Here is a 57,671-nt window from a genome sequence, read left to right as displayed (position 1 = left end):
GGAAGAAATCGCGGAAACCTGCGGCTTCGCCAGCTACTCCTACTTTCACCGGGTATTCCGTGCCAACTATGGCGTATCCCCGGTCAAATTCCGGGAAACGGCAACGGTGCCGGCAAGGCCGGGGCAGGAGAAGAGCTCACGCTAAATTTTTTCCTTCTATATAATGGGGTAGCAAAAAGCAGCCCCGGCTCATCCTTTAAGGCAGGAGCTAGGCTGCTTTGCACATTAGTAACTCGATACGTTCTAGACTGCTTTTTCAGGCCACATTCATAACATCGCGGCACCGGCGGCGGTAAAAACAAGTGCGAAATAAACGCCGACCCCTATCAGGTGATTGCGATTCCACTCCCGCGGCTTGATCTCCACAATGTACGGGAGCAGCCACAGAAAGCTGGCAACAAACCATGCAGCGGAGGCCAATCCGATAAACAGCAGCTTCTTTCCTTGCTCGTATTGGAAGACAAGGTCCATCCCGTTAATACGGATCAAGGAGCCGCTGGTCAAGGTACAGGCATAGGCCAAGACCATGAATACGGCCGCAACCAAGAGCGTGCCGATGGCTTTGAGCCCGTCCGAAGTCAGGAAATTCGGCCGTCTCCCCTTCTTTCCGGAACAACCGATCAAAAAGAATACAAACCCGACCAAAATAGCCACCCCCGCCCCGGAGGCGACAATGCCGCCCGAAACGGCTGCCGCCAAAGCTAGAATCGAAACCATCATCTGGTCTTTCCCTCTCTTTCGTACCTGCGGAACCGTACTGTGTGTGGTTGATATTGAAATCGTGCGGGGAGCTAAGACTCCATAGGTAACGGCACTATGACCGTGCAGAACGTATCGATCTAATTACTCACATCCGTCGTATCATCCATCCGGGCAGCCCGCATCGGTGAGAACACGAACCAAACTCCGACTACAGCCAGTCCGGTGATAACAACGCCTAATGCTGTGCGAAATCCAAATACATCAGCGATGAAGCCACCCAGAGGCGCTCCAATAACGATCATACTGCGGTTGATAGACCTCATGGTGGCATTCATACGCCCATGCAAGTGTGCGGGTGTGATCGTCTGCCGGTAACCCATCTCAATCGGACCCTCAATACCTAATGCTAAACCATAAAACAGTTGCCCAAATCCGATCATGAGGAAGGTCTGAATCGACAGATCACCGTTGTCAGTGGGTGGTGCCAGAGCCATGAACAGGACCGCCGGTGCATACAAAAGTCTGGCAAACGTGATGCTGCGTCCAATTCCAAATCGCTTGCTGACCCGGGTTGATAACGTCGTGCCTATAACAGCGCCAAACCCTGCTGATGTCATGACCAGTCCCAGGGTTGACGCATGAAACCCTAATTCGGTGAGAGCGTAAGTTACCAGCACCGTACCCAGCATACTGTTAAATAGAAACCACGCATGGGTATTGAGTGCCAGCGTGCTGAGAAACGGATGCCGGTAGACCCAGCGCAATCCTTCCTTTATCAATTCAAGTATGCGTTCATTCGAGGCCTTTTCCGGTATGGGCTGATGTTTAATGAAAGCCATGACCAGCCCTGAAAATAGATACGAAGCTGCGTTAACCAAGATTGCAAACGGAGCCGTAACGATGGAGATTAATAAACCGGCAGCTGCGGGGCCGCTGGTTTCCGCAACGGCTGCGCTTTGCTCCAACCGTGCATAAGCGGGCAATAACAACTTTCTCGGCACGAGTTGGGGCACAATAGATTGAGATGCAGCATCATTGAATAACGACATCGCCCCGAAGAGTATCATGATGATCATCAGAATGCCCACATTGATTTCATCGAACAATGCCAGTAGGCAAATCGCTACGAGCAAGATTCCCCGCCCCAGATCGGTCAGTACCAGGATGTTCCGACGACTGACGCGATCAATAATCACTCCAGCCACCAATCCCAGCAGCACATAAGGCAGCCACCTCGAGGAGTTGATCCAGCCCACATCAACGGTACTGCCTTCCAGATTAACCACCACCAGTACTTGGAGAGCGAGTGTGGTAATATACGTGCCAAAATATGAAATGGTGGAAGCTAACCAGAAAAATACGTAACTCTTATTCTTGGTGAGATTCATCTCTAACCTCCAACTGAGCGCCGTATTTTTCGGGTTAATTGTATATTGGAGTCACTGCTGAATGAAGTCCCGAGCGCTATAACTAGTTAAATTGTAGCATATCCGCAACAGATAGAGACGTGCTCATACCAATTCATTCCACGATCAAACCATCCGTCGACTTATCGACAGAATGAATGCGTATGTTTCTTAACGTTCTACTCAAGGGAAATCGTCATGGCGCTGCCTTTAAAAATATTAAATCCGAGTTCCTGAAGAACCTTCACGGCATCTTCAACAGGCAATTTAGGGAGATGAAACTCATGATCGATGACCTCTCGCAGCTCGCTGAGATCGGATAAAATGCGCTTTTCTACCTTCCCGTTTGCATACCGGATACTCAGTACATTGTCGACCAGAGACAGCGAGCGCTGCTGATCCAGTTGCCACAGCTGACAGCGTAATGAAGAGGTAAAGAGATCATTCGGTTGAAAATAGCTTGCAATGGCCGGCTGGAAATCATCGAATTGATACGTTACCCGCGTGTCGAATGACCAAACCAATTCTGTAATCAGCCGACCATCCGCATACCGATAGTACGTATATGTTCCCGGTTCATCCCCTGGGCGCAATCTGACTTCAATCCCGGCATATTGGGAAACTTGCTCGGGATCGCTCTCCAAACGTACGGGTTCGAAAAAAGGGGCGGAGTTTCCGCAATCCACGTACACTTCTTCTTGCTCACCCGGGATCCGCACCAGTAACCCAACATGTCCCCCGCCCAGCAGCGTATACCGGGTTTCGAAACCAAGCTGGTTCAAGAGCTGATGAAGACTGCTGTTAATCATATAACAAGTGCCTCCCGCATTCAGCTGCCACAGCTGATCTACGAATTTCTTCTCATCCTGCTCCAATCTTCCTTTTTGATGATATTCTTGATACTGCAGCAACGTGGTAATGTTCTCGAACGGTACACGCTGATGATGTGCGGTGCAAATTTCGGTTAAATATTCCAATGAAGCCTCCCTTATCGGGACTTGAATATATTGCAAATAGTTGTTTGCCCACTGAGGCAGTTGTCCTTGATTCTGCACAATGTTCACGCTCCCTTTTCCTCTGATGTAAGGTATGCTCTTTATTTTAAACATTCTGCATATCATTACGTCATACCAATGACTGCACGATCTATACAGAAAAGGTCTTACCTATAGGTAAGACCTTTTCTACGACCAAAGTCTACAATTCATGTATGGTTGCATTGCTCATCGATTTCTCATGATGCAGCAGCCACTGCTTGCGCGACAATCCTCCGCCGTATCCGCCCAATTCGCCGCTCGTATTGATCACTCGGTGGCATGGAATGACAATCGCGAGCTGGTTGGCGCCATTCGCTTGGGCAACGGCACGATAAGCGGTGGGCCTTCCCATGGTTGCTGCGATCTCGCCATACGAAGACGTTTGTCCGGGTGGAATCTGCAGTAACTGGTCCCATACTTCTTTTTGAAATGGCGATCCTAACAGGAACAAGGGTGTCTTGAATTCCGTTAATTTCCCGTCAAAATACGCGCCGAGCTCAAGCTCGATCGAACGAATCGGAGCTGTGTAACCCGGAACGATTGCCGACTTGGTTCTCTGCCGAAGACGCTCAACCTCACGCTCCAAGCCCCGTCGGTCTACAAATTCGAGTAAATACAGCGCCTCCTCATCTGCGATAGCCATCATCGGTCCGAGACGCGTATCGATCCATGAAGCTTTTAAGATGTTATGGTGCCCCGATCGGCTAGGCGCCGCGCCCATGATGCGGGAAAATGCATCCCTAAAGCCACTGCTGGACTCGTAGCCGGTTGACAGCTGCGCATCGATGACGGCGTGCCCCTCCCGGATTTGCTTCAGGGCAAGTCCCATCCGCCGGGCCCGTGCATATTCAACGAAGGTCATCCCGAACCGCTTTTTGAATTGGCGCCTTGCGGTCGAAGCATCCACTGACAGCTTCTGAAAGTCCTGGTTAGTCCATCTTTTCTCCGGGTTTTCTTCCACCGCCTCGACGAGCAGCCGGACCAGGTCTGACACCTGATTGGGGTGTGATAGCGGACGGCATCGTTTACATGGTCTGAAGGAAGCAAGCAGCGCTTCTTGAGCCGTCTCGTAAAATTCGCAATTTTCCATCTTCGGTTTCCGGGCTGGGCATGTTGGGCGGCAGAATACCCCCGTTGTTTTCACGCCAACATAAAAAACGCCCTCGTACTCCGATTTCTTTTCCAGCAATGCCTGGTAATACTCCTGTCGATTCGCAGCCGATATCATTTGGGGTTCCTCCCTCGATCTCATGTACTTACTCTAAATGACTGTCGCTTGCAAGCCATGCCATTATGCTCTCTTTGTCCTGGTGTTCCTATTATATTGGATATGCCGGCATGGCGTAGCCGAAAATCGTGCATGAATATTTTTGAGGGAGAAGCGAAAACTTTGCCAACTTCGGTACTTAAACAAACCGCAATACGGGAATTAGACCAACCTGATGATCCTGGTTGACCTAATACTACGAAAAGCCCCTTCCGTTGACCGGAAGAGGCTCTTTCTTTCAAGAATATTGAAATGGCTGGAGAATTAACCTTTGATGGATCCTGCCACCATGCCCTTCATGATCTGCTCCTGCAGGATCAGGTAGGCCACGATCGTCGGAATGACTGCGATCGCCATCGCTCCCATCGTCAAGCTGTAATCCGTACCGAAGCCGTCCGAGAACAGAGACAGACTGAGCGGAAGCGTCTTTAGCGCTTGCGTATTAATAAATACGAGTGCAAAGGAGAAGTCATTCCAGAATCGGAGGAATGCCAGAATCGATATCGTTGCCACAATGGGCGTACAGAGCGGAAGAATCATTCTGCCGAAGATTCCCCACCAGCCGCTGCCGTCAATCATGGCCGCTTCTTCAATCTCTCTAGGAATGGATGACATGTAGGCCATCGCCAGGAAGATTGCGATCGGCAGCTCAAATGCCGTATACGGCAGAATGAGCGCACCGTACGTGTCGAGTAAGCCGATATTTTTCATCATAATAAACAAAGGCACCAACGTACTGTGAATCGGAATCAGCAGCCCGGTCGTAAACAACACGACCACCAGCTTTTTGAACCGAAACTCGAATCTGGACAGTACATACGCCGCAAGTACACTGAGCAGGATGGTCAGAACGACGGCTGTAATCGTCACAATCGTTGAATTCAGCATCGCTCTGCCCATATTTCCAAGCTCCCATGCCCGGAATAAATTCTCGGTCATCCACTCCTTCGGCAAGCCGTAAGGGTTGGTGAAGAAATCCTGATTCGATTTAAACGCGCTCGTAAAAAGCCAGTACAAGGGATAGAGCGTAAGAATCGCATACACAATCAGCAGCAATTTTACGAACCCGGTTAACCCCTTCGTGATGACACGTTTCCCTGAGGCACTTCCGGTCCCGGTCGTCTGTAAATTCACATCGCTCCCTCCTTCATGTTAACTTGACTTTCTGCGCGTTGCGAAATAGTTAAGCGCGATAAGAATGGCGCTGACGATCATGATCATCGTGGAAACGGCGGAGCCGTAACCGTAACGGTACACGCTGAACGTGCTGTTGTACATGTAGGTGGCAAGCAGCTCGGTCGATTGCGCCGGTCCGCCGCCTGTCATGACGATGACATGGTCAAAAGCTTTCAGGCTTCCCGAGATACAGAGCACAATGGTTACGACCACCGTGCTCCAGACCATCGGCAGCGTGATTTGCATCAGCTTGTTCCAGCCGGTGGAGCCATCGATTTTGGCCGCATCATGGATCTCCGGCGAAATATTTTGCAGCGCTGCGATAAAGATGACCAGATAAGGGCCGATGTTCGCCCAGTTAATCGGGATCGATATCGCCAGCATGTTGACCTTCGGATCGGACAGCCAAGCACGGGTCCATGACTCCAGGCCGAGCATCTCCAGCACATAGTTGGCAATTCCGAACTGCGGGTGGTAAATGTAACCCCAGATGAGACCGACAACCACCGTGGAGAGAACCATCGGCATGAAGACGGCGGACCGGATGAACCTGGAGAAGAACGAATTCTTGAACAATACAATGGCCAGAATCAACGCGATTGGAACCTGACCGATAATGGATGATACGACCAGAATCAGGTTGTTCCGAAGCGCCCGCCAGAAGATCGGATCCTTGAACATCTCTATATAATTATCAAGGCCGATAAATGTGGCGTCTCCAAACCCTTTCCAACTGAAAAATCCGTAGTAAGCTGACCAGAAGACCGGAATAATGACAAATATCAGAAACAACAGAAGCGCAGGAAGAAGAGCTATGGCTATAAATCCTTTGCTTCTCATCGCTGTAGGCATGGCAGCCTCCTCCCTCCTAATCCTTATGCAGTGGTGAATGGTTTCTTATGGAGTAGCGGATCTGGCTTGCGCGTCCTGCAGCTTCTGGGCCACACCTTCGACGGGACCGCCCATCATAATTTCCTGCAGACCGTTGTTGATGACTTCAGCCGCCTCTGCAGACAGATAAGCATCGTATACCGGCGTAATGCCTGTGGATTTCACCAGGTTAAAGGCTTTGTAGTACAAGGAAGTAACTTTGGACTGATCGATTTCAGTATCGTACATCACCATGGAGTTGCTCTCGGCAATCGCTTTTTGCGCTTCCGGTCCACTCACGGCATAAATCAGTTCGAGCGCCAATTCTTTCGCTTTCCCTTCCGTTCTACTGCTAAGGGCCAGACCGCCGCCAGCTCCGCCGGAGATGGTGTTAGCTTCGCCTTTGCCTCCAGGGATCGCAGGCAGAGTCGTCACTTCAATATCCTTCATCTGCTCTTCCGAGGAAGAAGCCGCCAGGTTCGTGAGGGTCCACGCGCCGCTGATCATCATCGCTGCATTGCCTTGGATGAAATACTGCTCGGCTTGCGTGTTGTCGATGCTGTTCGCGCCTTCCTGGAAGGCTTTGTTATCTACCAGCTCTTTGAAATATCCAAGCGCTTCGATAAACTCAGGATCGGTAAATTTCGCGCCATCCTGTGCTGCCGCTTTCTTAAACCATTCGGTGCCTGTCACACGGTCGGCAATCGATCCGATAATGGTGGATTGCGCAACCCATGGCGCTTTGTTTCCGAGCGCGATCGGCGTAATGCCGTTATCGTTGAACGTTTTAACCGCCGCCATCATTTCTTCCCAAGTCGTTGGAACTTTTACGTTATGTTTGTCAAACAATGCTTTGTTGTAATAGAGAATCGAAGTTGCCGACATGCCTAGTGGAGCGGAGTAGATCTGGCCGTCCTCGAACTCGTACGGATCAAACGCTCCCGGCAGGAATTTATCTTTCCAATCCGAATGCGCATCGAGCACCTCTGTAATCGGCTGAAGCAGCTTCGCCTGATGAAGCTCGGCCGACTGACTTCCTGCATATACGAAGAATACATCCGGCATTTCATTCGCAGCCGCAACCGTACTCAGACGTTGACGATAACCGTCCGGCGGAATCGCTTGTGCATCGAGCGTCACTTCAGGATGGTCCTGAGCAAACTGATCGATAAAGCTTCGGACTGATTTTGCGCGCAGGTCGTCACCGGCGAAGTTATGCCAGATGGTCAGCTTGACCTTCTCTTGATTACCCTCATTTCCTCCCGCCTGCTCTTTGCTCTGCCCGCCTCCGCAAGCTGCAAGGACCAGTGACATCATCAGCAGTACAAGACCTATTTTACGTTTTGGTCTCATGGTCAATCCCCCTTTTTAATATACGAAAATGATGAAACGTCTTAGATGATTAGTCCAAGTATATAAAAGGATATAACGCTTACATAGGGGATATAATTCAGTCCATAGAGGGACAAAATTCAGGATTTGCCCGATACTCCGACGGGGTTTGTCCCGTCCATTTCTTGAACAGACGGTTAAAATACTTAATATCCTCATAGCCGATTTCATTCGCGATTTCACTGATCTTGGCTGGCGTTTCCCTTAACAGGTGCATTGCTTTTCGCAGTTTGGCCTGGGTCACGAATTCGATATAGTTCTGTCCGGTTTCCTTCTTGAACATCTCGCTGAAATAGTTGGGGTTCATATGAACATGCTTGGCCACTTGTTGGAGAGACAAGCTCTGTCCCAGATGCTCATGAATGAAGGAGATCGCTCGCTGGACGGGACTTGTCGTCGACACCATATCACGGTACTCCTTCATGATGAGCCCGAGCGAATCGACCAGCACCTTCTCCGGATTTTTGGTCAACTCGCGGATATCGTACGTCTCCTCCACTTTCACCGGACTGGTATAGCCAATAGACGTCGCAGCCCGTATAAGCCAGCGCTGTGCCGAGACGATCAGGGAATGCAGGTAAGCCTGAACCGAGCCGGGCGTTGCCTGGCCCTGACTTTGGATGCGCCGCAGCAAATCCGTCACCCATGCCTGCAAGTCGGCGGATTCTCCCGAACGCAGCAGGGATGACATCTTGGTTTCTTCCTCCATCGAACAGACCGTGCGGATGCCTGTACGTCCTTCGATATCTTCATAACGGATATGCCGTTCCGATTGCAGCAGCCATTCGTAGGAGCTGGCCTCGACCGCGGTAGCCAGCGCAATGTGCAGCTCCCTGGCGTTTGCGACCCGTCGGCCGCTGGCAGCCGTGATGCGGCAGGCGTGCGTGGATTCCATCTTCCGCAGAGCGGAATCTACCCGCCCCCAGCCATTATTCGGCTCTGCCCGCACCAACAGAAGCAAGGAGCCGTTCCACTCCAGCCACGCGCATTGCAGCTCTTCGGCCAACTCCGTGCCGATTAATCGATGCAACTCGCTAACGTTCGATTGTTCCTCTTCTTCTGGATGCAGCGGATATACCGACAGCATCCAGATCTGCAGCACCGAGCCGTTCGATTCCAAACGCAGCTCCGGGTATCGCTCACACAATTCGGCCTCGGCATGCTCGTCCAGCGGAGTGCCGGAAGCAAGCAGCCTTCTCAGGAAACCCCGGCTGACTACCAACTCCTGCGCCCTTCCCTTCGCTTGTGTAAGCCTGCGCTGTAACAAACGCTCTCTCGCTTGGACAGCAGCCTCGATAATTTCCCCGGGCCTGCTCGTCTTCAGCAAATAGTCACTTACGCCTTCCCGCATGGCCTGCTGCGCATATGAGAATTCATCATATCCCGATATCACAATGATTTCGATCTCGGGATACTGCTGCTTGACTTCATGTGCCATATCCAGTCCGCTCAAGCCTGTCATGCGAATATCGGTAAAAATAATTTCGGGCATTTCAACGGGAATACGCTGAAGGGCTTCCTCCGCTGAAGCCGCGGGCGTCAGCACCGTAAAGCCGTTATCGGCCCAATTGATCACTGTACTCAGACCATTTCGAATGATCACTTCATCATCAACGATCAGTACCTTCATTGTCGCCATCCCCTTTGCTGGATAATTCAGATTGTTGAATTTCAGGTAAATCAGGTATCGTAAACATCACACGCGTTCCGGCTCCTTCCGTACTCTCCACACGCAAGCCCGCATCCTTGCCGTAATGAAGGAGCAGCCGTTTATGGACATTTCGCAGCCCGTAGCTTCCGCGCGGGGTCTGCCCCTTCTCGTACTGCAGCGGATTCTCAACCAACTGATCCTGAAGCCATTTCAGGCGATCCGTCGTCATTCCGATGCCATCATCCTCCACCACGAAGTGGATCCCTTCAGGCTCGCGATGCCCGCGAATCGTAATCGTCCCCATCCCGTCACGGCTCAAAATACCATGCAGCATGGAGTTTTCAACCAACGGCTGCAGCAGCAGCTTTAACATGGTGTGCTGATACAGCTCTTCCTCCACATGAACCTCAAACTTGAACTTTTCCGGATAGCGGATGGTTTGGATATTCACGTAATGACGGACATGCATAATTTCCTGCTGAATCGTGCAATATTCCTGCCCGTTATTGAGGCTGAACCTCAGGAAATCACTGAGCGATCCCACCATCTCGGCAATTTTCACATCCTGGTTCATCAACGCCAGCCAATGGATGGATGATAGCGTATTGTAGAGGAAATGCGGATTGATCTGCACTTGCAGCGCATGCATATCCGCCTCCTTCTTCAGCGACTCGTTCAGCTTCACTTCATCGGTAAGCTTCACAATTCGCGAGCTGAGCCGGTTATAACTGATAATGAGCTGTCCGACCTCATCGACCGTCTTAACCGGGAGCGCAGGCAGCGGCTCCTCCGGGCTTGAGTTCTTGAGAAACTTCGTTAGCACGGACAGCGGATTCGTAATTTTCTGGATCAGGAAAAGTACCAGTATAATGGCGAGCAGGATGGCCACCGTGACCGCAACCGCCGTCAATTTGATAAAGTACTGGTTCTGGGAACGGTATTCCTGTGATGGAATGATGCCGACCAGTTTCCAGTTCACGCTGGACATTTTCTTATAGAGAATGGTCTTCTTGTTGCTCCCCTCGCCATAGTCAATATTGCCGCTGAGCCCCTCAAACTCTCCAATCGCAGGATAATAATCTGCCAGCGTAAGATTGGTCTCCATATCCGGCGGACCGGCGATAATCCGATTATTCTCGTCAAGAAGAAGGACAAACCCTGTCTTCTCTAGAACGGCCTGCCGGAATTGATTGGCAATGACGCCCTGGTCCAGGTTGATCTGCAGGTTCCCAATCGGCTTATATTTATCCGTGCTCCGGATCGGTCTGGCCAATGTAATGACTTTCCTAACGCCTTCGAAGGTCCACTGGCGATGAACAAAGGACCACCATTTGGGATGCTGCTCGTAATAGTCGGGAACCATTTCGGTAATATCCCGGAACTCGGAGCGTACCAAGGATTTATGCGAGATTGCATCTTTGCTGCCGAGCGGTTCGACAATGATGTTGGCGATATAATCTTTGGAAAAGGCCAGGTTCGTCAAAAAATTGATAACCGTCGTCTGCTGGACATAGTTGCTCTGCTCGGTCTTCAGATAGGCCTGAACTCCGGTATGCCCGATGAGAAACAGCGAGATGTTCTCCACGTCTTTGACCATCGTATCCAGGTAAGCTTCCAGCTGCCGAAGCGTATTCATTCCTGTAATCTTGGCCTTCTCCTCCGTCAGGCTCTTGGCTATGTTAAAAGAGAAAATACCAAGAAACAGCAGCGGCACCAGCGTAGCGACAATAATAAGTAGCGACAATTTATGCTTTAGCGATTTCCCAAGCCATTGCTGCACAAAAACACCTCGTTCAAAGTCCCCATGGTATGGGCTTGTTATATTACTTGACATTGAATGCGTTTACTTTGAAATCACTCTCTTTTCCTAGTAAAAATGTGTCAGGTTTATTAACTATCTTAGAGGAATCTTTAGACTCAAGTAAATGGTAACAAAGGCCTATGAAAGGGGATGAAATCTTCTTGCATATGTTCCATATATGCCACTTCCATTCATTCCTTTTCGGAGATCGGGGAGGGGATAGATCAGGAGGGATTGGATTAAAAAACACAAAAAAAGGACGCCGCAGCGCCATTTTTATTAACAAGACCTATCATTCTATCAAGATTAATGACTTCTCGTTCAAGTTTATACCCTCGTATTGGATATGCGTTTATATGTAGTTCTAAAGTTCCGTGTGCAATAAGCGATTACTTCTCCTACTCTTCCAGACTGTATTCGATGCTATCCACCACAAACCGGTTCGACTCTTCTTGAAATCGATACGTTATTTGCAGATCCCCGGCAAAACCGGCCGGACTTATGCTCCCTGCCGCTTCCGTAACAAGCCGGCCTTCCGCTAGTTTGTGCATGACGACGGCCCCGAAGCCGACCTTATCATATAAGTAGCTTTTATCCTTGGAATCATCCTCGACTCTTTGGACATACTCCTTCCCGTCGATCACAAGCTTGATAACAAAGTGATCCGCATACTTCTCGATGTTGGATTGCACATGGCTCAATACCGCCTGCTCCAATGATTCGATAGGGATTTCCTTCAGGGTCTGGGCGTCGACAACATGCATCTCCCCCATGTAAAGCCCCGTGCCGGTCCCGTCCACGTAGAACACCACAACATCAGGCTTCCCATCGCCTGTCACATCCTGATATTGAATGACGGGTTTACGCGTACCGTCCCCGCCGTTCCAGTCTTCAAAGACCCGCTTCCTTCCCTCAACCTCGACCACCATGCCTTCATATCTTCCGTATTTCGTTGCGCTTACCGGATACAGCTTTACATCCCCGTTCTCCTCCGCCGTTGACACGTCGACATCCGGAGTATAGATGTAAATCATTCTCTCCTTCGTATCCCAGCCTACTTCTGCATCGTATAGCTCCGCTATAAATCGGATCGGAACCATAACGTGGCCATCCTTTAACGCTGCGGGAATGGATAGTGAATATGCCTTTCCTTTTCCCTTCGCCTTCAGGCTTCCCATCTCTAATGTGACTTGATCGGCACCTGTGTTGACAGTTACCGTCTTGTTTTTGTTGTTCCAGTGAAGCTCCATAGGTTTCATGTAGTACTTCATAACGCGCAAGGGTACCAACGTGGTCTGCTTCACGATGACGGGATTAACATCCGTCGTAACAATCCAATGATTGATGTTTAATTCCATTTCCTTCTTGGGTGCAGCTTCAGCCTGAGCCTGTACGAAGGTACTCATCAGCATCGTGGCCGCTATAGCGCCGCTTACTGCTATTCTTGTCCATTTCCGGGTGATCATGTTCTCTAAATCTCCTTGGTTTGTAATATTCGGTAATGCTATATAACTAAAACGCATCGTGACCGGGGTAGGTTCGTTCATATCCATAAATGATATAAATACTTCCTCTGTCGTCCCCTTCCTGCCAGGCATCCAATCATTCACCCCATTCCATGTCAAAAATCATGACCACGCCCCTTCTATTATGTTAGAATCAGATATGATTGTTATATTATGGAATAAGGAGTTCCAGGTTATCATTCCGGTTCCGGGAGAACCCTGCAAGGAAAATATTGAAGGGAGGCGAGCCATATGAGTATAATAGGTAGTTCCAGTTCCATGTTTAATTTATGGCCCATGTTGATCTTAATCATAAACGGACTTTTTATGCTGCTTGGTTTGTATGCATTGTATCTGCTCATCAAACTTTTGATTCGCTCCATAACAGCTGTCGAACTCTACATCGATGAGAAAAGAAACCGGCGGTTGTGAAGGTGAACTTCAGTTAATTCAGGGTTGAAACCACTGAATCTCCTATGGTAAAGTCTAGGCAACCAGAAATGAAAGGGTGAACCAAAAGCCAATGATCTACTAATCCTGTCCCAAGCATTTGGAAAACACTTCGATTTCGATACGAGGTTTTCGGGATAGGATTCGTGCGGCTTTTTTTTATGTGACAGGTGGATGTTTGAGACTTCTACATGAAAGTCCGCATCTTTCTTGTTCATATTAGCCTCCTATTCCGAAATCTCGGAGTGGGAGGTTTTTTCTATTTTAAAAACACCAATTGAGAGAATGGAGATTATCCATGACAGGCACTCATCCAAACATCCAAGACTGAAGACTGAACCTCCCCGATTACGGGCAACCGGAGCGAGAGACATGTTTACGCTCAGACAAATGATGAATCCGTCTTATAAAGCATTCCTAACAACAATTCTAAACAAGGGAGGCATGTTTGCATGCAGATCGCCGCACAGGAGTACAAGACAGCGAATCGGGAATCGGGACCTTATGGTATTACGGCAAGACAAGATGGGACCATATGGTTCACGGAACAAAAAGGAAACCGGATCGGACGGCTCACCAAAGATGGGGATATGCGCACGTTCGAAGTGCCGACTCCGGATGCCGGGGTCATGTCCATCCTCTCTGCCCATACCGGTGACCTCTGGTTTACGGAGTACAAAGCAAATAAAATCGGAAGGATGACAATGGAAGGAACATTTGCGGAATTCGAGCTGCCTGAAGCCAATTCGTCTCCTTACGGCTTGGCTGAGGGACCGGATGGAGCCATATGGTTCACCGAGCTAAGCGGCAACCGAATCGGAAGGATAACGCCGGCAGGCATTATCACGGAATATGACTTACCATGCGAAGGATCGTACCCTTCCTATATTACAGCCGGTCCGGACGGCGCGTTGTGGTTTACGGAAAACCAGAACAACTGCATCGGCCGAATTACGGTGGACGGGGAGATTACCGAGTACCGGATTCCAACAGAGCAATCCGGGCCGGTCGGCATCACGACAGGTGCCGATGGCGCTCTATGGTTTGTTCAAATCAACGGCAATCAAATCGGCCGGATCACAACGGCCGGGGAAATTACGGAATTCAAGCTCCCGTCCGGGAATGCCAGACCCCATGCCATCACGGCGGGCGTTTCCGGGGATCTATGGTTTACCGAATGGGGAGCCAATCAAATCGGACGAATTACCTGCACCGGGGACATTACCGAGTATCCAATCCCTACCCCCTCCGCAGAACCTCATGGCATAACCGTGGATTCGGGCGGCGAGGTCTGGTTCGCCGAGGAATGCGATCAGATCGGCCGGTTTACGATTCAGTATTAGGTTTAGGGGGAAAACATATTGCTCCGCCCATAAAAGAAAGCCCGTGCAGCCTGTTGCCGGGCTTTTCCAGCGAGAAGCTGCCTTGGCTTGTTTCTTCATCTATGGGAATGTGATAGATTAAATGGATACTTAGAATTATTTCTCTTAGGAGACCGTCCGATGATGAACTCAAATGAAACGTTAGATGATATACAATGGCAGACGCTGATTCAACAAACCGCCGGATTTTTCAGCGATTTGACCATTAAACGGGGATTTCAGTATTACAAGCAAGGTCGTGTCCACGCCAGCGAGCCGGCAGATGAGACCGGTGTGGTCGAGGCTTCCGTGGATGGAACGGAAACCTACCGTACCAAGCTTCACCTTCGCTCCTTGAGCGACAGCGAATGCAGCTGTCCCGTTAAGGATGGCTGCAAGCATATGGTGGCTGTTCTGCTTGACTATGCTCAACTTCAGGGTCGTTCCATTCACGCCCTGGTTAATGCGCATTCCACCACATATGCTTCCACCTCTTCGTATGACCGAAGCGAGTCCGGCTTCAGCCCAGCGCAGGACCGACCGTCTGCCGGAGCATCAAAATGGAGAGTCAAAGCGGATCATTTGCCCGACCTGCCAATCTCCGCATGGCATGAGCTGTTCGAAGTTTGCACGGCTTCGCTGGGAACGAATACGCAGAATTCGTTTTACGCCAAAAATGCGCTGGCTTCCCTCCATCACATTAAACCCCCGCTTCCGCCAGATCTGGATCCGTTATACGAGCTCCATGCGCATCTCTTCATTCTCGAGAAGCTCGTCAAGCAGCCCGCCAGTGCCTGGAATTCCTCCGGCTCCTACATCGGCTATCATACACAGGTGGCAGCGGATCATATCCTGGCCAGAATTGAGCGCATCTTCCACGAAGGGCTGGAGGTCAGCGAACATGGGGAGGCATTCAGGCAGCGACTGACCGAGACCATTTCGTTTGCCCGGCGGAGCATGCTGAGCGAGCCGCGGAACCGCAAATTTTACGCCCAGGTCTATATGCAGCTCTGGATGTACTGGATCTATCCGTTTGCGAAAAAAGACAGCAGCTTAATCCAGGCGGAGTTAGAGCAGTTGCAGGCAGCCGAAGCCGAATTCGGGAGCAGCCTTTCGCGCGCATCATGGTATATGGCGCAGAGCTTAATGTCCTTCTATCTCGGAGAAGACGAATCGTCCTGGGACCTGATCAGGGAAGCAGACAAGGTCAGCAGCCTGCCCCCGGCTTCCGTCCTGGGCTTCTTCGACATGCTGCATTCAGGGCAGCAATGGGACCGCTTGGCCCGCTGGCTCCCGGAGATCGGCCCGCTGCTTGGCAGTCACCGCAACGAGCATCTCAGCAGCTATCAATACTACTGGGATGCCGTCATAGAGCATTTGCCCGGGGAGGCTGAACGGATGTGGAGCAGTCTTGCCGACATGCTTCCTTATTCGAAGGACATCTATCAGAATGCCTTGATCACGCACGGGAGATGGCGGGAATGGATCGACTATCAACTAAGCACAGGCCGGGAGCCGCTGGAGCTCCGGGTCAGCGAGCTGGCACCGATCGAGAAGAACGCCCCCGAGCTGCTGCTGCCTTTTTACCATCAGGCCGTCGAGCGGTACATCCTTCATAAGAACCGAGCCGGCTATAAAGCAGCCGTCAAGCTGCTCAAACGGTTAGCCAAGCTATATAAAAAGCTCAAGCAGCAGGAGCGCTGGGATCTGTTCATTATCTCGTTATCTGTACGAAACAGCCGGCTTCGCGCATTCCAGGAAGAGCTGCGGAGAGGAAAGCTGATATCATGAGCAGACACACAGAAACCATCACGGTCCACATGGCGCTAAGCGAATACGGAGATGCCGTCATATACGGCTCTACGGTCATGCAGGGTTATGTGTCCGGACAATACCTGAAGCACCGTTTATTCGCGTGGCACGAACCTTCCTTCTACGGAACAGAGCTTACCGTTCAATCCGTTCAGGACATGGAAGTGGTCATCCTGCCTTCCGAGCAGGTCATACCGTTCTTTGCGGATGGACGGCTGCTCGAACATATTGAATGGGTATGGGACGAGGATTGCCTTCCCTTCATTGAACTTGCGCCTTCGCTGGCAGCTTGCATTCAGGATAAGCAATATGCCCCAAGCTTGAGCGCCTTCAAATCGGGCAAGCTGCAATGGATCTGGGATACAGAGGCGTTCACAGCGGAAGAGCAGTCCCGTCTGTCCCTGTTGAATGCTGATGAGATATGGAATGAAGGCTTGCGGGCAGCGTTCTCCGCCGCCGTTCAAGACCAGTGTTACGGCAGCGAAGAAGCGGCGGCTGACCTACGCAGAGAATACCCGCTTCTCTTCTCGCGGAACCGCACGGCAGCCGAGGGCATGGACGACAAGTCATGGCTGATCGCCATCGGATGGCGACCGGATACCGCTCCATTCCGGCCGCTGCTGCAATTGTTGGAGCCTGATGAAGAAGAAGCCGCATGGCGTCTTCGTCTTGTATTGCAAGACAAGCAAGACGCCGCGGCGCTTACAGCCGTTCGTCTTGCTGAAGACGGGCAGGCATATGGATCGTGGCCCGAGACATGGACACCCCATATCAAGGAGCGGTCCCCCGGCTGGCTCCAAGGATTGCAGGCAGCACTGCCGGCAAGAGTGCTTCACGCTCCGGCTGAAGACGTGCTCGGTAGACCGCTGTCCGACGAGGCCGCATGGCAGTTCCTGACCGACGACAGCCAGCGGCTGCTCCAATCAGGCTGGCTGGTCCTGCTGCCCGCATGGTGGGAAGCTGCCAGCAAGAAGAAGCCCAAGCTGCGGGCGAAGGTACGCTCGGGCGAGGGCGAGAACGCCGAGCGAAGCAGCGGCGGTTCCCTGTTCGGCTTGGATGCGCTCATCAATTTCGATTGGCGCATCGCCATCGGCGAAGCTACCCTTTCCGAAGCGGAATTCGCCGAGCTAGTTGCCCGGAATGAACGGCTGGTGCGGTTCCGGGGCCAATGGATTCCGCTGGACCCCGCCTTGGTCGCCCAAATCCGCCAGATGATGGCGGGCGTAGACCGTGAGGAAGGCCTATCGTTTCAAGATATTCTGCACCTGCATCTGCTCGGGAACAACGATGAGTCGGAGCAGACGAAGCAGGATTCGGAGGAAACACAGGATCCGCAGCGGATCAAGCTTGAGGTGGAACTGAACGAGCACCTCGTGAAGCTCATAGGCCAGCTCGGCCGCCAAAACGAATGGCCGAGCCTCCCTGTCCCGGCTGGGCTGAAGGCCGAGCTGCGGACTTATCAGCATGACGGCTTTGCCTGGCTTGCCTTTTTGCGGCGTTACGGGCTTGGTGCATGCCTTGCCGATGACATGGGTCTTGGCAAAACCGTGCAGTTTATCGCCTACCTGCTGCACGTGAAGATGACGATGGAGCGGGAAGAAAGACGCCTCCCCTCCCTGCTGATCTGTCCGACCTCAGTGCTGGGCAATTGGCAGAAAGAACTTGAACGGTTTGCCCCGTCGCTCCGGGTCATGCTGCACTACGGCGGGAAACGCAGCAGCAGCGAGGATTTCTATCATGAGGCTTACCAAGCCGATATTATCCTTACCTCTTATGCTACGGCGACGCTTGATCAAGAAATGTTAAGAGACATGAAGTGGGAAACGATCGGCATCGACGAGGCCCAGAACATCAAGAATGCCGACACCAAACAATCCGCCGCCGTGCGAAGCTTCCCGGCAAGGCATCGCGTCGCGCTGACCGGCACACCGATTGAGAACCGGCTGTCCGAGCTTTGGTCCATCTATGACTTCATCAATCCCGGATATCTCGGAAGCCTGCGGGCATTCAATCTCCGATTCATCCAGGCCATCGAAAAAGACAAAAACGAGCAGCGCACGGCCGACCTGCAGAAGCTGATTAAGCCCTTCATGCTTCGGCGCAAGAAAAAGGATCCTGCGATTCAGCTTGACCTGCCGGACAAAAACGAGATGAAGACTTATATCCATCTTACGGCCGAGCAAGGCGCGCTTTATGATCAGACCGTGAGCAGTCTCCTGGAACGCATGCAAAAGCTTGAGGGCATTGAGCGCAAAGGCGCCATTCTGGCAGCTCTGACGCAGTTTAAGCAGCTCTGCGACCATCCGGCTCTTCTGACGAAGGAGCCGCTCCCGGAACTGCCGGGAGGCGGCGGCTTGCTTGATACCGAGGCCGTGGTCAACCGTTCAGCGAAGCTGGAGCGGCTGCTGTCCATGGTGAAGGAACTGCGGGACGAAGGCGAGCGCTGCCTGATCTTCACCCAGTATATCGGCATGGGCGAGATGATGCGGCAGGTGCTGCATCAAGAGCTGGGTGAGCCCGTGCTGTATTTGAACGGCAGCACGCCGAAGCGGACGCGCGACCGCATGATCGAGCAGTTCCAATCCCAGACCCTGCCGCCCGAAGAGCAGCCGAATGTCATGATTCTCTCCATCAAGGCCGGCGGCGTAGGTCTGAATCTGACCGCGGCGAACCATGTGTTCCACTTCGACCGCTGGTGGAACCCCGCGGTCGAGAATCAAGCGACCGACCGCGCTTATCGGATGGGACAGACCAAGGATGTCCAAGTGTACAAGTTCATCTCCATGGGGACGCTCGAAGAGCGGATCGATGAGATGCTGGAGAGCAAGCAGCAGCTGAGCGATCAGGTTATCGCAAGCAGCGAGGGCTGGATTACCGAGCTGTCCACCGATGAGCTGAAGGATCTCTTCACGCTGCGGCGCGACTGGGCATAATCTCGGCTATCAAGGAGTAAACGGTCAGGCTAGCATGGTTCTCGGGCCCGAAGGGGTGAAGCACAGCGGAATGCCTGAGGAATTTCTGGGCGGCTTCCAGATGCAGCTCTATAACCATTAAATAGTAGAAAGCCCCGTGTGCGGACACGGCCACTGAAAAACTTGCCATTTTTCGGAGGCACTGAGCCAACACGGGGTTTTGTTATTTGGAGGAGTTTAATGCTTAGCAGGATTTCGTTTTGTTTGCGCGCATGAAGCTTGTATGACTAAGGATTCTAAGGTTCGAACCAGTTGAAGTCCAGTGTCTTGGGTAATTCGGTTCAGCTTGAGGTACTCTTGCTTATGAGGGTAATTCGACTCAACTTGAGGTGCTCCCGCTTAGAAGGTAATCCGCCTCAACTTAAGATACTCTTGCTTAGAAGGTAATCCGCATCAACTTGAGATACTCTTGCTTAGAAGATAATCCGCATCAACTTGAGATACTCTTGCTTAGAGGGTAATCCGCCTCACCTGCGCAAGATAGTCAGTACCAGAACGTCGGGCCAGGTAGCAGGGTATTAGGTGGCGATACCATCCATAAACGGACACAGAATACGTTATTCAGGAAAAAATCCACCTTTTTTGAACTCGAACGGACCCTAGTTCCGTTATTCGCTCCAAAAAACGATGAAAACGCCGAATATGAGCCCAATAACGTACCTGGTGTCCGCTAAGTTTGAAAATATGGCGTTTTCTCATAATATAGCGGAACTGGAGTCCGATAGGTCGGGAGCAACAAGTAGTAGATGACTTCAAGAACAGTAAGTGTCGGCGCAAAATCCGCCTCACCTGCGCAAGATAGTCAGTACCAGAACGTCGCGCCTAGTAGCAGGGTTATAGGCAGCGATACCATCCATAACCGGACTCAGAATACGTTATTTAGGAAAAAATCCACCTTTTTTGAACTCGAACGGACCCTAGTTCCGTTATTTGCTCCAAAAAACGATGAAAACGCCGAATAAGGGCCCGATAACGTACCTACTGTCCGCTAAGTTTGAAAATATGGCGTTTTCTCATAATATAGCGGAACTGGAGTCCGATAGGTCGGGAGCAACAAGTAGTAGATTACTTCAAGAACGGTAAGTGTCGGCGCAAAATCCGACTCACCTGCGCAAGATAGTCAGTACCAGAACGTCGGGCCAGGTAGCAGGGTATTAGGTGGCGATACCATCCATAACCGGACACAGAATACGTTATTTAGGAAAAAATCCACCTTTTTTGAACTCGAACGGACCCTAGTTCCGTTATTTGCTCCAAAAAACGATGAAAACGCCGAATATGAGCCCAATAACGTACCTAGTGTCCGCTAAGTTTGAAAATATGGCGTTATCTCATAATATAGCGGAACTGGAGTCCGATAGGTCGGGTGCAACAAGTAGTAGATGACTTCAAGAACAGTAAGTTTGCCACGGAATCCCTACTCTTGGCGCAGCTAGTGCAACAGCAACGAAATCCCTACTCTTGGTACAGCAAGTGCACACGCCACTGGAGTCCCTTACCTCAGCGCATCAACAGCAAGCAGCGACCGAGCCCCTACAGCAGGAGCAACAGGAGCAGCCAGCATCGCCACTCCCCTCGATAGGGCCACCCAGCCCTGCCACTCCCCTCGATAGCGTCATCGGCCCCCGCAAATCCCTTCTATAGTATCACCGGGTCCCACTCCCTCCGCTTACTTCTCCTCCATCAGCTGCCGCAGCTTTGCTTCCGTGGTCGTATCCGGAGCTGGCGTATAAATGCTGCACCGCAGATCATCATTTCCGTACACTTTGAGCGACGTGAGCTCATATACCATTTTCCCAGCCTTGGCATGCCGGAATTCCAGATGTACTTCCGGGGCGTAGCTGACCTGGCTCTGCTCCCACATCCGATTGAAATCCGGATGCCCTTGCTTCATCTCTTCCAGAAAACGGTCATACCACTCATCCTCGACATATTGACCGTAATAGGACCGGAACATCGAGAGGAAGCCGCTGGCGAACTGCTCCCAGTTCACCGCCAGCCGCTGAAACTCCCTGCGGGTGAAAAGCAGCCGGATCATATTCCGCTCCTCGGGCGGAATGCGGTCAAAATCAAGGAACACATACGCAGCCGCACGGTTCCATCCCACGATGTTGCACATCCGATCCGATATCATGACGGGGCAATATTTCAGCTCGGTGATGATTTTTTGCAGGGACGGGCTGATCTGCACCGCTTCTTGTTTGACCGTATAAGGCTCCGCCCCGCTCTCCAGCGCCAGCGAATACAGATATCTTCGCTCATCCGCGTTCAGCTGTAGCGCATTGGCGACGCAGTCCAGCACGGACGACGACACCTGGATGTCGCGTCCCTGCTCGAGCCAGGTGTACCAAGTGGTGCTGACACCCGCCAGCTGGGCCACCTCTTCTCTGCGCAAGCCCGGTGTCCTTCTTCGTGACCCGGGCGGCAATCCGATGGATTCGGGCGAGATTTTGGCACGCTGTCCTTTCAGGAAAGCCGACAACGCTTGGAGTCTAACCTGGGAATTCATCTTATAAGCCTCCTTCATCCAACTAAGGATAGCAGTATTTATACTAGGATAAACGGTATCTTGTAATAGGATACTACACGTGACATTATAACCTTAAGATTGACAAGTTATAAAGTCTTAAAGGAGGCTGTTGACCCATGGAAAGAGTCGTTATCACCGGTATGGGCGTCATATCGCCGCTGGGCCATGATGTTGAGACGTTCTGGTCCCGGCTTGTACGAGGAGAGTCCGGTATTACACATATAGAAACTTTGGACACATCAAGACAGAAGGTACAAATAGCAGGTGCCGTAAAGGAATTCGACGCAAACGCGCTGTTCGGCGCCAAGGAAGCCCGGCGTATGGACCGCTTCTGCCAGTTTGCTCTGGCTGCGGCGGATCAAGCCATAAGTCAGTCGGGACTCGATCTTGATCAGATCGATCATGAGCGGATGGGGGTCTACGTCGGCTCCGGAATCGGCGGCATCCAGACCCTGATGAATCAGAGCGGCACGCTGTCATCGCGGGGGCCCGAACGGGTCAGTCCAACCCTGGTACCCATGATGATCCCCAATATGGCGGCAGCGCTCATCAGCATTAAATACAAGGCGCTGGGCTCCACGCTGGCCCCGGTTACGGCATGTTCGATCGGCAATACCGCGATCTGCGAAGCTTTCTTTAACATTCAGGCTGGCCGGTCCGACGTGATTATTGCGGGAGGCTCTGAAGCGGCGTTGACCGATATTTCGCTGGCCAGCTTCGCGAATGCAACCGCCCTGTCCTCCCGCAATGAGGAACCGGGCCGGGCCAGCCGGCCGTTTGATACGGACCGGGACGGATTTGTCATGGCGGAAGGTGCCGGCATCCTCGTCCTGGAGTCGCTCTCCCATGCCTTACGCAGAGGCGCCGTCATTCTGGGCGAGGTCATCGGTTACGGTGCCAGCTCGGATGCCTATCATATGGTCGCCACGCCGGAAGACGGCAACGGCGCGGCACGGGCGATGAAGCTGGCCCTGACCGAGGCGAACCTCGCCCCAGCCGACGTGGATGTCATCAGCGCCCATGCCACAAGCACGGTCATCGGTGACCGTTCGGAGACAGCGGCCATTAAGCAGGTGTTTGGCAAGGAGGCGTATCGCATTCCGGTAACGGCGAACAAGTCGATGACCGGACATATGCTGGGCGCATCCGGCGGCGTGGAGGCCATCGCCCTCGTGAAATCCTTGCAGGAAGGCGTCATACCGCCGACGATCAATCTGGAACATGCCGATCCGGCATGCGATTTGGATTACGTACCCAACCAGGCGAGAAACGCCGAGCTTCGGATTGGCATGTCCAATTCCTTCGGCTTCGGCGGACATAATTCGGCGATTGTTATCCAGAAATATGAGCACGAATAACCCATGCGTCCCGGACCCCAGTGAAAACTGGGGTCTTTTTCTTGTTGCGATTCTGGAAGGCTGGGCTGAATAATGAGACAGAAACGCATATAAAATTTTTTTTCGTAGAATCAAACTTTTTGCAAGACTCGCACGTCTTGCTTCCGTAAGTCAATTGCAATTGATGGTTACCCGCGCGGGCCCAAAGGAGTGTCATATTTACATGAGAGGCGGCCGGAAGCTTGAGAAGCTTCTTATCCAATGCATAACCGAACATCAGGACAGCGCCTACCGGCTGGCATACAGCTACGTTAGAAATAAAGAGGATGCCCTCGATATCGTTCAGGACGCGATCCACAAAGCTTTTATATCCATAGAAAAGCTGAAGCATACGGGTTCACTAAAAAGCTGGTTTTTCCGAATTATTGTAACAACCTCCCTGGATTTCATTAGAAAACAGAAAAAAGTCCACGTCATGGACGACGAGAACCTGGAGGTTATATTACCCGGCAGCCATGACCACTATCCGAATCTGGATCTGGCCCAATCTTTGGAGGAATTACCCGGCAAGTATCGGGTCGTCATTATACTCCGGTTTTTTGAAGATATGAAGATTGACGAAATTGCCGAAGTGCTCCACGAGAACGTCAGCACGGTGAAAACGAGATTATACCAAGGACTACAGAGACTGCGGGTGAACTTAAGCGAGGAAGATCAAGAGGAGGCACAACGATAATGCATGACAAGCTGAATAGGATGAAAGAGCAGTACGAGAGCACTCCTATTCCTGACGAACTAAGCTCGATTGTCAACAAGACCATAGCAACCAGACGAAAAAAAAATAGAGCGCTGCCCTGGCTCGCTAGTAGCGCAGCTGCATGTATCCTACTGTTCGCCGGAGTGAATGCCAGCCCTGCCTTGGCCCAGGCCATGTCCGATGTGCCGGTATTGGGCCATATCATCAAGGTGATCACCATCCGTGAATATGCCGAGTTAGACGATAACACGGAAGTGCATATCGAAACACCCGGCATTGCCAACCTAGGAAATACGGAGCTTGAGCAAACCCTGAATAACAAATACCTGGAAGAAAACAAGAAACTGTATGAGAACTTCAAAGACGAAGTGGCCCTGTTAAATAAAGAAGGCGGCGCCCATCTGAGTCTTACTAGCGGTTATGAAGTGATCACCGACAATGAACAACTGCTGACGCTTTCGCGTTATATTGTCGAATCTGCTGGAGGCTCTGCCGAATCCAGAAAATACGATACGATCGACAAGAAGAACCAGATGGTGATCACGCTACCGAGTCTGTTCAAGGATGATCGTTATATCCAGGTCATCAGCGGCAATATCAAGGAGCAGATGCGCTACCAGATGCAGAATAATCCGGACAACATCTACTGGGTGGAGCAGCCTGGCGTGGAGTCCGATGCACCAGAGGATCTGTTCCACACGATCGCCAAGGACCAAAATTTCTATATCAACCAAGACGGCAAACTGGTCATCAGCTTCAATGAATACGAAGTTGCACCCGGCTATATGGGCGTCGTGGAATTTACGATCCCAACAGAAGTAATCGCAGACCATCTCGTCAGCAGCAAATACATCCGATAGATCAAGGCGAATGCAGATCACAAATAGTAGATATCAACCATATACCTGGAGGTAACATAACATGAAAAAAACAATGAAGCACACAACCCCAATCACCAAAACCCTGGCGGCTGCCGGATTAGCGGGCATCCTGATGATCTCCGCTTCGGGTCTGCCATCCGCTCATGTCCATGCCGAAACCAAAGCTGCAGCGAGCACGAATCGGGTGACCGCCCCAACCGTTGCCCCGCAACTGGTAACATCCAAAGCGCTGCAATCCGAGGAAAAATGGCTGCAAACCAATATTAAGATCCCTGTATTCCAAGGTTTAACTGACACCAAATATCAAGACCAGTTGAATGACATTATCGAATCCCATGCTTCCAAGGATATGGACAAATGGGAGAAAGAAGCGGCGGAAGCTGCTGCAAATGCACAAAAGAACGGCTATACCATGCACCCTTATCAGCTGAACATCACTTATGAGCTCGCATCGGATGGTAAAGACGGCAGCTTGATCTCCCTTAAGGTCATCACCGAAGGCATCGGGATGAACAATGGCGATCCCCGCGTGGATACGTACAACTTCACGAACGAAGCCGAAGCACAGCGCGTGACACTTGAAGACCTGTTCGGCAAGGATTACAAATCCATCATGGATCAAGCGGTCAAAACGGCGATTGCCGCGGATCAAGACCATTACTTCGCGAACGAAGACGGGTTTCAAGGCATAGACGCGGAGCAATCCTTCTATGTCGCGGACGGAAAGGCCTATATCGTATTCCAAAAATACAGCATTGCCCCTGGAGCCACAGGTACACCGGAATTTGCCGTAAAGCTGCCGGGTAAAGGATCCAACATAAAGCCTGCTGCAGCCGTGTTGAAATCAGGCGCTTATTACAAAGATAACAACGGCAAGCTCATGGTTCAGGTATCCGTGCTGCGCCAGCTGCAGTTCAATGTCAAGTGGAACGGCAAGAGCAAAACCACGGAAATCTCCAAGGGAGCCGTCTGGAGCGCGGTGAAGCTGAACAAGGATGCTTACACTTTGGGCAAAATGGCCCCACGTTCGCTGGGCTCGGCTCCTGTCATGAAAAAAGGCCACGTCTATGTTCCGCTTGCTTTCCTGACAGACGTTCTGAATCTGAATGCAGATCAAAGCAAGCATGGCCAGATAACGGTGACCGCTGCAAAATAATAGATCCACCCTATTTAACATCTGTGGCTCCTGCACACGATCTTTCAAAGCAGGCACAGTACAGCATATGGTAAAAAAGAGGCCCTCTTCAACACGGAGACGGCCTCTTCATTCATGTTAAGTTAAGAAGGTTTACCTCAACGAGGCTTTCCGTGCCCTGTTATAGCGCAAAATCCCGTCAACAATACCCCAACGACAATGCTTCTCCAGCCTTGCCGCCCCATTCATCATCCATCAGATACCGGGCTTGAACCTTTTCTCCCTCATGAACAAAAGTGAAGCGATAATACACTTCTTCATCCTCGCAAATCTCAAAATACAGTGCATAGCGCGCTGCTTGCAGCGGAAGCTCAATAGCGGCGTCCGACATGACCGACAACAGCTCCAGCTTCCCGGGATCCAGAACGTCAAACGGCACGACCATCCGCCGCTGCGCTTTCGGATCTTCGATGAACGCCTCTTTCAAGGCCAGCTTCACCCAGGCGCCGAATGCATCATCAGGGATAGGATCAAAGGTGAGATAACCGGGATGTATGACAACGCCCTGCTTGATATTGGTTTCTCCCCATTGGCACAAATCCTCATCAAAGTCCCGTGAGCGGACTTGGATCTGATGGTGCGAAATAGTGAGGTCCACCTCTTGAGTCATTTTCGTATGCTGCATATGTAAAACACCTCGCTTTTTAGATACCTGCATTCTATTTAAGCCGCTCCAGATGGAGCGTGGCCAGCCTGCGTTCCTTATCCACCTGGACCCGCATGCTGATGCCCAGCTTCTCCTCGAACAATCGGGTGACATTCAGATACTTGTCCTCTACGACTCCCGATCCTCCTTGGCCGTTGGAACGTGTCATGCCTGCGGTGATTATTTCTTTCACCATCTCCCCATCCGCCTTGGCGTCCGGATCATATGTAAATATCGGCTCTTTACGGTCATTATAAAAGATCATGTTCTGCCGGTATTCCTTTGCGTTCACATACTCTTTTTGCGTCTTGATATAATCGTTCTCCAGATGGCCATACTGGACCCTCCCTGCCAAGAAAGGATTATCCTTTGAAGCCTCCACCTCGAACTGCCCATATGCCAATTGATACAGCATGTTGAGGTCAGACCCTTCCAACCTGTAGTACAACGGACGAAGTTCCCCTTGTTTATCGGTTGCGGCAAAGCCGGCCAGCAGCGGCCAAGCATCTACTTGTTCACCATCCACATCAACGGCCAGCTGGTATTTGGCCAGGACCACCTCATTCTGAAAAAGCCCATACGTGCGCCCAATAAAGTAACCAGGTATCAACAACGTGGCTGCCACCAGTATGATCACTCCCCAGAGGACCCGCCTGCCTTTCATGCTGTCACCTCCCCTCGCAAGTCCTTCTCTTCAGATGACCACGCACAAGCGACGCTGTTGCAAGCATCAGGAGGCTTCGTGGCGTTCCATCAGTAGCCCACCTCTTCAATATCGGTGCGCAGATTGCGGTTTGACGCCTGAAGCAGCTCCGTGAAGGAAGGCGCGATATAATACACAAAATCAGGATCATGCACGTACATGATGATCTGCCCGGACGTTCCCGGCTCAGCCGGATCGAAATCCAGCATCAGATACAACGACCCGCCTGCCATCGTGGCAAACGGATACCAAGCCTTGTGAAACAGGTACGGCTTAATCTCCGGATCCAGCTGCTGTATTTCCTCCGGACTGTAATACGCATCCAGCGGTTCATCCCGTTCGCAGAAATAAGCTTTGACCTCCCTCATCTCATCCAGGCTCATCAGATAAAAAGGCGTGTATTCCCCATCCCCTTCATTACCGGGGTAGAGCACGTGAAACCCATATCCGCTGCCGTTCTTCTTACTGTAAAACGAACGAAAGTCCTGCGGCAGCTCGATCCCGAACTCCGCTTCAAAAAGTTGAAATTGGTCAGGTGCCGCCCCCTCCAATTGTTTATATTCATCCAGCAAATCCCGAAGATCTTCGGCGACCTTCTCCTCCAACTGCTGCTCAAGCTCGAGCATCAGTCTATCCATGACAGCATTCATAAAATAACCTCCGTTGATTGCATGTTCACTCAAAGCCGAGTGCTTCCTTTTACTAAAAAGTATATAGAACGCTGCAATGAAAACAACATGTCCTGCGGCATGCAAAAAAAGGGACAAAATCCCTCTTGAGATGTTCGTTTTGGTTCTTTTATGAAAACACCCTGGGGGATTTCTGGCTGCTGAAGCGCAGCTATTTCATGACCGGAATCAGCTAATTCGATACCAGGGATAGGCCATTGCGGGACAGAGATAGCCCGTTCTCCTATCGGAGGATTAACACAAGAATGCCGCACTGCAGATATAAAAATCCACCGATGCGGCCTTCTGGTTTATATGGATATGCTAAATCACATCGACAAACTCCAGCTTCCCAAAACGCGAAGGAATATGGTAATTCACCTCACCGGTCGGGCTCCATGCCTGATATTCCCGGTTTCCTTCGGTGTCCTCATCAATGCGGTAAAAATTCACGTTCCAGCTTCGTCCCGCTTGCGGAGGATTCTTGAAGGTCGCAGCCGGAATGCGAATTTCATAAATCAAATTCCCCTTACCGTCATGCTCTACCGAGGTTTGAAGACCGGTAAGATCCCAATGAATATCGCTGCTTGTGATCGACTTCCCTCCATCATTACGGATCAGGGCGTCAAATATAATATTGTTCGGACTCACCTCAAGCTCGATATATTCCATTCCCGTTCCTGCTTCGTCTATAAACAATTCCACGACATCCTGTTCATACAGCGGATCATCCCGATGCTGGTACTCCGATACGATATGAGAATCCTGGCAAACAAACCGTACATAAAGGTATTCGGAGCTCCAGCAGGCGCGAACCTCGGTCGCTTCCTTTGCAGCAAGCCCGGTCACGGTATCGCTCAGGGCTACCGCTTCATACCGGTTCCAATCGATGTTCCCACGGTGCTCTCCCTGCTGGATGTATAGGGCAGGCTTGCATGAGTAAATTGCCGTATAATGCATGATCATCCCTCCGAAAAAAATTCAATGGTTAGTCTATCCTCTATGATAAGACATACAGATTCGGTTAGCTATTCCATGGTAAGAATAAAGAACATATGGGAAATCCCATCTTTTGCTCTATGCCCCCATAGTGAAAATAAGCGCATGCTGTGCTAAAATAATAAAATTGCAAACTCTAGGGAGGGTTATGGATTCGCCATGCTCATAATTGGTATCGCCGGCGGCACCGGATCGGGCAAAACGACGGTTGCCCGCTCTGTCATTGACCGTCTTGGTTCAGATAAAGTCACTTTTATTTCGCAGGATAACTATTACAAGGATCATAAGGAGCTCAGTTTCGACGAACGCGAAGCGATTAACTATGATCATCCGTTCGCCTTTGACAACGAGCTGCTCGTCGAACATCTCGGCATTTTGAAAACCGGACAGCCCGCATTTGCACCGGTGTATGATTTTACCGCTCATGCCCGTTTCACGGATCAGACCATCGAACTGAAGCCGAACAACATCGTCATCATTGAAGGCCTGCACGTGCTGTCCGATGAGAATCTGCGCAAGCTGCTTCACATTAAAGTGTTTGTGGATACCGATCCCGATGTACGCCTGCTTCGCCGGGTCGTACGCGATATCGAGGACCGCGGCCGGACCATCCAGTCGATCCATAATCAGTATCTGACAACCGTCAAGCCGATGCATGAGGCGTTCATCGAACCCTCCAAGAAGTACGCCGACCTGATCATTCCCGAAGGCGGAGAGAATGAAGTCGGCATTCGCCTGCTCTCCATCTTGACCGAGAAATATTTGACCGGCGACCGCACGCTGTCGGGTGAATCATAGGACAAGCCTGCGTATCAGCAGTTTGGCAGCATGGAAAAGCCCACAGGACCTTTTAATTATAGGTCTGTGGGCTTTTTGGTGTTATCCGTGTCAATTGTGTTAGTATTGCATAACTCACTCGTCATGTTTGCGTTCTTCCGTTTCCACGTTTGTTGGGTTTCTGTGTTCTTGCCTTCCGGAGGGTTCGTTTCATGTTCGTTCCATGTTCGTTCTCGGTGTTCTTGCTTTCCGAACTGTTGCGTTCTCCGCGTCTACTGCGGTTTCCTGCGTTTACTGCGTTTGCTGCATTTCCTGCATTTCCTGCATTTTCAATGCCTCTTGTGTCCCCGCTCCTCTCAAAACGTTCAGCTCCCTCCGCTTAAGCCGTCAAACGTGCGGATCGTAATCCGCAACCACCAGCACATCCATATGCCTTGCGCTTCTTAGCAGGCCCCGGATCATTCTCCGCTGGGCGTACAGCTTCCATCCGGCCATCTGCGGCTGCCCGATAATCAACTGGGTGGCCTTGACCGCATCTGCTGCTGCGACCAATTGAGAAGAAACGGCACGGGTTGGCCCCTTGTTTACCGGCAGCACAGTGAACGTTCCCCCGAGACGTTCCGTTAACGTCTGAAGCGCCGTCAGGCGCTGTTCGTCATCAAGAGACAGACTGTGATGCCGCTCCAGAGGGAATGCCACATACCAGGCCGCTTTCAGCCGATGGGCGATCCGGAAGCCGCGGCGAATGAGCCGCTCTGCCTGTTGGCCGCTGCCAACCATGACATAGATAGCCTCCTCGCGCCGCCACGGCCCCCGCAGCGGACTGCTGCGCTGCCATGACTCCAGTCTCTCGTCCACATCATCCGCAATTTCTCTTAAGGCAAGCTCTCTTAAGGCAATGAGATTTCCCGTCTTAAAAAAATGTCCAAGGGCTTGCGGGATTTTCTCCGGCGCATAAATTTTCCCGTCCTTCATCCGCTGCCGCAGCGACTCCGGCGTGACGTCGATGAGCTGAACCTCATCGGCCAATTGCAGAATATGATCAGGCACCGTCTCGCGAACACGAACGCCGGTCATTTGCTTGACGGAATCATTCAAGCTCTCCAAATGCTGCACGTTCATGGTCGTAATGACGGAGATGCCGGCCGACAGAATATCCAGCACGTCTTCATACCGTTTCTTGTGCTGGCTTCCGGGAACATTCGTATGCGCCAGCTCATCCACAAGAACCACGTCAGGCCTGCGACGAATGATCTCATCGGTATCCATCTCCTCAAGGCGTGATCCCTGGTAGTCCATCTCTTTGCGCGGAAGAACCTCAAGATCACCGATCTGTGATCGCGTATCCATCCGGCCGTGCGTCTCCAACAGTCCGGTAAGAACGGCCAACTCCTTCTTTAGCAGATCATTGCCTTCGCGCAGCATCGCATACGTCTTGCCCACGCCCGGAGCAGCCCCGATATAGACTTTAAACCGTCCGCGCTTGACCTGCTCCATCTTCCGGTCCAGCTCTTGCTCATTCAATCGGTGAAACGAATCGGAGGAAACTCGCCGCGGATGGATCTGCGCCGGGATGATCCGTTCTCCGTCATGCGCCGCCCGATCCGCCACAATAAATATATCGATCCCGCGCGTTTTCTTCAGCAGATCCTGAAGGAGGGAGCCCTGCCGCATCTCTTGCGGGCGGGTCTGCTTCGAGTGACCCAGCACAATGCGGGTCACATGGTGCTCCAACGCATATTGAACAAGCACGTCGGCCAGCTTCCTACGCGAGCGGAGAGGAAGCTCTTCAAGCTTGACGCCGATACGCTCCGACAGTTTCAGCAAAGATCGCTTGAAGGCCGCCTGCTCTTTCGTGAGCTCTAACCTCGGATTCACAAACGTAACGACCATAAGCTCGCCGTTCAATCTCTTCGCGATCTGCTGTCCGCGCCGCATATAAATGGATCCGTTCCAATGATACTGGGTGGATACCAATATTCGCTCATGGGCTCCCGATGGGCCGACCAATCCCCGTTCCTTGCGGTGCCGCTCCAGCGAGTGGTTTACCCCTTCGGCTACGAGGCGAAGCGTTAGCTCCCGAAGCACGGCCAGATTACCCTCCTTCCATACGCTGCCATCCCCGAGCAAGCCGCCTTGTGCCCGCTCCAGCATCGTTTCAGGCGTTACATCAATGAGCACCACCTCGTCTGCGTTTTCTAGCGTATCGGCAGGAACCGTATAACTAGCCTTAATGCCTGTCAGCTTGACTGCAATACCCTGGACGTCCTCCAGCTCATACACATTGACCGTCGTGATAACGCTAATCCCCCGGCTTAACAGAAATCGGATGTCATCCAGCCGCGTGGCATGCTTCGCCCCCTTCCGGTTCCGGTGGGCAAGCCCATCGACAAGCACCACCTCCGGGTTGCGCTGCACCAGCAGATCCAGATCAAGATCCTTCTTCTTTACGCCGTTCTCCACCCAATGGATGCTGGGCACCCGCTCCAGATTCCGGACCTGCTCGACCGTTTCCGGACGCTGCATCGTGGATACCGCGCATATGACAACATCGATGCCTTGCAGTCTCAAGGTATGTCCTTCGCGAAGCATATGATAGGTTTTTCCCGAACCGCTTACGGCCCCGATATATACCTTAAGCCTTCCATGGTGGAGCTTCGCAATCGACCTTAAAATTTCCTCCGGTGATTTTCTCTGAAACGGGTCCATGATCAATCAAGAAGCTCGGCAAGCGCCAGGTTCAGCTTCAACACATTGACGCGCGGTTCACCGAACACGCCCAAGTCCCGTCCCTCTATATGCTCCTCTACTAACTGATTAAGTTCTGCCTCCGTAATTCCGGTCAGCTTGCTGATCCGCGGAATCTGAATTTCCGCGGCCTGCGGCGAGATGTGTGGATCCAATCCGGAGGCGGAATTCGTAACCAGATCCATCGGAACCTTGCTCACCGGAACGTCCGGGTTGCTCTCCTTCCACGCTTCAATCGAGGCCTTCGTCCGATCGATCAGGTCCGGGTTGGAAGGTGCATAGTTATTGCTGCCTGAGCCGGCTCCGTTATAATCAATGCTGGACACCCTGCCGTGAAAATATTGAGGCTCCGTAAAGTTCTGGCCGATCAATTCCGATCCGACCACCTTTCCGCCGGAATCCGTGACCAAGCTGCCGCCGGCTTGCTTCGGCATGAGCAGCTGCGCGGCTCCCGTCGTAATCAGCGGATAGAGAACCCCGCATAACACGATAAATACAAGGCTCGTTCTTAGGGCCATGCCCAGGGAGATACGGGCCGCATCCGCCACAGCATGAGGTGCCGGTGATGATTTTTGCAATGGATTATTCATGGTTCCTCGATCCCTTCCTTCATATCTTCCACGTAAACCATTTTCGAGTTATCTCTATTCCCCGGTACGATTATCATATCTAGATCCATAGATGGACGATCATGTCGATCAGCTTAATCCCGAGGAACGGTACGATCACGCCGCCTAAGCCATAGACCAGCACATTGCGCTGCAGCAGCTTCGACGAGCTCATCGGTTTATAAGCCACGCCCTTCATCGCAAGCGGAATGAGCAGCGGAATGATGATGGCATTAAAGATCAGCGCCGACAGTATCGCCGACATGGGAGAACCCAGTCCCATAACATTCAGAACATTCATGCTTGGAATGGCGGCCGCGAACATTGCCGGAATGATGGCAAAATATTTGGCGACATCGTTCGCGACGCTGAACGTAGTCAGCGCGCCGCGCGTCATTAGCAGCTGCTTGCCGATGGCAACCACCTCGATAATCTTCGATGGATCCGAATCCAGATCCACCATATTGGCCGCTTCCTTGGCTGCGGTGGTACCGCTGTTCATCGCCAGCCCTACATCGGCCTGGGCCAGCGCCGGGGCGTCGTTCGTACCGTCGCCAGTCATCGCAACCAGCTTGCCTTCGGCTTGTTCTCGGCGGATCACGGCAATCTTATCCTCGGGCTTGCTCTCGGCGATATAATCATCGACTCCTGCTTCTCGGGCAATCGTCGCTGCGGTGAGCGGATTGTCGCCCGTGCACATAATCGTCTTGATGCCCATCCGGCGCAGCTGGTCAAACCGTTCCTTCATCCCCGGCTTCACGGTATCCTTCAAGTAGATTAGACCATAGATGCGGTTATCCACGGCAACAGCGAGCGGGGTTCCGCCCTCTGTCGCGATGGCGTCAGCGTTTGCCGTCAAATCCGAAGGGATGGAGCCTCCTTGCGACAACACCCAAGCCTTGACGGCATCCACCGCACCCTTGCGGACTTTTCGCCCATCCTTGAGGTCCATCCCACTCATCCGGGTCTCTGCCTTAAATTCGATGAATTCCGCCTCAGCCGTCATGCTTGAATCTGCTTCGAGACCTTCCTGCTTCAGCAGTTCCAGCACGGAACGTCCTTCCGGCGTTTCATCCAGCAGCGAGCTCACGCCTGCCCATTGCGAAAGCGATGCGTGCGATTCGCCGCCGACGGCAATCAACTGGCTGGCCATCCGGTTCCCGAACGTAATGGTACCCGTCTTATCCAGAATCATCGTATTGATGTCACCGGCAGCCTCCACCGCCTTGCCCGACATCGCCAGCACATTGAACTGCGTCACCCGGTCCATGCCGGCAATCCCGATCGCCGACAGCAATCCCCCGATCGTGGTCGGGATGAGACATACCAGCAGCGAGATCAGCACTGGAACGGACAGCTCGATGCCAAGATACTTCGCAATCGGAGCAAGCGTAACGACAACGATCAGGAATATCAGCGTTAAGACGATCAACAGCGTATTCAGCGCAATTTCATTCGGCGTCTTCTGGCGAGAGGCTCCTTCAACAAGCGAGATCATCCGGTCGATAAACGATTCCCCGGGATCGCTCGTAATCCGGACGCGGATCGTATCGCTGACAACCCGCGTCCCCCCGGTGACCGAGCTGAAATCGCCGCCCGCTTCTTTAATGACGGGGGCGGACTCGCCGGTAATCGCCGATTCGTCAACGGACGCAAGGCCCGCAATGACTTCCCCGTCCCCGGGAATCATCTCGCCCTGCGTGACGATCACGATATCTCCTTTGCGAAGATCCGTGGACGGCACGGATTGTACCCCTCCGTTCTCCATCACTTTATGTGCCGTCATTTCCTGCTTCGACTGCTTAAGGGAATCGGCCTGCGCCTTTCCGCGTCCTTCGGCAAGCGCCTCTGCGAAGTTTGCAAACAGCAGCGTCAACAGCAGAATGACAAACACCGTCACATTAAATCCGGTATTGCCCTCTGTCCCGAAATAGGATGGAAATAACGTCATCAACAGAACAACCAGAGTCCCGGCTTCCACAACAAACATGACCGGATTTCTCATCATCAGGACGGGATTCAGCTTCGTGAAGCTGTCCCTCAGCGCCTGACGGACCATCTCTTTGGACATCGCTTTTTTTCTCGTATTATTCATGGAAATAGGCCACCTTTTCTATTAACGGATCGTCAGATGCTCAGCAATCGGACCGAGCACAAGTACTGGCAGGAAGGTCAATGCACCGATAATCAGAACCACCGCGATCAGAATGCCGGCAAACAGCTTATTATCTGTCCGGAACGTCCCGAGCGTCTCGGGAACCCATTGCTTCCGCATCAACGAGCCGCCCACTGCCAGCAAGGCAATCATCGAAATGTAACGCCCGAATAGCATGACCAGTCCGGTTGTAATGTTCCAGAACGGCGTGTTATCCGACAGACCTTCAAATCCGGAACCGTTATTGGCCGCGGAAGACGTGTATTCGTACAATACCTGCGAGATGCCATGAAAGCCCGCATTGGTAATGCCCGCCTGCCCTGCATCCGTCATCAGCGCAAGTGCGGTCGGAGCCAGAATGATCAATGGATGCACCAGGATAACAACCGCAATCAGCTTCATCTCCCGCGCCTCTATTTTCCTCCCTAGAAATTCGGGTGTTCGGCCAACCATAAGACCGGCCAGGAACACTGCCAATATTGCATACATGAGCATGTTCATCAGCCCGACGCCTTTTCCGCCAAAAACGGAGTTCAGCATCATCAGGGACAGCGGCGTAATCCCGCCAAGCGGCGTGAGCGTATCATGCATGTTGTTGACCGACCCGGTCGTGGCCGCGGTCGTCACCGTGGTGAACAGGGAGGATTGGGCGATCCCGAACCGGACCTCCTTGCCCTCCATGCTGCCTTGGGAGGTATCAATGCCCAGCCGATTCAGCGCCGGATTGCCGTTCGTTTCAGCCGCATAGTTCAGCGACAGGAATCCGATAAACAAGGTCATCATCACCGAGAAAATAATCCAGCCCTGCTTGCGGCTCTTCGCGAACAGACCAAATGTGTAAGGAAGCGCCGCCCCGAGGCTCCACATGCACAGAATCTCGATCACATTGGTCAGCGGGGACGGGTTCTCGAACGGATGCGCCGAGTTGGCCCCCATAAACCCGCCCCCATTGGTGCCCAGATGCTTGATCGATTCGAGCGCAGCCACCGGTCCCACAGCGATTTGCTGCTCGCTTCCTTGAAGCGTCGTGACGCTGAGCGTAGGCTGCAAAGTCTGCGGCACCTGCAGCGCAACCAGTACCATCGCAATGATAAATGCGGCCGGGATGAATACCCGGGTATGTGCCTTAACGAAGTCCTCAAAAAAGTTGCCGACGGTCGTGCCCTTGCTGGTCACCGCCCGGATAAACGCAATCGCCACGCACAGCCCGGTCGCCGCGGACGTGAACATCATCATCGTAATGACGGCCATCTGGGCCATATAGGATAATCCCGACTCCCCGCTGTAATGCTGGAGATTCGTATTCGTCATAAAGCTGATGATCGTATTGAACGACAAGGTCGGTTCCATATGGCCGATGCCGTTCGGGTTGAAGGGCAATACTCTTTGTATCCGCAGGATCAAATACCCCGCCGCAACCAGCACGATATTCGTTAACACAAAGCTAATGGCATACCCTTTCCATGTCATCCCTTTGCGTTCTTTCAACCCAATCAGTGCGAGGATCGGTTTCTCCAACCAGGAGAACCATTTATCTGTTCCATTCCCCTCATTGCGAAACACCTGATATAGATAAGTTCCGAGCGGCTTTACCAGCAGCACCAGAACGAGTATAACGATGGCAATTTGTAAAATGCCCATGACGAATGCCTTCCTCCTTCAGCTGTCTCCCTAGAATTTTTCAGGGTGAATCAGCGCGTAAATCAAATATAGAAAAATAAAGAGCGTGCATATTAAAATGATTATCACGACTAATCCCCCTCCGGTTCCGAAATGACTCGTCCGCACCAGGACATAAACAGCATGAGCAGTCCGTAGGTTCCTCCCAAGATAAGCACCATATATAAATCCTGCATGAATATAACCTCCTAAAACCTCATGGTCACATCAGCCAAGACGCTTAGCTGACGATGGATGAAATCAGGAAGGATACCTGATGATGGTTCGTATGAAGCACCACATCGGCACCCAGTCCCTTGTATATCAATCGCGGATTGCTGGAATGGGTAATCACATAAATCGACTCCGTCGTCCATGTCCGGCAGATCCGTAAATAGCGGCAGCACAGGTTCAAGCTGCTCTCGAACAAATACACCTTGCTGACGGGAAACTCGGGAATGATCCAGGTTTGTTCATCCCTTGTATCGATAAGAATCATGTTGGTGCAGCCTAGTTCTCGCAGCCTCTCCTGCTCAACCCGGTTGTTGGCTATGGCCGCAAACGAAATGCGCATATAGATCAGCTGGCGGATAAATTCTTCCCCGGCCTTGTTCGGCGCGGATACCAGGATAAACTCCTGCGGTTTCTCCATCTTTTGTTCTCCTCCTAAGAAATTCAGAAAGAGAAGACAACAACAAAGAAGCCTGGGGAAAGAGAAGAACTCTTCCCGCAGGCTTCTTCATCAGAACACGGTGAAATACACCGTGGCCCAAGTCCACGACAATCGTTGCCTCTCTCGATACGCTTACGAGGTTAGCTGACGGATTCGGGCGTGAGAGTCGCCCTACCCATAGACCGTTATCTTGTCCATGGGATTCACCCCTGAGAGATCAAGTTCATCTCCCGACTGGTTCCCCCGTTCCTTTTCCATTCAAGGACTCAGCGAAAATTAAAAACGAGTAGCATGTTATTCTATTAGCCATTGACTAACATCCAGGTCCGGCAAAACAGCACAGCATCAGGTTCGAGCGGTGAGAGTCGCATCATCCTGCATTTCCAGCGAAGGCCCATGGTGCCCTCGCCTGAGATTCGATCCATCAAGAGCCCGGCAGCTCTCACACAGCCTTAGGTCTTCATGGAACGGCTGCCTGTATGCCTGCCGCCGATGTCCGTCAATTCATAGTTCGTATCATACGTCCGGCCTTGCAGGAAGTAAATGTGAGCAAAAACACATGTAGCGTTATGTCAAACAGGATCTGACCGGTTTCGCTCCATTATCTCTTGAATTCTTCTCTATACTATGTATTTCTCTTGTTTTCTTGCATTTATCGTAATCTATCGAGATACCGAGATTTTGCCATGATAATCGATGACACGACTGAATGTACACGTTTTCTTATACGGTTTTCATCGATTTTCGGAATGTATCCGTCCCATATGGCCATTTACTTTTAGAGTCCTCCGGCGTATGATTCATCCATCTATTCGAAACATTCGTTATACGCTGAGCTCCCGACGGATCGGGAGACGGGGGAACCAAAACCGCCAACGGAGCTTCTGTTGGTGAATGGGGTGAATCCGCAGGCCTGATGATCAGGCGTCGCGGTAGGGTGCTCTCAAGCCCGAATCCGTCAGCTAACCTCGTAGGCGCGCTTTGAGAGAGAACACCACCCGAGCCTTAAGCGAAGCGGCCGCTGTAGCAGGGCCTCTAACGATAAATAGGCCTGGAGAGCGGGGTTACTCTGCTCACCGGGCCTTTTTGCCGTGCATATAACATTCCTATAAAGGAGCGTAGATCATGACGAAATTCATTGAGGCTGCACTAGCACCCGTCATCGAAACCGCATCGCCTGCATTAAATGCAGAGCTCATCCGCCATATGGAGATCTTTCGTTTCGACCGGGGCTCGGCTGAACGCTTTATCCCCTGGAGCAATCGAGATTGGAACTGCGGGTTGTTCAAAATCAGCTGCAAAGACGCGGCCGGGTATGCCGAATATGCGCTGCCAAGCACAAGAGAATTCGCGGATCTGGTCCGCTGGGCATCCGTCTTTACGAGGCTCAAAGGTATGCCCGTGACCGAGGCCGTTCGCTATGCCCAGAAGCAGCAGTGGGGATCCGCACGAATGCAGCTCGCCGTATCGGCCCTCGCCGATCTGGAGGCCAATCTGCAACAGCACACCACCCGTAAGCGGTTAGGCAGCCTGACACTGGAGCGTTCCTTCTTGATGGAATGCTCGGAGGCGTATTATTCCTTCTAGGACAGCAGCTAGAAAGAGCTACCGTTCTCGCTTCCATTGCAATTGGTTGTTTCCCCCCGCTCACTTGAACATATTTTTGAGCACCATTATCAGGTTGGCCGGCTTCTCCGCCAGCCGCCGGGTAAAATACGGATACCACATCGTTCCGTAAGGCATATAACACCGGATGCGGTAGCCGTCCTGCGCAAGCGCAGCCTGATCGTTCATCCGCAGCCCGTACAGCATCTGAAACTCAAATTCCTGTTTGCCTATACGGCTCTGCTCGGCAAACACCTTCACCCAGTCGATGATGTTGTCATCGTGCGAAGCAATCGCGACGTAGGCTCCCTGATCAAAATGCATTTTGATCAATTTTTTATAGTTGTCCATAACCTCCCGCTTCTGCTGAAAGGCGATGGTTCCCGGCTCTTTGTACGCCCCCTTCACGAGCCGCAGATTAACACCGGCATGCATTAAATTCTTGACGTCCTCCTCCGTACGGAACAAGTAGGCCTGCATCACGGTCCCCACGTTGGTCAGCCCTTCCTTATGGAGCCGTAGCGTCATATCAATCGTCGCCTGGGTGTACGGCGAATCCTCCATATCCAGGCGAACGAAATTGCGGTGCTCTTTCGCCTTTTTCGCTACCATTTTGATGTTCTCGTACGCCTTCTCGGGGTCCAGTGCCAAGCCCATCTGCGTCGGTTTCAGCGATACGTTCGATTTCACTCCCCGCTGGGCAATCCCTTCCACGAGCTTCAAATACTCCTCCCGATACCCGGCCGCTTCATCCAGCGTCCGGATACCCTCCCCCAAATGATCCAGCGTGACGAGAATGCCCTTCTCGTTCAGCCTCTCAATTTCATCCAGCGCCTCATCCAAGGTATCGCCGGCTATGAATCGGCCCGCCAATTTCCGGCCGTACTTGATCGACAACCACTTCACGAGTTTATTGCCGGACACCGTGAGGATCACTTTACGGTAAAGCTCGGTTCCGTCCATGCGCGCGCCCCCTTTGCAAGGTAAACCAAAATGCACTCTATCTAACTCATATGCAAAAATCATGACGGCATGCAGGAAGACATACATATCTTACATAGAGCTTTTCACCAGAAGATCCTAAACACCCCACCATGACGCATTCAGCAGCTGGACCATAGACCTTAAGCTTCGAATCATATCATGTTAAGGAGGGGCCACCCATGCGAGCATCTTTTCGGAACGAACCATTTATGGACTTCAACAACGAGTGGAACAACAAGTTATACGATGCGGCGTTATCCGGGGTCGAAGCCGAGCTTGGCCAATCGTACCCCCTGGTCATCGGCGGTGCCAAAATCCATACGGAGCGCACCGCAAATTCGGTCAATCCGGCGCGCAAACGCCAAGTCATCGGCGTCGTGTCCCAGGCGGATACCGAGCTTGCCGAACAAGCCATCCAGACGGCAGCGCGTACCTTTGAGACGTGGAAGCACACCGACCCGAGCGAACGGGCACGCTATCTGTTCAAGGCAGCGGCGATCATGCGGAGGCGCAAGCTCGAGTTCTCCGCGCTCATGACTCTCGAAGCCGGCAAGACGCGTGCCGAAGCCGACGCGGATACGGCCGAGGCGATCGATTTCATGGAATTCTATGCACGCGAAATGCAGCGCCTGAGCGCTCCCCAGCCGCTGACGGTTCACGAAGAGGAAGAGAATCATCTCTATTACATCCCGCTTGGCGTCGGCATCGTCATTCCGCCGTGGAACTTCCCGCTCGCGATTATGGCCGGCATGACCACGGCGGCCATCGTTTCCGGCAACACCGTTGTACTGAAGCCGGCGAGCACCACCCCGGTCATTGCCGCCAAATTCGTGGAGCTGCTGGAAGAGGTCAGCCTGCCTCCGGGTGTCGTTAATTTCCTGCCTGGCCCGGGTCAGGAAGTGGGCGACTATTTGGTGGATCACCCATTGACCAGGTTTATCAGCTTTACGGGGTCACGCGACGTCGGACTGCGGATTCAGGAACGCGCGGCCAAGACGCAGCCGGGGCAACGATGGATCAAGCGCGTCATCGCCGAAATGGGCGGGAAAGATGCAATCATCGTGGACAACGAAGCCGACTTGGAGCTCGCGGCGGACGCTATTACCGCTTCCGCATTCGGCTTCTCCGGTCAGAAATGCTCTGCCTGCTCCAGAGCCATCGTGCACGAGGACGTCTATGATATCGTGCTGCAGAAGGTCATCGAACGCTCCAAAAAGCTGGTGATCGGAAGCCCCTCCCATGCCGAGGCTCAGGTAGGACCCGTCATTGACGATAAGGCGTACCGTAAAATTCTCGACTATATCGAAATCGGAAAAAGTGAAGGGAAGCTGGTACTGGGCGGATTCCCGGGCGATCCGGAAGGGTATTTCATACAGCCTACGATTTTTGCTGATGTGGACAGCACCGCCCGTATTTCCCAAGAGGAAATCTTTGGTCCGGTGGTGGCCTTCACGAAGGCAGCCTCCTTCGACGAAGCGATCCAATTCGCCAACAATACCGACTACGGGCTGACCGGCGCGGTGATCTCGAACAACCGCGCGCACCTGGAACAGGCGCGGCGCGACTTCCATGTCGGCAACCTGTATTTGAACCGGAAATGCACCGGCGCCTTGGTGGGCATCCACCCGTTTGGCGGCTTCAATATGTCCGGGACCGATTCCAAAGCCGGCGGGCGCGACTACCTGCTCCTGTTCACGCAGGCGAAGGCGGTGTCGGAGCGTTTCTGATTACGACATGTAAAGAAACCTCTCCATGACAATGGAGAGGTTTCTTTATGTACAGCGATTCTTTTACTAGCTTTACGCTTTAACTTTGCCCTTAATCTCCCGGACCACCTTGCCCTCGAACGATTGATTCATCCAGTACGCAAAATGGATGCCTTCCTCACCAAAGGTGCATTCCGTGGTTAAGTAGAATGGCGTCTCTGTCAGTCGGATGGTCAGCTTCAACGTCCGTTCATCCTTCCAGGTCATGGAGGCAGCATATTCATTATCCCCCATCATCATCAGCTTCGTGGTTCCCATCTTCCACGCGTTACGACCACATACAACCGAATTGACGCCGTGTTCCCCCTCAAGCTCCATTACCGCGCCGTTTTCTTCAAACCGGACGGAGAACGAACGCAGCTTCGCCTCATTCTCTTCGAGATCATAGACGATCCCGGTGACGTCCTTCTCGATCGGGGATGCTGCCCCTGCGCTTGGCGGATCCAGCTTCAGCGCTTGCAGCATTCCAGTAAGAGAAGCCTCCGCTCCGGTGTCAGTCGGCAGCGCATCAGGCCTCATCGAAGGTTGCAGATGCTCCCATGCTTCATCTAGCACAGCCTGCATGTCCCCAAGGCCGGAGGTAATCGCTATAACCGCATCCTGCTCCGGCAGCACGACGCAGAATTGCCCAAATGCGCCGTCGCCGCGGTAAGCCCCGTGTCGGCACATCCAGAATTGATAGCCGTACCCTTCGGTCCAATCCGAAGAGGAGTCCGCAGGTCCGTTGGATATCTGTTTGGAGGTCGCCTCCTCGATCCACGCCTCAGGGATCAGCCGCTGGCCTTCCCATACGCCCTTCTGAAGATAAAGCTGGCCGAACTTGGCAATGTCCTCGGTCTTCAGCTTAAGTCCCCAACCGCCGGTGTTGATTCCCTGCGGACAGCTTTCCCATGTGGCTCCATGAATGCCTAGCGGTTCGAACAGGCGAGGCTGCAAATAATCCAGCAGCGTGATGCCGGTAACCTTCTGCAGAATGGCCGAAAGCATGTACGTCGCTGCGCTGTTATATACAAAGTGAGTACCGGGCTCATGCTCTACCGCTTGTTTAAGAAAGTCAGCCGCCCAAATCTCGGACGGCATGGCAGGCTCCTGCGCGTGTCCGGTCCCCATGATGAGCAAGTCGCGTATCGTCATCGCGGACAGATTCGGCGAGGGATCTTCAGGAGCGTATTCCGGAAAGAAGCCGATCACCCGGTCCTCCAGCGCAATCTGTCCCTCTTGGGCGAGCAGTCCGATCGCCGTAGAAGTAAAGCTCTTGCTTAACGAGAACAGCATATGCGGTTTGTCCGCCTGATACGGCTTCCACCAGCCTTCCGCCACGACATGTCCATGCCGTACCAGCATGAAGCTGTGGAGTTCAAGCTCCTTTGACTGAATCGATCGGATAAAGCGTTCGATTGACTGAGATGAGATTCCTTGATTTTCGGGGGTGCTTCTTGGCAATAATTGAACCGTTTTCATGTTCATCTTCCTTTCGCCTCTCCCTGTATCAATAAAATAATTTCATTATGACCCTTCCATTATACACCAGGTAATGGCACCGCTTCATCATAACGTATGGCACGAAAACCAAGCCGCTCACTAATCTCATTCAAGTCCTCCCGTGCAAGAAAAGAAGCCTCCTGATCGCGTCCGCGCGCCAGCTCCTCCCCATCCACTCGAGCATTGCCGCACTGCACCATTTCCTCCGAATACAATGCCGGATGGGACAGGAAGAAATACTGGTCATCCGTTAAGCTGCCAAGCACCCTTTCAAACGACTCAACCCCGTCCGGCACGCCGCCCCGGAAAAAATTGTAGTAATGGCGATGGTTGATTAGCCCCTTCGCTTCAATCCAGCGGTCCAGCTCTTCCTGCAGCCCGGGTATGAAGCGCTCCGGCAGCATATGAGAATCGGCATAAGAAATGCTGAAGCCTGCTGCGGTCAGTTTATCAAGCTGGGCTTCGCATTCCAAGAGGATCTCCTGCAGCAAAGGCGGATGATCCTGAAACAGGAACGGATCCTGATAGAAATAACCGGCCTCATCGACAAGCGAAGGAACCTGTTCCTTCGCGGCAACAGGTCCCCAGCGTACGTTATCCCACTCCGCGTTCAGCGTCATATGGAAGCCGAAACAGATGTCCTTGCGATGCGCCAACAGCTGCGCGGCCTCGGCAAGATAAGGACCGGGCGCCATGATGGACACGTTTTTAATGAATCCGGCCTCAACAGTCCGGGCAATCGCAGCATTGGCTGAACGGCTGGAAGCATAATCGTCGGCCCTCGTAATGATCCGCCTCATTTTACCGCACCTGCCGCAATCCCCTTGATGATGTATTTCTGAGCGAAAATATAGAAAATGACAACCGGGATGATCGTCAGCGTCAAACCGGCCATCGCCTGGTTCCACACAATCGTGAACTCCCCGAAGAAGTAAAAGGTCGACAGCGGAATTGTCCGCAGCCCTTTATCCGACAGCGTCAGCGATGGAAGCAGGTAGTCGTTCCACAGCGCAATGACGTTCAGGATCGCGATGGTCACGCTGATGTTCTTCAGCAGCGGGAACACGATTCGCCAGAACACGCCCAGTTTGGAGCAGCCGTCCAGCGTAGCTGCCTCCTCCAGCGCAACCGGTACGGATTTGATGAACCCGTGGTACAGGAAGACCGCCATACTGGACGTAAAGCCGACGTTCATATAAATCAAGCCCTCATGGGTGTTGAGCATCGGGATGTGCAGATTGGTGCGAATCCAGTCCATCACCTGCATCAGCGGCATCATCAGCGTCTGGAAAGGAATCAGCATGGTCGCCACGAAGGTGAAGAAAATAACTTTGCTCAGCTTATTATCCGTCCGCACCAGCATCCATGCCGTCATGGAGGCGAGCACGATGACGATAATCACCGAGATGACGGTGACATACAGCGAGTTGCCCAGAGCGGTGAAGAAATTCATCTTCTCCATCGCGGATTTATAATACTCAAAGCTGAAGGAGGAAGGCAATGCGAGTGCATTCTCATACAGCTCCGCACGATCCTTAAAAGAGTTAATCAGCATGATGAAGACCGGAGACAAGAAGACCAGCGAGGCGAGGAACAGCAGAATGTCGAGCAGCCATTTCCCTGATTTCTTCATTACATCTGCACCTCTCTTCTCTTCGTGATGATAACTTGCGTCAGCGTAAGTCCGGCCACAATCAGGAAGAAGATGATCGCTTTTGCCTGACCTAAACCATAATTACCGTAAGCAAAAATCTCGTTGAAAATATTCATCGCAAACATCTCCGTCGCATTGCTCGGTCCGCCCTTGGTCAACGACAGGTTCACGTCATAGATTTTGAACGCCCCGGACAGCGTCAGGAACAGACAGATCGTGAACGAAGGCATTAACAGCGGGAACACGATGCTCTTGAGTCGCTGCCACAGGTTGGCGCCGTCGACCTTGGCTGCCTCCATCAATTCATCCGGAATCCCCTGGATGCCCGCGATGTAGATGATCATCGTATAACCCGCCAGCTGCCAGGTGAATACGGCGACGATGGCATACAGCGCAAACTGTGGATGCAGCAGCCAGTTAAAGAACACGCTGTCAAATCCGGTCTTCTCGCCCAGGAAGCTGAAGGCATCCGTAAAAATAAACTGCCAGATGTAGCCCAGAATCAGGCCGCCGATGAGGTTCGGCATAAAGAACATCGTTCGCGCCGCATTTCTAGAGCGGAGCTTCGTCGTCACCAACAGGGCAAAGGCCAGGCCCAGAATGTTGACGCATACCAGCGCGAGCAGCGTGAATTGAACCGTATGCCAAGCCGATGACAGGAATCGTTCGTCCTGGAACAGCTGAACGTAATTATCAAATCCTACGAATACTTTGGGATTTGCCGGAATGCCATCCCAATTTACGAAAGAGTACACAATCCCGATAATAAACGGGATGAGAACCACGGTCGTGAAAATAAACAGAAGCGGCACCGTAAACAGGGCAAACCAGGCTTTATCCTTTCTTTTGCTCATAATCCATACCTTCTTTCCGTTCCGGATGATTCCCGCAAGGCGGCATCAAACCTTGAATTCGTGTTAGAAAAAACAAAAGCCTAACGCTCATCATCGGAACGTCTGAGGCTAGGCTTTCATTTTCATGGAATTGTTATTTCAGGTGGTTATCGCTTTGCCTCGATTATTTCGATGCTTTCGCCCACACTTCATCCAGCTTCTGCAGGAACTGCTCTCCTGTCATGCCCGGATTCATGAAGTACTCCTGCGTAGCCGGAGCCAAATCGTTGGTGATGATACCTGATGGGAAGTAGTTCAGCGCCCAAGTGATCGTCTCACCCTTCGTGGTTGCTTCGTGCACCGCTTGAGACAACGGATCCAGATCGCCTGCTTCAATATTCGTTAAAGCCGGGATGAATTTGAAATCGTCCACGATGGCTTTCTTGCCTGTCTCGCTCGTGAAGAGCCAGTTCAGGAAAGCGTTTGCGGCTTTGACTTCCTCAGCGTCCGCCTGATTGTTTACGACCCAGTAGCTGGCTACGCCGACGGCGATTTTATCGTTGCCGGCTAGCGGGAACGGCATCATGCCCACTTTGGAGCCGAAATCGCCGAAGTCCGCAAGCATGGAATAACTCCAGTTGCCCTGATGAACCATAGCCGTTTTTTCCGTAGCAAAGTCGCCCATTTGGCTATCGTATTTCACTTCCAGCGGATTCTTGGTGTTGGCCTTGATTACGTCCATGAATTTCGCCCACTCTTGGAACTCTTTCGTATCGGCCATCTTCACTTCGCCCTTGTTCAGCTGGTCGATAAAGGCCAGCGGATCGGATTGAAGCGCAAACGGCGTGTTGATGATATGTCCGATCAGGAAGTATGCCTCTTGGGACAGGCTTAAACCATTCTTGCCGTCAGCCTTCAGCTGCTCCAGCGTCTTGGTGAAGGAATCGAGGTCTTTCATGTTTGCCGGATCTACCATATCCTTGTTGTATACGAGGCCAAAACCCTCTACGCCGTACGGAACGCCGACGGTTTTATCGTCAACCTTCAATTCCATGTCGGGCGCAATGTTCTTCACATATTCTTCGCCGCTCAAATCGGAGAAATAGGATTTCAGCTTCTCGGACTCGGGCCCTGGAGCCACGCTGAATATCGTCGGTCCCTGGTTGCTGCTGAGCTTCGCTACCAGCTGCTGCGAATAAGCGTCTCCTGCGGCACCCCATACTTCAACCTCATTGCCGGTTTCTTCTTTATAGGTTTTAACCAAAGCTTCAAGAGGTTCTGTAATTTCAACTTTCGATTGGAAGAGCGTAATTTTCTTCAGCTTATCTCCCCCATCACCACCGGATGCTGCTCCAGAATCTTTGTCAGATGTACCACCGCAGGCTGCGAGTGTCGCAACCAAAGCCGTTGCTGTAAGTATGCTAAATACCTTTTTTACTTTTTTCAATTGACACGCCTCCCCCTTAAGGACTCTATAAAGTAAAACGTTTACAAACCCATCATAGGGCGGTTTACCTAGAATGTCAATAAAAATTGTACGCGTTTTCATAAAAATACTAAGTAAAAAAAACTAGTAAAATTATTGATATTTTACTAGTTACAATCATAAAGTTTATCTCACCGTTTTTCTCCACTGGATGGTGGCATTCAGCTTAAAGGGCTCCCTGCCCGTTGTGCCCTTGATCATCTCGAGCAGCTCCTTCGCCGCCAAATAACCGCTTTCATAACGCGGGATCGCAATCGTGGTCAAACCAGCCATCGCCGCCGCATCCGAGTTATCGAATCCGGTGATCGAGATATCCTCCGGGACCCGTATTCCGTTCTCTTCCAAAGCTTTGATCGCGCCGAGAGCCATATTGTCATTCGCACAGACCAGCACTTCAGGCAAGGCATTGCTCAGGATCAGAATTTTGGCGGCCTGATATCCGCTTTCCTCGCTGTAATCGCCATGGAAGTAATTGCGACGGTCAAACACGATGCCATTCTTCGCAAGCGTATCCATAAATCCGGCGAACCGCTCCTTGTGATCCAGGGTAAACTCCAAGCCGCCGATGTATCCGAAATTCGTAAACTGTTTATCCACCAAGGCCTGGACCATTTCACACATGACCGGGTAATTGTCCACGATCACGCTTTTGGTGTTGGCGTACTCGTTATCGATAATCCGATCCATGAGAACGACAGGGAATTGCGGCGTGGCTACCGAGACTAAATATTCGTCCGTCATATTCCGATCCAAACTTATGGTACCGCTTGCAAATTTGCTGCGCATAAAATTGGTGCTGGATTTATTCGTACAGATGATAAGGTCGTATCCATTCTCCGTCAGGCAATGGCTGATCCCCTTAATGATCTTTAAATAATAATCGCGATCAAAGTCGCTGAAGACGAATATAATCGTGTTGCTTTTATCGGATTTGGTTGACTTATGCGGAAAATAGCCGTGCTCCGAGCATAATCTCAGCACCCGCTCCCTTGTCTCCCGCCCCACGTTCTTGCGCCCGTTCAGCACGTTGGACACCGTAGACACCGAGACATCCGCGAGCTTTGCAATTTCCTTCAAACCACTCATGAATCCTATCCCCTCTCCAAAGGCGTTAGTAAATTTAATATAACATGGATTTATTTTTAATAAAATTTACTTATTTTGCTTGGGCGATATTTTCCTTGCATTATCATCCTTATCATTGCTTTTCATGATACACTGCTCAGACCAGAAGCCCTTTGTTCGTCACAGCAAAAAGCAGGCCACGCGAATCCATCGCCGTGACCTGCTAAATCCGAAATTCATTAGATTTTTTGCCCTTTATACCGTACCGTGCTGCTCCCTGATCGTGAATGGATCTCTTGTTCGTCCACTCGTCCAGGCCGATTCACCAGATAAATGCCAAGCCCAATACACACGGTGCCAGCCAAGGTGTACCAATGAAGCTGCTCGCCTAGTATAAGCCATCCGGATAATACACCAAACACGGGAATGAGGAACAGATACACGTTAGCTTTATTGGGATCGCTATTACGCAGCACATAATACCACGTGACGAACTGGGCAATCGAGCTCATCAGGATCATCCAGCCCAGAACAAAGATCTCCTTGACGATCTGAGACGAATCCCATACAAAATGCGGCTGCTCCAGCAGCGGACTTGCGAGGAGCAGAAGGATGCCTCCGATCAGCATCTGATAGGCAGCCATGACCCAAGCGTCAAACTCCTTGCCCCAACGGGAGCTTAACAGCGTCGCCATGCCCCAGGCCATCCCCGCACCCAGCGCAAACCAGAATCCGCTCTGCATCTGCATCTCCAAGCCTTGCGTAATGAACACGCCGATAAACCCGATGATCACGCCCGCCCACTGAAGAAGGCGATACCTTATACCGAAAATCAGGAAGCTGAACACGATGAACCAGATCGGGTTGCTGGAGGACAAAACCGAGGAGCTGCCGGAGGAAATGGTCTGCATACTCAGGTAGATGCCACTCATCACGAGTCCTGATTGAAAGAGACCGATCGTTGCCAGCTTCAGCCAGGCAGCGCTGCTCCTGGGATGAGGCCGTCTTACAATGAATGGCAGCATCAGAAGGCCCGCGCCCACGAACCGGATCGCCAGCAGCACGAATGGGGAACCGAAGGACAGCGCAATTTTGCCGATCGGGAAGTTAAGTCCCGCGACCAGCATCGTAAATATCGTCAGAAACAGCATACGCGGTTTGCTCATGCCATAAATTCCCCTCTCCTTGACCAAGTGTATCCTCAGTTTATTCCGACCTTCATATCATGTAAAATAATTAAATAAGATCCGAGCCATCACTGTGAATGATGGATATAAAGGAAGCTGCTAAGGTGGAGAGTGGAGATCTGAAGATATTCCAGGCTGTTGCCCGCGAGGGAAACATAACCAAGGCTGCCGCAAGCCTAGGTTATGTGCAATCGAACGTGACCGCTAGAATCCGGCAGCTTGAATCCGAGCTGAACACGCCCCTGTTCTATCGGCTCAGTCGCGGCGTCGCCTTAACTTCGGCCGGCAGTAATCTGCTCAAATATGCCGATCAGATTACGCGTTTGCTTGACGAAGCCGTGAAATCGACGCAATTCTCGGAAGAACCGTCGGGAGCGCTGCGGATCGGCTCATCGGAAACCACAGCCGCCGTACATCTTCCCGGGATCATGCTGGATTATCATAGACGGTACCCTAATGTGAAACTGTCATTGATTACAGGCCACAGGGCTGACCTGGTCCGAGCCCTGAACGAATATGAACTGGACGGGGCGTTTATCAGCGGACCTCTGGATTACCCGGACTTTGACGAAATCCGGGCCTTTGACGAGGAGCTTGTCCTCATCTCGGAACCGACGGAGGCTGCGCTTCGCGATTTGCTCACCAAACCGCTGCTGTTCTTTGGCAAGGGCTGCTACCACCGTAAACGTTTGGAGCAATGGCTTCATGAAGAGAACGTGGGTCCCATGAATATTATGGAGTTTGGCACGCTGGAAGCCATCATGGGCGGTGTTGCCGCCGGGCTGGGTATCTCGCTGCTAACGCGTTCTTCCGTTAAGGACTGGGTCGATGCCGGGAAATTGCAGGCCTTCCAAATCCCCAAGCGTTACCGCAGCTCCAAGGTCCATTTTGTATTCCGGCGCGACCTGTTTCGCACCAGCGCCTTTAATCATTTTATTGAGCCGTTTGAGAAGACCGAATAAATACTTCGACCGGAACGGGGAAAAACCGTGGCCCTAAGGGTCACGGTTTCTTAACGAGCCAAATACACTTATCTCGGTATTTGATCTGCCGAAGGCTGCAGAAAACCCGACACCTCGGAAGCCAGCACTTCCGGCGCCATCACGACGGCAGAATGGTCCTGACCAGACAGCATCCGATGCTCGCACTGAGGGAGCAAGTCAACCAATGCGCTCGCGGCCCCATGGAACATAGGTCCGCTGTTCTCGCCCGTCATCACCATGACCGGGACGTCGACATCCCAGCGAGCCGTTGGCAGCGGTTGACCGGATTGCGTGCTCCCCATGATCATGCCGCTGCAGCAGCTACAAGGATAACAGCCGGACCAGCCCCTTTCTTTTCATAAAAAATTCGGGTACCGTCATTCGACATCACGGAGTTCATGATCATCTCTCCTTTTATTGTCCTTTTATGTACAAACTTATTTCGTCCTCGAACCGTTCCAGCGTATCCGTGTATCCTTCCACCATTCCCATGACTTCCGCAGCTTCCAGTTCCTTCGCACTTGCAAAATGGGTTATGATGCTTAGCCTCGTTCCGTCTCCGTCCTCTTCAAACGCAACCGAGGTCAACATATCGCTGCCTGCTACGGAATTCCAGTTCTGATCCGTGAATGTGTCTGTAAATACGAGCCTCGATAACTCCACCACTTCGGAGTAGGTCGCCTTGCAAAAGGCTTCTTCCCCTTCTCCCACCGCATCGGGAGCCAGTTTGTAGCGCCATACGCCGCCCGGTCTGACATCCATCTCGTATACCGTGGCACTCCAATTCTTTGGCCCCCACCATCGTTCGATGTGTTCCGGCTTCGTCCATCCCTGCCAGGACAGCTTCAGTGGTATTGATACGACACGCTCCACGATCAGCTTTCGCTGCTCCCGGTCTTTCGTGACAATGGTCTTTCTACCCATATGAATTCCTCCTCTCTGTGAAATCGGCTCTGCGCGCAGAGCCGTAATTTCCTGTGGATCTACTAAAAATTGATTAACTCTCCTTTCCGTTGAAGTCGCTCATATAGTCCTCGAACTTGTCGAGTCTTTCTTCCCATAGTCGACTGAACGAATCGAACCAGACGTCCAGATCCTGAAACGGCTGGGCTTCAAGACTATAGATGCGCTGCTGTGCCTTCTTACGGACTTTCACCAGCCCGGCCTCGCTCAGTATCCGAAGATGGCGGGATACTTGGGGCTGGCCGATGCCCAGAATCTCTACGATGTCGCTGACCGATCTCGAGCCTTGCTTTAAGAGCTCAACGATGTTGAAGCGGTTCGGCTCTGAGATCGTAAACAGGGTTAATTGCATAGCTGATGTATTCATGATTTGAATATATACTTAAGCGTATATACATGTCAATGAATGTGTTAAATTTTTTTACATCATTTTTTGACATCGAAAAACATGGCAACCGTTCACTCGGCATGCTGCAGGGTCTATCCAGATACCAATCGAGCACGCTAATGATCCAGTGGCAAGGCCCTGCTCACCTGTCCAGGGGCTCTAAAAACATTAAAAAAGAGGCCCGGTATAGCGGCCTCTTTGCTATAAACTACTCTATAAATTACGATCATTCGAAGCTATAAAGCTTTCAGACATCCTTATGGCTGAATGGAGACCTGATGCAGCTGCATGATGCCGTTCGGATGCCGCCAGAAGCCCTCCACCTTGCTGCTGACTCCGTTTAAATACTCCTGATGATGGATATACAGCATCGGCGCTAACTCAACCAGTTTCTCCTGCGCCTGTTTATAGATGAGCTTGCGCTGCTCCGGATCATTCTCTTTACGCCCGTCATCCAGCAGTTTATCCAGTTCCGGATCCTTCGTAAAGGTACGGTTGCCCGGCTCCCCTACATTTTTGGAATGGAACAATTCATACATGCCATAGTCGGCATCAGCCGTTACCGTGGACCATCCGAGAACAAACATATCATGCTTGCCTTCTGCGGTTTGGGCCAGATATGCTCCCCACTCCACCACTTCGATTTTGACTTCGACGTTCAATTCCTTCAGCTTGGATTGTACGTACTCGGCGATCTTAATCCGTTCCGGATTGTCATTGGTCCAGATGGTCGTCGAGAAGCCACCCTCGTAGCCGGCCTCTTTCATTAGCTCTTTCGCTTTGTCGATGTTATGTTCAATCGGCTTGACGGTAGCATCATAACCGTTCACGTCCGGTGCCAGCGGACCGACGGCAGGGATGCCCGTGCCTTCGTAAATGCCCGAGATGATCTCATCCTTATTGATGGCCATCGATAGGGCTTGCCGCACCCGCACATCGTTGAACGGCTCTTTATTATTGTTAAACCCGATATAAGACAGACTCAGCGATGCCTGACGGTTCAGGGACATGCCGTCCGTGCTCTCAATGCGGCTGATGCTGCTCGGCGACACCGGATCGATAATATGCGCATAACCGGTTTCCAGCTCCGCGATCCGCGTTCCCTCTTCGCTTACGACCTTGAACGTGACCCGTTCAACCTTCGCTTTATCTCCCCAATAATCGGCATTCGCAACCAGCTTCACTTCCTGTCCCGGGTTCCAGCTCTCTAATTTGAATACGCCCGTGCCTACAGGGTTCTGCGCCAGATACGCGCCTGCTTTCTCTCCTGCCTTCAGCTTCTCGTAATCCAGCTTGATGGCTTCCGCACTAATCATGCTCACCGCAGAATGGGCCAGATGGGCAAGCAGCGGCGAGAAGGCATACTCGGTCACGAGCTGCACCGTGTATTCGTCAACCACTTTAACCTCTTTAATCATGCCGACAAGCGATGCGCGGGGAGAAGCAACCTCCGGATCCTGCATCCGATCAATGTTGGCTTTGACTACCTCTGCATTGAACGGTGAGCCGTCCGTAAACTTCACGCCTTGTCTCAGCTTGAACTCCCAGGTCAATTCATCGATTGCTTTCCAGCTCTCGGCAAGCCCCGGTTGAATATTCAGATCCTTATCATGAATCACCAGCGTGTTATAGATATGCGTTGTCATTACGCTCGTTTGCTGGTCCGTCGACATATGAGGGTCCATGGATGGCGGATCAGAAAGCCAGGCAATCACAAGCTCATTCGCACCGGTATTGGCCGTTCCTTCGGGAGGATCTTTGGCCCCCGGCTCAGGAGCTGGCGTATTGGTGCCGCTTGGCGGCGTTTCGGGGTTACTGCTCTTGCTTGGACTGCCGCACGCCGACATCATTACGGTAAGTATGAACAGGATGCAGACAAGCCATTTGAATCTTCTATTACCTGTCATGTGAAACAAACTCCCCCTTCGCAATCAAAATAGGAAAATATTTCATGCACAGTTAACATATATTTTACTATTTGATATTTATACCAGTAGAAGCCAGATTTACCTCACGTTTCTACGACACCAATTCTGACATCCATACTTGGAGAAAGGATGATTTCACGTGCCTAACATGACCGCTGATGCCAGAGCACAAGATTCGCTCCCTAGTGGAACCCGACTTGCACAATGGAAATCTTTCTACCACCGTCTGAAGAAGAACAAAGCAGCCTTATTCGGGGGCTATTTTCTCCTGCTGATGATTCTTATCGCGATTATCGGCCCCCTGCTCACCCAGTATGATCCGACCAAAGTGGATTATTCTACGAAACTGCTGAAGCCGTCCTCTGCCCACTGGTTTGGTACGGACCACAACGGAAGAGATATTTTTACAAGGATTATCCATGGCATGCGTCTCACCCTCTCGGTCGGTTTTATCTCGGTCATCATCGGAGCAGCCTTTGGTGTCGTGCTCGGAATCATCTCCGGCTATTACGGAGGTAAATGGGATGCACTCATTATGAGAATTACCGATGTTATGCTGGCGTTCCCCGGCATTCTGCTGGCTTTGGCGGTTGTCAGCGTCCTTGGAAAAAATCTGTTCAACGTGATCATCGCCGTCAGCATCTTCTCGATCCCCACCTTTGCCAGAGTCGTGCGCGGCTCGACGCTGGCCGTCCGCAAGCTCGAATATATTGATGCCATGCGTTCGCTGGGCGCAAGCGATGGACGAATCATCTTCGGGCATATTTTGCCGAATATCACATCCCCTATCATCGTGCAGGCTACGCTGCGGATTGCCGTCGCTATCCTGACCGCCAGCGGCCTGTCCTTCCTCGGTCTTGGCGCACAGCCGCCGACGCCGGAGTGGGGAGCGATGCTGAATGATGGGCGCAACTATATTATGGATCACCCCCATGTTGCCCTGTTCCCCGGTTTATCGATCGTGTTCGTTGTCATCGCGTTTAATCTGCTGGGCGACGGCTTGCGAGATGTTCTTGACCCGAAAATGAAAAAATAATGAAAGGAGCTGCCGGGCCATGCTCATCTATTCCATTCGAAGGCTGATTCAGACGATACCCGTTGTCATTGGCGTAACCATCGTTGTCTTCCTGCTGATGCATCTCATTCCGGGAGACGCGGCGCAGGTCATTATCGGGGAAGGGGCACCCAAGGAGCAGGTCGAGAAGATCCGCGAGAACCTGGGATTGAACGATCCGCTGCCGCTTCAGTATTGGAACTATGTCAGCGGCTTGCTGCAGGGGGATTTGGGAGATTCGATCCGCAGCAGCCGCCCCATCGCCGATGAAATATTCAAAAGCCGGTTCTGGATCACCGTCGAGCTTGCCGTGTACTCTACGATCCTGGCCGTATTCCTCGGCATTCTGGCCGGCATCATCTCCGCCGTCAAAAAAAGCTCGCCTGCCGATATTGGCGTCATGTTCATCGCCCTGTTCGGACTGTCGATGCCAAATTTCTGGCTGGGGCTGATGTTGATCCAATATTTTGCCGTCGATTTGGGCTGGTTCCGTCCCTCCGGCTGGGGCACGTGGTCGCAAACCGTCCTTCCCGTGATCACGCTCGGGACCGGCGGCGCCGCCATTATTGCCCGAATGACCCGGTCCAGCATGCTGGAGGTCATCGGCCAGGATTATATCCGAACCGCCCAAGCCAAGGGCGTCCGGGAGCGCGTCATCATCTACCGGCATGCCTTGAAAAACGCCATGATTCCCGTCATTACCGTCATCGGCCTGGAATTTGGCGGCCTGCTGGGCGGGGCGGTGCTGACCGAGTCCGTATTCGCCGTGAACGGCATGGGGCGCTACGTCATCGACTCGATCCGGGCAAGGGATTTTCCGGTCGTACAGGCAACCGTGCTGGTGCTCTCGATCATGTTCGTGCTCGTAAACCTGCTCGTGGACATCTCCTACCGCTACTTCAACAAGCGCATTGATTTCGATTGATTGGCGAGTTCCCGTCTATCGCGGTTTGAGTGTAGACGGACACGTCGGGATTCACTATCTGGCGAAAACCGAGCTGTTTTGCGGACCTGTAACCCACTGATTACTGTAGTCGAGCCGTTTAGGGGCCCATACGGACACAGGATCCGCTAATCGAACATTTGGGGCCTATCGGGACACAAGACCTGGGAGCCCATTCGGACACACGACCGCTATTTGCTGATAATCGACCTATTTTCGTGTACATGCGGACACACGATTCGTTAATGCATCCAAAATCACGGATTACTCCTGGAATTTCTCGCAATAACGGATCTGGTGTCCTCAACCTGCTGCTAAAAGGCGAAGAATTAAGAAATAACGGAACCACGGTCCTCAACTACGCTAATGCAGCCATACTGAGCCGTTTTAAGTCCATACACACCTTCGATGTATAGAAGTTACGGGCCATTGCGGATTTTAAACCCACTAGTTACTGTAATCGAGCCGTTGGGGGAGCCTATTCGGACACACGATCTGCTATTTGCTGATAACCAACCTATTTTCGAGGCTATGCGGACATTTAACCTACTAATTACTGTAATCGAACTGTTTAGGAGCCCATTCGGACACACGATCCGCTATTTACCGAAAACCGATCCATTTGGGAGGCCATCCGGACAGAGGATCCGTTAATGCACCCAAAATCGCGGATCTAGCCCGCAATATCTTGCAATAGCGGATCTCATGTCCTCATACCTCCACTAAAAGGCAGAAAACAAAGGAATAGCGGAACCACGGTCCTCTAATAGCATCAAATATCGCGAATCCAGAACAATCGAGCTGTTGGTGAGTACCATGCGGACGCATGATCGGCTATTTGCTGAAAACGAGCTGTTTCGGGCCGGCAGACATTGGATCCGCTATTTGCTCTAGAAACGAGCTGTTTCGGGCCGCCAGACAAAGGATCCGCTATTTGCTCTAAAAACGAGCTGTTTCGGAGTCCCTTCGGTCACACGATCCGCTATTACGAAAACCGATCCATTTGGGAGGCAATCCGGACAGAGGATCCGTTAATGTACCCAAATTCGCGAATTTAGCCCGTAATAACTTGCAATAGCGGATCTCATGTCCTCATACCTCCACTAAGTGGCAGAAAACAAACAAATAGCGGAACTACAGTCCTCTAATATCATCAAATATCGCTAATCCAGAACAATCGAGCTGTTGGTGAGTACCATGCGGACGCATGATCGGCTATTTACCGAAAAGCGGTCTGTTTCGGGCCGGAAGGCATAGGATCCCCCTGTTTGCTGTAAAAAACGAGCTGTTTTTGAGCCAATTTGGACACATAATCCGCTATTTACCGAAAACCGATCCATTTGCGAGTCCACACGGACACACAATTTCAAAGCCAATTGAAAGCGAAGGGAGCTTAGACAAGATGGAACAGCACACATCAAGCTTGCTTACGATCAAGAACCTGCGAACCTCTTTTTTCACCGAACTGGGCGAAGTGAAAGCGGTGGATGATATCAGCCTAACCGTACGCAAAGGGAGGACGCTCGGGATCGTGGGCGAATCCGGTTCGGGAAAAAGCATTTTGTCCCTGTCCATCCTGCGGCTGATCTTACATCCGGGACGAATCGTCGGA

Annotated in this window: 48 protein-coding genes and 2 riboswitches (2 of these 50 only partly in view); of the genes, 15 read left to right on the top strand and 33 right to left on the bottom strand. The window is 51.9% G+C overall.

The genetic code is table 11. The features are described from left to right. Positions 1-145, top strand: the final stretch of a protein-coding gene (locus tag AC0VZ8_RS02505) for a helix-turn-helix domain-containing protein (RefSeq protein WP_475485956.1). The gene continues 683 nt to the left of window position 1, outside the view; only the last 145 of its 828 coding nucleotides appear in the window; the start codon falls outside the window, past its left edge; the stop codon is at positions 143-145. A 122-nt stretch (positions 146-267) separates the two neighbouring features. Here AC0VZ8_RS02505 and AC0VZ8_RS02500 read toward each other — a convergent pair whose 3' ends face one another. The 10 genes from AC0VZ8_RS02500 to AC0VZ8_RS02455 all read right to left on the bottom strand — a co-directional run bounded on the left by AC0VZ8_RS02500 (position 268) and on the right by AC0VZ8_RS02455 (position 12,768). After that, positions 268-720, bottom strand: coding sequence for a hypothetical protein (locus tag AC0VZ8_RS02500; RefSeq protein ID WP_475485955.1), 453 nt, complete (start codon positions 718-720; stop codon positions 268-270). Positions 721-839: 119 nt separating this feature from the next. Continuing rightward, positions 840-2,090 carry an MFS transporter gene (locus AC0VZ8_RS02495; protein ID WP_475485954.1) on the bottom strand — a complete coding sequence of 417 codons (1,251 nt, stop codon included), beginning with the start codon at positions 2,088-2,090 and terminating at the stop codon, positions 840-842. 197 nt (positions 2,091-2,287) lie between these two features. Continuing rightward, a complete protein-coding gene (locus AC0VZ8_RS02490; RefSeq protein WP_475485953.1) occupies positions 2,288-3,172 on the bottom strand; it encodes an arylamine N-acetyltransferase in 885 nt (294 codons plus the stop codon). A 133-nt stretch (positions 3,173-3,305) separates the two neighbouring features. Then, a complete protein-coding gene (locus AC0VZ8_RS02485; protein ID WP_071219104.1) occupies positions 3,306-4,373 on the bottom strand; it encodes a bifunctional transcriptional activator/DNA repair enzyme AdaA in 1,068 nt (355 codons plus the stop codon). A gap of 303 nt (positions 4,374-4,676) precedes the next feature. After that, positions 4,677-5,546, bottom strand: a complete 870-nt coding sequence (locus tag AC0VZ8_RS02480) for a carbohydrate ABC transporter permease (RefSeq protein WP_475485952.1) — start codon at positions 5,544-5,546, stop codon at positions 4,677-4,679. An 18-nt stretch (positions 5,547-5,564) separates the two neighbouring features. Next, complete coding sequence (locus AC0VZ8_RS02475; protein WP_475485951.1) at positions 5,565-6,440, bottom strand: carbohydrate ABC transporter permease; 876 nt, start codon at positions 6,438-6,440, stop codon at positions 5,565-5,567. A gap of 45 nt (positions 6,441-6,485) precedes the next feature. Next, entirely contained in the window at positions 6,486-7,811 is a 1,326-nt protein-coding gene (locus AC0VZ8_RS02470; protein ID WP_475485950.1) for an extracellular solute-binding protein, read from the bottom strand. Positions 7,812-7,908: 97 nt separating this feature from the next. After that, the gene (locus AC0VZ8_RS02465; RefSeq protein ID WP_475485949.1) at positions 7,909-9,480 is read right to left on the bottom strand and encodes a response regulator transcription factor; all 1,572 of its coding nucleotides are present in this window, start codon (positions 9,478-9,480) and stop codon (positions 7,909-7,911) included. Continuing rightward, positions 9,461-11,281 (bottom strand): sensor histidine kinase, encoded by a 1,821-nt coding sequence (locus AC0VZ8_RS02460; protein ID WP_220686779.1) that lies wholly within the window; start codon positions 11,279-11,281, stop codon positions 9,461-9,463. The genes AC0VZ8_RS02465 and AC0VZ8_RS02460 overlap by 20 nt, the downstream gene beginning before the upstream one ends. A gap of 419 nt (positions 11,282-11,700) precedes the next feature. Further along, positions 11,701-12,768: a copper amine oxidase N-terminal domain-containing protein gene (locus AC0VZ8_RS02455; protein ID WP_475485948.1), complete on the bottom strand. Its 1,068-nt coding sequence runs from the start codon at positions 12,766-12,768 to the stop codon at positions 11,701-11,703. Between the two features lie 941 nt (positions 12,769-13,709). Between AC0VZ8_RS02455 and vgb(C) the strand changes: the two genes are divergently transcribed. From vgb(C) to AC0VZ8_RS02440, 3 genes are all read left to right on the top strand, one after another. After that, complete coding sequence (gene vgb(C) / locus AC0VZ8_RS02450; RefSeq protein ID WP_475485947.1) at positions 13,710-14,600, top strand: streptogramin B lyase Vgb(C); 891 nt, start codon at positions 13,710-13,712, stop codon at positions 14,598-14,600. 159 nt (positions 14,601-14,759) lie between these two features. Then, positions 14,760-16,409: an SWIM zinc finger family protein gene (locus AC0VZ8_RS02445; protein WP_475485946.1), complete on the top strand. Its 1,650-nt coding sequence runs from the start codon at positions 14,760-14,762 to the stop codon at positions 16,407-16,409. Further along, positions 16,406-19,363 carry a DEAD/DEAH box helicase gene (locus AC0VZ8_RS02440; RefSeq protein WP_475485945.1) on the top strand — a complete coding sequence of 986 codons (2,958 nt, stop codon included), beginning with the start codon at positions 16,406-16,408 and terminating at the stop codon, positions 19,361-19,363. The genes AC0VZ8_RS02445 and AC0VZ8_RS02440 overlap by 4 nt, the downstream gene beginning before the upstream one ends. A 1,708-nt stretch (positions 19,364-21,071) precedes the next feature. On the opposite strand, the gene AC0VZ8_RS02435 is transcribed toward AC0VZ8_RS02440, so the two are convergent. Then, positions 21,072-21,911 carry a helix-turn-helix transcriptional regulator gene (locus AC0VZ8_RS02435; protein ID WP_475485944.1) on the bottom strand — a complete coding sequence of 280 codons (840 nt, stop codon included), beginning with the start codon at positions 21,909-21,911 and terminating at the stop codon, positions 21,072-21,074. A gap of 137 nt (positions 21,912-22,048) precedes the next feature. Here AC0VZ8_RS02435 and fabF point away from each other — a divergent pair, with 137 nt between their 5' ends. The 4 genes from fabF to AC0VZ8_RS02415 all read left to right on the top strand — a co-directional run bounded on the left by fabF (position 22,049) and on the right by AC0VZ8_RS02415 (position 26,063). Beyond that, positions 22,049-23,290, top strand: coding sequence for a beta-ketoacyl-ACP synthase II (gene fabF, locus AC0VZ8_RS02430; RefSeq protein ID WP_475485943.1), 1,242 nt, complete (start codon positions 22,049-22,051; stop codon positions 23,288-23,290). Positions 23,291-23,492: 202 nt separating this feature from the next. After that, a complete protein-coding gene (locus AC0VZ8_RS02425; RefSeq protein WP_475485942.1) occupies positions 23,493-24,005 on the top strand; it encodes an RNA polymerase sigma factor in 513 nt (170 codons plus the stop codon). Continuing rightward, on the top strand, positions 24,005-24,886 hold the full coding sequence (gene rsiV, locus AC0VZ8_RS02420; RefSeq protein ID WP_475485941.1) for an anti-sigma-V factor RsiV: 882 nt from the start codon (positions 24,005-24,007) through the stop codon (positions 24,884-24,886). Before AC0VZ8_RS02425 ends, rsiV begins: the two co-directional genes overlap by 1 nt. Positions 24,887-24,947: 61 nt before the next feature. Beyond that, positions 24,948-26,063, top strand: coding sequence for a DUF3298 domain-containing protein (locus AC0VZ8_RS02415; protein ID WP_475485940.1), 1,116 nt, complete (start codon positions 24,948-24,950; stop codon positions 26,061-26,063). A 178-nt stretch (positions 26,064-26,241) separates the two neighbouring features. Here the strand turns inward: AC0VZ8_RS02415 and comJ are convergent, their stop codons facing one another. The 4 genes from comJ to AC0VZ8_RS02395 all read right to left on the bottom strand — a co-directional run bounded on the left by comJ (position 26,242) and on the right by AC0VZ8_RS02395 (position 29,079). Beyond that, entirely contained in the window at positions 26,242-26,727 is a 486-nt protein-coding gene (gene comJ, locus AC0VZ8_RS02410; protein ID WP_475485939.1) for a competence protein ComJ, read from the bottom strand. A gap of 34 nt (positions 26,728-26,761) precedes the next feature. Next, a complete protein-coding gene (locus AC0VZ8_RS02405; RefSeq protein ID WP_475485938.1) occupies positions 26,762-27,412 on the bottom strand; it encodes a hypothetical protein in 651 nt (216 codons plus the stop codon). A gap of 89 nt (positions 27,413-27,501) precedes the next feature. Continuing rightward, a complete protein-coding gene (locus AC0VZ8_RS02400; RefSeq protein WP_260066889.1) occupies positions 27,502-28,101 on the bottom strand; it encodes an SMI1/KNR4 family protein in 600 nt (199 codons plus the stop codon). Positions 28,102-28,443: 342 nt separating this feature from the next. Continuing rightward, on the bottom strand, positions 28,444-29,079 hold the full coding sequence (locus AC0VZ8_RS02395; RefSeq protein WP_071219123.1) for a carbohydrate-binding family 9-like protein: 636 nt from the start codon (positions 29,077-29,079) through the stop codon (positions 28,444-28,446). A 198-nt stretch (positions 29,080-29,277) separates the two neighbouring features. Here AC0VZ8_RS02395 and udk point away from each other — a divergent pair, with 198 nt between their 5' ends. Beyond that, entirely contained in the window at positions 29,278-29,916 is a 639-nt protein-coding gene (udk, locus tag AC0VZ8_RS02390; protein ID WP_475485937.1) for a uridine kinase, read from the top strand. Between the two features lie 366 nt (positions 29,917-30,282). Here udk and AC0VZ8_RS02385 read toward each other — a convergent pair whose 3' ends face one another. The 6 genes from AC0VZ8_RS02385 to AC0VZ8_RS02360 all read right to left on the bottom strand — a co-directional run bounded on the left by AC0VZ8_RS02385 (position 30,283) and on the right by AC0VZ8_RS02360 (position 37,717). Then, positions 30,283-32,604, bottom strand: coding sequence for a histidine kinase (locus AC0VZ8_RS02385; RefSeq protein ID WP_475485936.1), 2,322 nt, complete (start codon positions 32,602-32,604; stop codon positions 30,283-30,285). Positions 32,605-32,606: 2 nt separating this feature from the next. Beyond that, the gene (kdpC, locus tag AC0VZ8_RS02380) at positions 32,607-33,233 is read right to left on the bottom strand and encodes a potassium-transporting ATPase subunit KdpC (RefSeq protein ID WP_475485935.1); all 627 of its coding nucleotides are present in this window, start codon (positions 33,231-33,233) and stop codon (positions 32,607-32,609) included. A gap of 79 nt (positions 33,234-33,312) precedes the next feature. Beyond that, on the bottom strand, positions 33,313-35,346 hold the full coding sequence (gene kdpB / locus AC0VZ8_RS02375) for a potassium-transporting ATPase subunit KdpB (protein WP_475485934.1): 2,034 nt from the start codon (positions 35,344-35,346) through the stop codon (positions 33,313-33,315). A 21-nt stretch (positions 35,347-35,367) separates the two neighbouring features. After that, positions 35,368-37,047, bottom strand: coding sequence for a potassium-transporting ATPase subunit KdpA (kdpA, locus tag AC0VZ8_RS02370; protein ID WP_475485933.1), 1,680 nt, complete (start codon positions 37,045-37,047; stop codon positions 35,368-35,370). Between the two features lie 30 nt (positions 37,048-37,077). Further along, a complete protein-coding gene (locus AC0VZ8_RS02365) occupies positions 37,078-37,155 on the bottom strand; it encodes a potassium-transporting ATPase subunit F (RefSeq protein WP_475487631.1) in 78 nt (25 codons plus the stop codon). Between the two features lie 151 nt (positions 37,156-37,306). Next, entirely contained in the window at positions 37,307-37,717 is a 411-nt protein-coding gene (locus tag AC0VZ8_RS02360) for a hypothetical protein (RefSeq protein WP_216532827.1), read from the bottom strand. 134 nt (positions 37,718-37,851) lie between these two features. After that, a riboswitch (cyclic di-AMP (ydaO/yuaA leader) is annotated at positions 37,852-38,020 on the bottom strand. A gap of 537 nt (positions 38,021-38,557) precedes the next feature. After that, positions 38,558-38,731: riboswitch (cyclic di-AMP (ydaO/yuaA leader) on the top strand. 132 nt (positions 38,732-38,863) lie between these two features. On the opposite strand from AC0VZ8_RS02360, the gene AC0VZ8_RS02355 reads away from it, so the two are divergent. Then, positions 38,864-39,325: a hypothetical protein gene (locus AC0VZ8_RS02355; RefSeq protein ID WP_475485932.1), complete on the top strand. Its 462-nt coding sequence runs from the start codon at positions 38,864-38,866 to the stop codon at positions 39,323-39,325. A 60-nt stretch (positions 39,326-39,385) separates the two neighbouring features. Here the strand turns inward: AC0VZ8_RS02355 and AC0VZ8_RS02350 are convergent, their stop codons facing one another. Further along, a complete protein-coding gene (locus AC0VZ8_RS02350) occupies positions 39,386-40,306 on the bottom strand; it encodes a proline dehydrogenase family protein (protein WP_475485931.1) in 921 nt (306 codons plus the stop codon). A 200-nt stretch (positions 40,307-40,506) separates the two neighbouring features. On the opposite strand from AC0VZ8_RS02350, the gene pruA reads away from it, so the two are divergent. Further along, the gene (gene pruA, locus AC0VZ8_RS02345; RefSeq protein ID WP_475485930.1) at positions 40,507-42,054 is read left to right on the top strand and encodes an L-glutamate gamma-semialdehyde dehydrogenase; all 1,548 of its coding nucleotides are present in this window, start codon (positions 40,507-40,509) and stop codon (positions 42,052-42,054) included. 72 nt (positions 42,055-42,126) lie between these two features. Here pruA and AC0VZ8_RS02340 read toward each other — a convergent pair whose 3' ends face one another. The 7 genes from AC0VZ8_RS02340 to AC0VZ8_RS02310 form a co-directional block, all read right to left on the bottom strand. Further along, a complete protein-coding gene (locus tag AC0VZ8_RS02340) occupies positions 42,127-43,554 on the bottom strand; it encodes a serine hydrolase domain-containing protein (protein ID WP_475485929.1) in 1,428 nt (475 codons plus the stop codon). A gap of 59 nt (positions 43,555-43,613) precedes the next feature. Continuing rightward, the gene (locus AC0VZ8_RS02335) at positions 43,614-44,375 is read right to left on the bottom strand and encodes a polysaccharide deacetylase family protein (protein ID WP_475485928.1); all 762 of its coding nucleotides are present in this window, start codon (positions 44,373-44,375) and stop codon (positions 43,614-43,616) included. Further along, positions 44,372-45,208, bottom strand: a complete 837-nt coding sequence (locus AC0VZ8_RS02330) for a carbohydrate ABC transporter permease (RefSeq protein ID WP_071219134.1) — start codon at positions 45,206-45,208, stop codon at positions 44,372-44,374. Before AC0VZ8_RS02330 ends, AC0VZ8_RS02335 begins: the two co-directional genes overlap by 4 nt. Next, entirely contained in the window at positions 45,208-46,083 is an 876-nt protein-coding gene (locus AC0VZ8_RS02325) for a carbohydrate ABC transporter permease (RefSeq protein WP_071219135.1), read from the bottom strand. The genes AC0VZ8_RS02330 and AC0VZ8_RS02325 overlap by 1 nt, the downstream gene beginning before the upstream one ends. Before the next feature lie 163 nt (positions 46,084-46,246). After that, the gene (locus AC0VZ8_RS02320; RefSeq protein WP_475485927.1) at positions 46,247-47,509 is read right to left on the bottom strand and encodes an ABC transporter substrate-binding protein; all 1,263 of its coding nucleotides are present in this window, start codon (positions 47,507-47,509) and stop codon (positions 46,247-46,249) included. Positions 47,510-47,674: 165 nt separating this feature from the next. Continuing rightward, the gene (locus AC0VZ8_RS02315; protein ID WP_071219137.1) at positions 47,675-48,634 is read right to left on the bottom strand and encodes a LacI family DNA-binding transcriptional regulator; all 960 of its coding nucleotides are present in this window, start codon (positions 48,632-48,634) and stop codon (positions 47,675-47,677) included. A gap of 218 nt (positions 48,635-48,852) precedes the next feature. Next, complete coding sequence (locus AC0VZ8_RS02310) at positions 48,853-49,779, bottom strand: DMT family transporter (RefSeq protein ID WP_475485926.1); 927 nt, start codon at positions 49,777-49,779, stop codon at positions 48,853-48,855. Positions 49,780-49,904: 125 nt separating this feature from the next. Here AC0VZ8_RS02310 and AC0VZ8_RS02305 point away from each other — a divergent pair, with 125 nt between their 5' ends. Continuing rightward, positions 49,905-50,762, top strand: coding sequence for a LysR family transcriptional regulator (locus AC0VZ8_RS02305; protein ID WP_071219138.1), 858 nt, complete (start codon positions 49,905-49,907; stop codon positions 50,760-50,762). A 68-nt stretch (positions 50,763-50,830) separates the two neighbouring features. Here the strand turns inward: AC0VZ8_RS02305 and AC0VZ8_RS02300 are convergent, their stop codons facing one another. The 4 genes from AC0VZ8_RS02300 to AC0VZ8_RS02285 all read right to left on the bottom strand — a co-directional run bounded on the left by AC0VZ8_RS02300 (position 50,831) and on the right by AC0VZ8_RS02285 (position 54,041). Further along, positions 50,831-51,085, bottom strand: a complete 255-nt coding sequence (locus tag AC0VZ8_RS02300; protein WP_475485925.1) for an alpha/beta fold hydrolase — start codon at positions 51,083-51,085, stop codon at positions 50,831-50,833. A 112-nt stretch (positions 51,086-51,197) separates the two neighbouring features. Continuing rightward, a complete protein-coding gene (locus tag AC0VZ8_RS02295) occupies positions 51,198-51,707 on the bottom strand; it encodes an SRPBCC family protein (protein ID WP_071219140.1) in 510 nt (169 codons plus the stop codon). 73 nt (positions 51,708-51,780) lie between these two features. Continuing rightward, a complete protein-coding gene (locus AC0VZ8_RS02290) occupies positions 51,781-52,113 on the bottom strand; it encodes an ArsR/SmtB family transcription factor (RefSeq protein ID WP_071219141.1) in 333 nt (110 codons plus the stop codon). A gap of 278 nt (positions 52,114-52,391) precedes the next feature. Next, the gene (locus AC0VZ8_RS02285; RefSeq protein WP_071219142.1) at positions 52,392-54,041 is read right to left on the bottom strand and encodes a glutathione ABC transporter substrate-binding protein; all 1,650 of its coding nucleotides are present in this window, start codon (positions 54,039-54,041) and stop codon (positions 52,392-52,394) included. 160 nt (positions 54,042-54,201) lie between these two features. Here AC0VZ8_RS02285 and nikC point away from each other — a divergent pair, with 160 nt between their 5' ends. The 3 genes from nikC to AC0VZ8_RS02270 form a co-directional block, all read left to right on the top strand. Then, the gene (gene nikC / locus AC0VZ8_RS02280) at positions 54,202-55,098 is read left to right on the top strand and encodes a nickel transporter permease (RefSeq protein WP_475485924.1); all 897 of its coding nucleotides are present in this window, start codon (positions 54,202-54,204) and stop codon (positions 55,096-55,098) included. A 19-nt stretch (positions 55,099-55,117) separates the two neighbouring features. Next, the gene (locus tag AC0VZ8_RS02275; protein WP_012818632.1) at positions 55,118-56,041 is read left to right on the top strand and encodes an ABC transporter permease; all 924 of its coding nucleotides are present in this window, start codon (positions 55,118-55,120) and stop codon (positions 56,039-56,041) included. 1,420 nt (positions 56,042-57,461) lie between these two features. Beyond that, positions 57,462-57,671, top strand: the 5' end (the start) of a protein-coding gene (locus tag AC0VZ8_RS02270) for an ABC transporter ATP-binding protein (protein WP_475485923.1). 804 nt of this gene lie beyond the right edge of the window; the window shows 210 of its 1,014 coding nt (coding positions 1-210); the start codon lies at positions 57,462-57,464; the stop codon falls past the right edge of the window.

This window comes from Paenibacillus sp. QJM3NY_38 (genome assembly GCF_056173265.1).
The sequence above is the reverse complement of the archived record's forward strand: the minus strand, read 5'-3'. Positions and strand labels throughout refer to the sequence as shown.

Bases quoted from the DNA above. Each gene is read 5' to 3' on its own strand.
- kdpB (WP_475485934.1), bottom strand. From the start codon at position 35,346: ATGAATAATACGAGAAAAAAAGCGATGTCCAAAGAGATGGTCCGTCAG.
- AC0VZ8_RS02395 (WP_071219123.1), bottom strand. From the start codon at position 29,079: ATGCATTATACGGCAATTTACTCATGCAAGCCTGCCCTATACATCCAG.
- pruA (WP_475485930.1), top strand. From the start codon at position 40,507: ATGCGAGCATCTTTTCGGAACGAACCATTTATGGACTTCAACAACGAG.
- AC0VZ8_RS02295 (WP_071219140.1), bottom strand. From the start codon at position 51,707: ATGGGTAGAAAGACCATTGTCACGAAAGACCGGGAGCAGCGAAAGCTG.
- AC0VZ8_RS02445 (WP_475485946.1), top strand. From the start codon at position 14,760: ATGATGAACTCAAATGAAACGTTAGATGATATACAATGGCAGACGCTG.
- AC0VZ8_RS02495 (WP_475485954.1), bottom strand. From the start codon at position 2,090: ATGAATCTCACCAAGAATAAGAGTTACGTATTTTTCTGGTTAGCTTCC.
- AC0VZ8_RS02310 (WP_475485926.1), bottom strand. From the start codon at position 49,779: ATGAGCAAACCGCGTATGCTGTTTCTGACGATATTTACGATGCTGGTC.
- udk (WP_475485937.1), top strand. From the start codon at position 29,278: ATGCTCATAATTGGTATCGCCGGCGGCACCGGATCGGGCAAAACGACG.
- kdpA (WP_475485933.1), bottom strand. From the start codon at position 37,047: ATGGGCATTTTACAAATTGCCATCGTTATACTCGTTCTGGTGCTGCTG.
- rsiV (WP_475485941.1), top strand. From the start codon at position 24,005: ATGCATGACAAGCTGAATAGGATGAAAGAGCAGTACGAGAGCACTCCT.
- AC0VZ8_RS02290 (WP_071219141.1), bottom strand. From the start codon at position 52,113: ATGAATACATCAGCTATGCAATTAACCCTGTTTACGATCTCAGAGCCG.
- AC0VZ8_RS02335 (WP_475485928.1), bottom strand. From the start codon at position 44,375: ATGAGGCGGATCATTACGAGGGCCGACGATTATGCTTCCAGCCGTTCA.
- kdpC (WP_475485935.1), bottom strand. From the start codon at position 33,233: ATGAATAATCCATTGCAAAAATCATCACCGGCACCTCATGCTGTGGCG.
- AC0VZ8_RS02500 (WP_475485955.1), bottom strand. From the start codon at position 720: ATGATGGTTTCGATTCTAGCTTTGGCGGCAGCCGTTTCGGGCGGCATT.
- AC0VZ8_RS02440 (WP_475485945.1), top strand. From the start codon at position 16,406: ATGAGCAGACACACAGAAACCATCACGGTCCACATGGCGCTAAGCGAA.
- fabF (WP_475485943.1), top strand. From the start codon at position 22,049: ATGGAAAGAGTCGTTATCACCGGTATGGGCGTCATATCGCCGCTGGGC.
- AC0VZ8_RS02405 (WP_475485938.1), bottom strand. From the start codon at position 27,412: ATGAAAGGCAGGCGGGTCCTCTGGGGAGTGATCATACTGGTGGCAGCC.
- AC0VZ8_RS02285 (WP_071219142.1), bottom strand. From the start codon at position 54,041: ATGACAGGTAATAGAAGATTCAAATGGCTTGTCTGCATCCTGTTCATA.
- AC0VZ8_RS02315 (WP_071219137.1), bottom strand. From the start codon at position 48,634: ATGAGTGGTTTGAAGGAAATTGCAAAGCTCGCGGATGTCTCGGTGTCT.
- AC0VZ8_RS02470 (WP_475485950.1), bottom strand. From the start codon at position 7,811: ATGAGACCAAAACGTAAAATAGGTCTTGTACTGCTGATGATGTCACTG.
- AC0VZ8_RS02425 (WP_475485942.1), top strand. From the start codon at position 23,493: ATGAGAGGCGGCCGGAAGCTTGAGAAGCTTCTTATCCAATGCATAACC.
- AC0VZ8_RS02300 (WP_475485925.1), bottom strand. From the start codon at position 51,085: ATGGGGAGCACGCAATCCGGTCAACCGCTGCCAACGGCTCGCTGGGAT.
- comJ (WP_475485939.1), bottom strand. From the start codon at position 26,727: ATGCAGCATACGAAAATGACTCAAGAGGTGGACCTCACTATTTCGCAC.
- AC0VZ8_RS02435 (WP_475485944.1), bottom strand. From the start codon at position 21,911: ATGAATTCCCAGGTTAGACTCCAAGCGTTGTCGGCTTTCCTGAAAGGA.
- AC0VZ8_RS02350 (WP_475485931.1), bottom strand. From the start codon at position 40,306: ATGGACGGAACCGAGCTTTACCGTAAAGTGATCCTCACGGTGTCCGGC.
- AC0VZ8_RS02325 (WP_071219135.1), bottom strand. From the start codon at position 46,083: ATGAGCAAAAGAAAGGATAAAGCCTGGTTTGCCCTGTTTACGGTGCCG.
- AC0VZ8_RS02475 (WP_475485951.1), bottom strand. From the start codon at position 6,440: ATGCCTACAGCGATGAGAAGCAAAGGATTTATAGCCATAGCTCTTCTT.
- AC0VZ8_RS02275 (WP_012818632.1), top strand. From the start codon at position 55,118: ATGCTCATCTATTCCATTCGAAGGCTGATTCAGACGATACCCGTTGTC.
- AC0VZ8_RS02485 (WP_071219104.1), bottom strand. From the start codon at position 4,373: ATGATATCGGCTGCGAATCGACAGGAGTATTACCAGGCATTGCTGGAA.
- AC0VZ8_RS02330 (WP_071219134.1), bottom strand. From the start codon at position 45,208: ATGAAGAAATCAGGGAAATGGCTGCTCGACATTCTGCTGTTCCTCGCC.
- AC0VZ8_RS02400 (WP_260066889.1), bottom strand. From the start codon at position 28,101: ATGAATGCTGTCATGGATAGACTGATGCTCGAGCTTGAGCAGCAGTTG.
- AC0VZ8_RS02455 (WP_475485948.1), bottom strand. From the start codon at position 12,768: ATGATCACCCGGAAATGGACAAGAATAGCAGTAAGCGGCGCTATAGCG.
- AC0VZ8_RS02355 (WP_475485932.1), top strand. From the start codon at position 38,864: ATGACGAAATTCATTGAGGCTGCACTAGCACCCGTCATCGAAACCGCA.
- AC0VZ8_RS02360 (WP_216532827.1), bottom strand. From the start codon at position 37,717: ATGGAGAAACCGCAGGAGTTTATCCTGGTATCCGCGCCGAACAAGGCC.
- AC0VZ8_RS02465 (WP_475485949.1), bottom strand. From the start codon at position 9,480: ATGAAGGTACTGATCGTTGATGATGAAGTGATCATTCGAAATGGTCTG.
- AC0VZ8_RS02415 (WP_475485940.1), top strand. From the start codon at position 24,948: ATGAAAAAAACAATGAAGCACACAACCCCAATCACCAAAACCCTGGCG.
- AC0VZ8_RS02385 (WP_475485936.1), bottom strand. From the start codon at position 32,604: ATGGACCCGTTTCAGAGAAAATCACCGGAGGAAATTTTAAGGTCGATT.
- AC0VZ8_RS02340 (WP_475485929.1), bottom strand. From the start codon at position 43,554: ATGAAAACGGTTCAATTATTGCCAAGAAGCACCCCCGAAAATCAAGGA.